This window comes from Luteimonas terrae (genome assembly GCF_031457535.1).
In the GTDB taxonomy this organism is placed as follows: Bacteria; Pseudomonadota; Gammaproteobacteria; order Xanthomonadales; family Xanthomonadaceae; genus Luteimonas; species Luteimonas terrae_A.
This window is the reverse complement of the sequence record NZ_JAVDWO010000002.1, coordinates 229,055-285,779: the sequence shown is the minus strand read 5'-3', so window position 1 is coordinate 285,779 and position 56,725 is coordinate 229,055. Positions and strand designations below refer to the sequence as shown.

Genomic DNA, 56,725 nt, shown 5'->3' with positions numbered 1-56,725 from the left:
GGTACGCCCGCCCTGAACTGGCTGATCCGCCAAGGTGATCGCGATGCGGTGCGCCTGCTGCTCGATCTCGGCGCCGATCCCGCGCGCGGCGACGCCAAGGGCCGCACCGCGCTGCACGAAGCCGCGATGTCGAAGAATGCAGACTGGATCGACCTGCTGCTCGAACACGGCGTGCCGGTCGACGTGCCCAACACCCGCAACGGCCAGACCGCGTTGTTCGAGGCCCTGCGCGCACGCGAGCCCGACAACATCGACCGCCTGCTCGCCGCCGGCGCGCAGGTCGATGTGCGCGATCGCGCCGGCACCACGCCGCTGCACCAGGCCGCGCTCGTCAACGACATTCCGTCGGTGAAACGCTTCATGGAAGCCGGCGCCGATCCCCGCGCCACCGACGACACCGGCGCCACCGTCGCCAGCTATCTCTACGACGGCGATCCGTCCGTGCTGGCCGCGCCTGTGCGGCGCGATTACGAGTGGATCCGCGAGCGCCTGGGCGCAACGCCGAAACACTGAGGCGCCGACGCACACCGGACCTCGGCCTGCCTGATCCCGTCATTCGCAGCACCGCAGCCGCCGTCGATTCGAGGCCCTTCGCAGCGCGTCTGGCACGATGCCGCTCCGTTCGCCGCCCTGCGCCTGCCATGACCCGACTCCTCACGTGCCTGCTGTTGCTGGTGCTCACCGGCTGCGCCTCGCAGGCGCCGCTGCAGATGCAGCGCAGCCCGGATGACGTGCGCGCGGAACTCCTGCGCAAGCTGCCGGCCAGCCTCGACGACCGCGCCGGCTGGGCCAACGACGTGTATGTCGCGCTGACCGCGCAGGACATCGCCCCCAGCAGCGAACATCTGTGCGCGGTGCTGGCTGTGACCGAGCAGGAAAGCACCTACACCGCCGATCCCGCGGTGGCCGGCCTGCCGAAAATCGCCCGCGCCGAGATCGAACGCCGCGCCGCCGCGCTGCACGTGCCGGGCTTTCTGCTCAACGCCGCGCTGCGGCTGGACTCGCCCGCCGGCCGCACCTACGCGCAGCGCCTAGAACGCGTGCGCACCGAGCGCGAACTGAGCGAACTCTACGAAGACTTCATCGGCATCGTCCCGCTCGGCAGGCGTCTGTTCGCCGGCCTCAACCCGGTGCGTACCGGCGGGCCGATGCAGGTGCGCATCGACTTCGCGAAGACGCACGCGCGCGGCTATCCGTATCCGGTCGAGGGCGACATCCGCCGGGAAGTGTTCACCCGGCGCGGCGGCCTGTACTTCGGCACGACACATCTTCTGGGCTATCCCGCGAACTACGACACGCCGCTGTACCGCTTCGCCGATTTCAACGCCGGCTGGTACGCCAGCCGCAATGCGGCCTTCCAGAACGCGGTGACCGAAGCCTCGGGCATCGAACTCGCACTGGATGGCGACCTGCTGCTGCCGGGCGCGAACCTCGACAACCCTGGCGCCACCGAACGGGCCGTACGTGCGCTCGGCGGCCGCATCGGAATGGACAACGCGCAGATCCGCCGCGCGTTGCAGCAGGGCACCGAACTGGACTTCGAAGACACCGAGCTCTACGCCCGCGTGTTCGAACTCGCAGATGCCGCCGCGGGCACGCCGCTACCGCGCGCCGTACTGCCGGGCATCGTGCTGGACAGCCCGAAGATCACCCGTACCCTGACCACGGCGTGGTTCGCCAACCGGGTGCAGGAACGCTGGGAGCGGTGCATGCGGCGCTGAGTTTGGCGGGCGCACCCGCCGGTGACGGACGCGATCTCCGCAGTCGTCTGCGCTGGCTTACGGCAACGCGTCCGCAGGCCGCGCCGCACCACCGGTGAACGTACCGCCGGCCACATCACCCGGCTGCCAGCCGCGATCGGTATCCAGTCCGGTCACCCACCAGGTGTGCGCGTCGATGCGCAGCGGCCCGCGCACGCGCTCGTGGAAACGCGTGGGCAGCATCACGCCGTCGAACGCGCGATAGCCGGTCATCGTGGTGTCCACGTGCGCGCCCTGCGTGGTCGGGAATCCATTCAAGGTCAGATGCACGCGATGCAGCAGATGCGTCTGCGCATCGAACCATGCGATCACCGTGTCGTTCGCGGCCTCGCCGAAGCCCGGCGCGATCTCCACCCGCACGCGCTGATAACGCGTGCCTGCCTCGTCGACATCGGCCATGCGCGTCACCTGTGTCGCGCGCGCGGCCAGGAACGTCGGCCCGAAGTGGAACAGCTCGAACGCATCGGTGGTCATCGCTGCCGCCTGCAGCGTGTCGGTGCCGGTCGCGCGCACGCCGTCGTAATACACCTCGATGCCGCCGCGCGTGCGCAGCACCTGTTTCGTGCCCTTCGGCCCCTGGTAGCGGATCGCGTGCATGCCGCTCGACGGCGCATAGCGCGTCTCCGCAGTCACCCGATACCCCGCGTCGGTGACCACCGGCTGGATGCGCTGGATCAGCGATTCCCAGCGCCCGTCGCTCGCATAATTCAGATCGCCGCTGCGCGTTCGCAGATCACCGCCATGCGCCGCCACGCTGCGCGCCAGCACTGCAGCGCCATCGAGCCCGTCAGCGGCGGCATACGGCGCCGCCGCCCGCGGAAAGCCCGTCGCACAACCGGCCAGCCACAGGCCCGCCACCAGCATCACCACACTCCGGATCACGACGTGCATTGCAGACGTTCCTTGGATTGGTCTGCACGGCTTACGGCGTATGGGGCGCAATGGATCCCGCCGCGGCAAGGCCGGAGATCGAATGAAGTGAACCTGGGGCTGCTATCCGCTCGCAACCACGTTGGGTCTCGGCGCTTCAGCCCTGCCACGATCTCCGATACATCGACGCCCGACGCAGGCTGCAAACCCAGGTGCTCGCGTTCCCTGCGCGACAGGGCCGCCCTCGCTGCGGACGTCGCGCGCCTGCAACGTGCGCGGTAGCGCCGAGCCGATGGCATCGGCGCCGTAACCCCGGGCTCGCGCAGCACGCCGCGGGGCACGGCTGAAGTCTCCCGGCCGCATCGGCTACTCGGCCCGCTGGGCGTCGCGCTCGCGCGCTTCCTCTTCTTCCACCGTGTACAGCGACGCCGGCAGCGCCTCCAGCCGCGCGCGCGGGATCGGATCGCCGCTCTCGTCCGACCGCCCGTACGTACCGTCCTCGATCTTCTCCAGCGCGCGCCGCACCGCGTCGAGCTGCATCAACGCGTGCGCGCTCACGGCGCGGTTGTTGTCCTGCAGCGCGATGTGCTGCGCGTCGCCGCCACTGGCGTGGCTCTGGTTCGCGCGCTCGGACTGCAGTTGCAGTTCGTCGTCGTGGCGGAACTCGCCAGACGCCTGCAGCTCGGCCTGCAGGGTCTCCAGCTGCTGACGCTGCTGCTCGATGAACTCGGGATCGAGCGGTGTGTCTTGCTTATGCATGGCGTGCTCCTGGAAACAGCTGGGATGAGCGGCGAGTGTGACAACCAGGCGGTGACGACAAGGCGCGCATCGCCCAGCGTGACGAAGTGCGCCGCTGCGCCCAGCGGCGGGTCGTTGGCGCTCAGGAATGCGTCGAACGTCAGCGACGTGCCGTCCAGTTCCAGCGTCAGGAACTGCGCGTGTGTCTTGTGCTGGCTTCCGCCGCAGGCGGTGAGCGCGCACATCGCGACAAGGCAGGCAAACGCCCGAACGTGTGCGTTGACCTGTTTCATCGATCGCTCCTTGATCGTCGTGTTGCAGTCAACGTCACCGAACCTGGCGCCGCCGCGCCCAGTTACGCCGTCAGCGCCACCGCGTCCGCGCCTGCGGGAAACTGCAGCTGTCCCGATGCATCGTGCGCCGCCTGCCACACCGCGTCGGCGACGTCTTCCGGCTGCGTGACGGCGGTGAGCCGTGCGAAGCCGTCGAACACGCGCTGTGCGAAGGCCGCATAGGGCTCGGTCACCAGGCCCGCCATGCGCGCGGCGCCGTTGTCGGCGAAACGCGTGCCCGGGCAATAGCCGGGCGCCACCAGCTTTGCCCGCACACCCACCTGCGCCAGTTCCAGCGCCAGCGACGAGGTGAAGCCGGCGATCGCCGCCTTGCTGGCCGTGTAAGCAGCTACCAGCGGGAACGGCGCCAGCGTGGCGCTGGAGGTGATGTTGACGATCGTGCCGGCACCGCGTGCGCGGAACTGCGGAATCGCGGCCTGGCACATCGCCATCGTGCCGAAGGTGTTGGTCTCGAAAATCTCCCGCACCGTCGCCATCGGCGTCGCCTCGAACGCGCCGAACAGGCCCAGGCCCGCGTTGTTGACCAGCAGGTCGATCGGCCCGGTCGCTTCGAACACCGCGGCGATGCTCGCGGCATCGGTCACGTCGAGCGGCAACACGCGGATGCCGCTGGTGCCGTCGAACAGATCGGCGCGCGGCTGGCGCATCGTCGCGATGACCTGCCAGCCCTGCGCCTGGAAATGACGGGCGGTGGCCAGGCCATAGCCCGAGGAACAGCCGGTGATCAGTGCGGTCTTCATGGTGAAACCCTCGTTGCGTGGATGAGGGGCCATCGTGGAACCCGCGGGCCGGATGATCGATACTCGAACGTCCGCTTTTCTGTCGTGGTCGTCCGGATGCGCGATCCGCTGTCGGAGATCATCCACCTGCTGCACCCGCGAGCGGCGTTCGCCAACGTCATCAGCGGTCGCGGCGCCTGGGCGGTGCGCTATCCGCACTACGGCCGGCCGAGCTATTGCATCGTGCTCGACGGTGGCTGCCGGCTGGCCGTCGACGGCCAGGCCCCGTTCGACATCGCCGCTGGCGATTTCGTCCTGCTGCCGGCCACGCCGGCCTTCACCCTGTGCAGCGACGAGACAGTGCCCCCCGTGCTGCGCGATCCCGACGCCCTGCCCAGCGACGGCAGCGAGATCCGCTACGGCGACGCCGACGGCCCAGCCGACATGCGCGCGCTGGGCGGCGCCTTCCTGTTCGACCGCGACGATCCCGCGCTGCTGGTCTCGCTCTTGCCGGCAGTGGTGCATGTGCGCGGCTCGTCACGGCTCTCGCAACTGGTCGCGATGGTGGCGGAAGAAACCCGCGTACTGCGGCCGGGGCGCGAATCCGCGCTGGCACGCCTGGTGGAACTGCTGTTGATCGAAGCCATGCGCAGCGCTCCCCACGACGCACCGCCCGGCCTGCTCAAAGGCCTCGGCGACGAGCGCCTCGCCCGTGCGCTCAGCGTGATGCACGCGCACGTCGAGCGGCCGTGGACCGTCGCCGCACTGGCCGATGCCGCGGCGCTGTCACGCTCGGTGTTCTTCGAGCGCTTCACCCGCACCGTGGGCGTCGCGCCAATGGCCTATCTGTTGGCGTGGCGCATGGAGGTCGCGAAGGACTTGCTGCGGCGTGGCGATGCCTCCATCGCCGAGGTGGCCGAGCGCGTCGGCTACGGGTCCGCCAGTGCGTTCGGTGCGGCGTTCCAACGGCATGTCGGTGCGTCGCCGCGGCGCCATGTGCGGGCAGCCGGTCCGCGCCCTGGGTGAGCGTGGCGAAACCCCTTCCGCGCGTGCGTGCCGGCTGGGCGACGCACCGGCAGCACGGGCGAATGCGTAAGCCGCTGTCGTCTGCAAGCTTCGGAACGAACCCGTTCCGGCGAATGCCACCGCTGCAGTCGCAGCATGTGCCGCGGTTGTCCAACCCTCACCTTTGCGCGATAGTTGACAGCGTTGTCAGCGCAGGGCATCGCCGCTCTGCATACGCCACGCATTCGCCTGGCCACGCCGCGCGGAGGGCGCATGCAGATCCAACATCCCGGAGGTGACGGTGCGCGTACACGCGTGCGCCTGCGCGAGAAGGTGGGCTACGGCATCGGCGATTTCGGCTTCAATCTCTACTGGGCCAACATCTCCGCGTTCCTGCTGATCTTCTACACCGACGTGATGGGCCTGGCCGCCGCGGCGGTGGGCACGATGATCCTGGTCACGCGTGTGTTCGACGCCGTCACCGATCCACTGATGGGCGCCATCGCCGATCGCACCCGCACGCGCTTCGGCCGCTTCCGGCCTTACCTGCTGTGGGGCGCACTGCCGCTGGCCTGCGCCGGCGTGCTGACCTGGACCGTGCCCGATCTCGGCGACACCGGCCGGCTGGTGTGGGCCTATCTGACTTTCAGCGTGATGATGCTGGCCTATACCGTGCTCAGCACGCCCTATTCGGCGCTGTCGGCGGTGATGACCAACGACAGCCAGCAGCGCACCACGCTGATCAGCTTCCGCTTCATCGCCGCATTCGCCGGCACCACGGTCGTCAATGCGTTCACGCTGGATCACGTGCGCTGGTTCGGCGGCGGCAACGAGGCCCTGGGCTGGCAGCTCACGCTGGGGCTCTACGGGGCGATCGCGTCGCTGCTGTTCGCCACGGTGTTCTTCAGCACGCGCGAGCGCATCACGCCGCCACCGCAGCAGCGCAGCGACGTGCGCCAGGACCTGCGCGACCTGCTCGACAACCGGCCGTGGATGGTGCTGTTCGTGCTGGCGCTGGTGATCATGGTCACCATCGTCATGCGCAGCGGCGCCACCGTGTACTACCTCAAGTACTACCTCGAGCGCCCCGAGCTGACCGGCTGGTTCCTCGGCAGCTACTCGGTGGCGCTGGCGGTGGGCGCGGCGCTCACGCCGGTGATGACGCGCTTCGTCGACAAGAAACGGTTGATGGTGTGGTTGATGGCCGCCGTGGGCGTGCTCAGCTGCGCGATGTTCCTGGTGCCGCGCGATGCGATCTGGCTGCTGTTCGTGCTCAACACGCTGGTCGGCCTGGCGCTGGGGCCGAAATCGCCGCTCGCGTTCTCGATGTACGCGGACTGCGCCGATTACACCGAATGGAAGACCGGCCGCCGCGCCACCGCGATGACGTTCTCGGCCGCTACGTTTTCGCAGAAGCTCGGCGGCGCGATCGCGGCGGCGGTGATCGGCTGGGTGCTGGCAGCGATGGGGTATGTGGCCAACGAGGCGCAGTCCGATGCCTCGCAGCTGGGCATCGCACTGCTGCTGACCGTGATCCCGGGGATGATCGCGTTCTGCGCGGCGTTGGTGATGCGCGCCTACCCGCTCGACGCGTCGACGATGACCGAGGTGCAGGACGCGCTGGATGCGCGCAGGGCGGAGCGCGCATGAGCACACTGCAGTACGGCTTCACCGACGACGGCCGCACGTTCACGATCGACAGCCCCACCGCGATGCCCCACGCATCGGGCTTTCTCTGGAACCGGCGGATGATGGTGCAGGCCACCTGCCGCGGCTTCGCCAGCGCGCAGTTCATGCAGCCCGAACCCGCGAAGTACGCGCACGCGCCCACGCTCGAAGCGCGCAGTTTCATGCAGCCCGAGCAGCCGGTGTACGCGCACCATCCGGGGCGCTTCTGTTACGTCAAGGACGAGGACGACGGCACGCTGTTCTCGCTGCCGCACGAGCCGGTCCGCGCATCGGCCGACGCCTTCGCGTTCGTCGCGCAGCCGGATACGCTCACCTGGCGCATCGAGCGCGACGGCCTGACGTTCGAGTGGCGACTGACGCTGCCGGTCGAGGATGTCGCCGAGCTGTGGACGCTGCGCGTGCGCAACGCTTCGGGCCGCACGCGGCGGCTCAGCCTCTACCCCTATTTCCCGGTCGGCTACATGTCGTGGATGAACCAGTCCGCGACCTGGCGCGAGGACCTGGGCGGCATCGTCTGCAGCAGCATCACGCCCTACCAGAAGGTGGAGGACTATTTCGTCCAGCGCGACTTCATGGACCGCACCGTGCTGTTGCATGCCAATGCGCCGGATGCATGGGACGCACGCCAGGCCGCGTTCGAAGGCGAGGGCGGGCTGCATGCGCCGGCGGCGATCACGGATGCGGAATTGCTGGGCCGGCGCGATGCCGACTACGAAATGCCCACTGCGGCGCTGCAGTACCGCGTGGTGCTCGCCGATGGTGATGCGCACGAAGAACGCTTCGTGTTCGGCCCCGCGCGCGACGACGCGCAGATCCACGCCTTGCGCGCGACCTATCTCGTGCCCGGTGGTTTCGAAGCGGCGGCCGCCGCGTATGCCCAGTACCTGTCCGCCGGGCGCGGCTGCGTCGACATCCGCACCCCCGATGCTTGGCTGGACGCCTTCGCCAACCACTGGCTGCCGCGACAGGTGTACTACCACGGCGACGTCAACCGCCTGACCACCGATCCGCAGACGCGCAACCTGCTGCAGGACCACATGGGCATGGCCTACCTGCAGCCGGAGACCGCGCGCGCCGCGTTCCTGCGCGCGCTGTCGCAACAGGCGCCCGGCGGGGCGATGCCCGACGGCATCCTGCTGGTCGACGGCGCGCAGCTGAAATACATCAACCAGATCCCGCACACCGATCATTGCGTCTGGCTGCCGGTGTTCCTGCAGGCCTACCTCGACGAGACCGGCGACGATGCCCTGCTCGACGTACCGGTTGCCGATGCCGAAGGCCATGTCGCCAGCGTGGCCGCGCGCGTGGACCGCGCCATGCACTGGCTACTCTCGGCGCGCGATGCGCGGGGCTTGAGCTACATCGCCCAGGGCGACTGGTGCGACCCGATGAACATGGTCGGCTACAAGGGCCGCGGCGTCTCGGGCTGGCTGACCCTGGCCACCGCGCATGCCCTGGGGCTGTGGGCCGGCATCCGTGCGCGCCATGCCGGCGACGCTGAGGCCGAGGTCTTCGTGCAGGGCGCGCGCGACTGCAACGACGCCGCCAACGCCCACCTGTGGGATGGCGACTGGTACGCGCGCGGCATCACCGATGACGACGTGACGTTCGGCGTGCAGCGAGACACCGAGGGCCGCATCTATCTCAATCCGCAAAGCTGGGCGATGCTCTCGGGCGCGGCCGATGCCGGGCGACGCGAGCAGCTGTTCGCTGCGGTGGACTCGCAGCTGGTCTCGCCGTACGGCGTGGCCATGCTCGACCCGCCCTACACCGGCATGCGCGACGACGTCGGCCGGCTCACGCAGAAATTCCCCGGCTCGGCCGAAAATGGCTCGGTCTACAACCACGCCGCCGCGTTCTACCTGCACGCGCTGTATGAAGTGGGCGATGCCGACCGCGCGTGGCGCGTACTGCGCGCGATGCTGCCCGGCCCCGATGCCGACGACCTGCTGCAACGCGGCCAGCTGCCGGTGTTCGTGCCCAATTACTACCGCGGCGACTGGCGCGGCCATCCGCGCACCGCGGGACGCTCCAGCCAGCTGTTCAACACCGGCACTGCGGCGTGGCTGTACCGCTGCCTGATCGAAGGCCTGTTCGGCCTGCGCGGCGAAGGCGACGCGCTGCGCATCGCGCCGCAGCTGCCGTCGCACTGGTCCGAGGCCTCCGTGGTGCGCCGCTTCCGCGGCGCCGAAATCGAGCTGCACGCCCGGCGTGTCGCGGGCGTGTCGACTGCGCGCGTGTTCGTAGACGGACAAGGGCTCGACGCACCACTGCTGCGCGGCATCGTCGCCGGTGCGCGGTATCGCGTCGACGTGGAACTGCCGCAATGACGCCGGCGCCGCAGGTGGTGATCGCGATGGGCGTCTCGGGCAGCGGCAAGACCACGCTGGCCCGCCTGCTGGCAGAGGCCTGGCAGGCAACATTCCTCGATGCCGATGACATCCACGATGAGGCCGCCCGCGCCCGCATGGCCGCGGGCTTGCCGCTCACCGACGCCATGCGCGACCCGTGGGTCGCACGCATCGCGGACGAACTCACGCGGCGCGTCGCGAACGGCGAACGCGTGGTGCTCGCCTTCTCCGGCCTGCGCCGCCGCCATCGCGACCGCCTGCGAGAGACCGGCCTGTCGCTGCGCTTCCTGTTCCTGCACGGCGACAAGACGTTGATCGCCGCGCGCATGCAGGCCCGCAGCGGGCATTACATGCCGGCGTCGCTGCTCGACAGCCAGTTCGAGACGCTGGAGATGCCGGCCGGCGAAGCGGATGTCGTGACGCTGGCGATCGACCGACCGCCGGCCGAGGTGCTGCGCGATGCGCTCGCGGCTTGCACTTGACCGTCCAGCTGCAGGAAGAAGGCACCGGACCGCCGTGGGCGAACGGTCAAGCTGATGGTCTGGTAAGTGAATCTGGAACCGTTATCGCCGATGTCGCGTTGTGAGTTTTCCGTAAGCCGGAGGCGCGGTGGCCATGCATGCGCTTACGACCAGAGGCCGCTCAGCTGATTGATAGTGCCGAGCGCCAGCCCTTGAGTAGGGCTGATCGGCGCCGCCTCCGCGACGCAGCCGGAAACGCCCAGCGACTCGCGCGACTGATCGACCGCAGTGCGCGCGGCGTCGACCGCCGCATTGGCGGCCTGCGACGCTTGTGCCGCGAAGTCCGCGAAATCCTGCGCGGCCGCGGCATTCGGGTGGGCGGCGGCGATGCCGGCGATTTCAGCCGCGGCCGCCTGTGTCTGTTCCGCAGCGTTCTGGGCCGCCGACAGGTGCGCCTCCGCCGCGCAAGCCTGGCCTGCCTTCGCGGCCTCGGTCGCTTTCTCGCTCAGCCCGATAGCAGACGTGTCCTGCATCGACTCGAGCGCTGACGCTGCCGCCTCGTTTGCTGCCGCGTCGGCGCTGGCGCCGGCACCACCGGCGCTTCCCGATCCACCGACGCCTGAGGCGCCACCCATTCCGTCCGCCATGTCGATGCTCCAAGTCCGTGTACGGATGCGCCCGAGCGCTCAGGCAGCATGATGCAGAGCGCACGGCGCTCCGGCATCTAGGGTATGCCCGAGGTGTCGCAGCGCTGTTCAAGCGACATTTGCCCAGCGATACCGATGGCCGTTCGACTCGAGGTGGCCGCGATAGTTTTCCGCTGGATGCAAGCCGCTGCGGGCTTGTTCAACGCATGGGCTGGACGGGCGGGGCAAGTGAATCATTCTTCCCCGTCAAGTCCCCGATCCTCTATCGAGCGCGCTTGGACAGGCGCCCGGTGAGGCGAAGGCCATCCCTCATGTTCAATCCTAGAAGGGTGAGGTTCGCCGCGCCGGCGATCAGCTCCAGAGCTTGGATGGAGTAAAAAAGTGCGTCCGTGCGCCCCGCCTCCACGAGACGTGCCAAAACGATCGCGCACGGAAGAAGCACAAGCAGCCCATTGGCTGCAGCAATTCGGGTTCTGCGTTTCTTCGAGTCGACCAAGCGCCCGGGACGCCCGCTAGCGAGGGAAAATCCGCTGGCAGCAGTGATGATCATGCAGGGAATCAGAATCCACATGCCGCGGAGGATGGTGACCTTCACGACCGCTATTTCCTGATAACTGGTGAATAGTTCCGCCATCACTGTCGACAACCAGAAAGTCGCGATGCAAAGCAGCGCCACGGCACCGAATGCTGCATGAAAGGCCGATTTCATCGGGTGGCCTCTGTACTCGGCGGTTCGAGGAGTTCCAGCATCCGTGTCAGGGTTTCGATGGCTGCCTTCGCATCCCGGGCGTTGAAGTGGGCGGCCATCTGGTCCGCGCATTGCGTCCACAGGTCATCGGCTTGGCTATAGAGGCGCTGGCCTCGAGCCGTCAGGCGATAGAGCGGTGACCGCTTGTGCGCTGGGTTCGACACGGCTTCCACCAGGCGTAGGTCTGCCAGCACGTTTAACTGCTTCTGCGCACCCTGTCGGGAAACCCCCATCGCGTCGCCCACCTGAGGCGCCGAGAGCGGTTGGCCAGCCAAGGCGATCGCGCCGAGCATCTGCCAACGCGCGCTAGTCAAACCCAGTGGCCCCACGAGCCGATCGCCCCATTGAATAAGAGCGCCATTGGCGCGGAAGACGGCGAGCGCGAGTTGCGTAACGGCAGCGGCATCACAGCGGGCAGTCGACGGTAGACGTTCTGGCTTCTTCATGGAAACCAGTTTCCACTTGTGTAAACTGGTTGTCAACCAGGCGGCTATGCTCGCTTGGCCTACCCCAACCCAGGACTCGCCATGACTATCCTCAAGCCGCTAGACCCGTCGTTTCCAATTGATCGGCAGCTCGGCCTCGACGCTTCACCAGTCGTCCTCGTCAACCTGTTCTTTGTTGATGGCCCGAACGAGCAGGCGCTCATCGACACCTGGGCGGAGGATGCCGCCTTCATGAAGCGGCAGCCGGGGTTCATCTCAACCCAACTTCACCGCGCAATCGGCGACAGCCCCACCTATTTCAACTACGCCGTTTGGGAATCCACAGATGCCTTCCGGGCTGCGTTCTCGCACCCCGAGTTCCGCGCCAAGCTTTCCTCCTATCCGGCATCGACTGTCGCTAGCCCACACCTGTTTCAGAAGGTGGGGGTATCCGGAATCTGCACCGCGTGACAGCGGGCGAGGGCACCCGAGCGAAGAAGCATCTCGCCCGTGATCGCGTCCGCATCGGTTAGGCAACGGCCCTCAGAGAGAAGCCCGACGACGCTGTTGCAGTCATTCAGGCCTCGGTCTGCTCCGCCATATCCAAGGCATCCTCGACCTCAATTCCGAGGTAACGGCCGGTGCTCTTAAGCTTGGTATGACCTGGCGCCCGTGAATGCATGAGCCTTCCGGCCAATCAACGCCGCATCCCTGTCTGCTTCTGGCCGGAAGCGGACAGGCGGCCTACCTTCGGCTCCCCACCTACCACGGCCCCATCTGGGGGCTACTTCTGTGCGCTGCCAGTCGCAATCGCAACACGTTCGGCCAAGAGGCTACCGGTCGTCGCGAGCACTACCGCGACTCCTAAGCTGAAGGCGAACGCCAGAGAGGGAGACTGCTTTATCAACGCTGCAAACGCTGCACCGCTGAGTGCCAAGGCAGTCGTCGTCGTCATCGCCGCGCTCAGGCGTAGCGAGGCGCCCACGCTGCCATGGCTGCCGGGTGCCGCCATGGCCAGGGTAATGACCGACAGGGTTGGCGAAATCAGGCCCATGCCTGCACCTGAGAAAGTCCAGCCCAATGGTGCAAGCCAGAAGGGCAACGCCGGATGGATCGCTAGCATCGATACCAAGATGCCGCCGGCCAGCAATGCATGGCCATTCCTGAGCAAGCTAGTCGTGCTGACACGCTCGTGGACACGCGCTCGGTACATCGCCCCCGCGGTCCAGCTCAAGGCACCTGCAGTCAAAGCTAGACCGGCGACACTAAGCGCAATGCCGCGATGGCGATGCAGCAGCAGAGGAATGAAGGCCTCAGCTGCGAAGAAAGCGCCCTGCGAGAGTCCGCTAAGGGCGACCGCCGCGGGTAGGCCTGGTTGAATCAACAGTGTTCCTCTCGGCAGGAGCACACGCGCAGAGACGTACAGGGCTGCCACGGCGATGACTACGAGTGCAGCCTGTAAGACCGGCACCACTTTGGGCGCGGCCCCATGATCCTCGGCTTGCCCGAGCATGTGTAACGCCAGAGCGCCAAATGCAGCCACGATGGCCCATATCAAATGCCGGTCCTGTGGACGTGCGGCATGCGCGCTTCTCGTCTTTAAGCGTAGTCGCGCTAAGAGGACCAGCGAAGGGACGGCGAGCCCTGCCACAACCACAACAGCCCATCGCCAACCGAATAGCTGAGCAATGGTCCCGCTGATGCCGGAGGCCAGCAAGGAGGGCAACACCCAGGCCGCTGAGAAGGCCGCGAAGATCCGCGAGTGGAGGGCAGGCGGATATACGTGCCCAACGAGGGCATAGAGGGCTACGGCGAGCATTCCTGACCCCAGCCCAGTGACGAGTCGTCCTGCAAGCATCCACGCCATCGAGGGGGCCATGGATGCCAGCAACAGCCCGCCGACAAAACAGATGCCTCCCAAAAAGACAGATTTGGAGGGTGATTCGGTATCGGCCCAACGGCCAGACGCCACCATGCCGATGAGGGATATAGCCAGAGGTCCTCCGAAGGCAAAGCCATACAACGAGACGCCTTTGAGATCCGACACTGCCTGGGGCATCACCGTCGCGTTACCCATGGCCTCGTAGGCGATCAGCGACACCAACCCGACGATACCGATGGTCGCAGTTCTGAACTGGATGCCGAGCAATCGAGGCACGTCAGCCTCCTTCAAGGCTGCTCCCTGATCTTCTCCTCTTCCCATCCGCCGCTTCCGTTCAAATCCAGAAGACCGGAGTATCGAAGCTCAACCATAGTTGAGGTCAACCTCTGTCCAGTCTCTATGCAGGTGGGCCCGGATGCGTTGCGCAGTAATCACACTATTGGTGGTCGGATAAGCCGCCTATGCTTCCCCAGCGCAACGGCGGCCTCCGGCCAACAGTCGCCTAAGCCGACGCTGCTGCAGCGCGGCTTAACTCTGGTGTTATGCGGAAGAGCGCGACATCGCCAATTGTTGTGTTCGATTCCGATCTCGCTCTGACCGGGTGGGATACCCGCGGAGCGGTTCTTTCGCTGGCTCTATAAGGCTTGGACGCGTCTGTTATCTCGAGGAGGTTCCGCCGCTAGGGTTCGCCCCAGCGGGCGCGCACTTGTCGGCGCACTACGATGGGAGTGTCAAAACACTTGGAAGACCCCGCATGGATGTGTGCAGCACTACCGAGCGCAACAGCCTCGCGACAGAGATACGCTCCGCAGAGCCACTTACTGAGTTTGAAGCATGGCAGGTCCGCGCGGAGTTCAGCGGTCGCGTCACCGAGCTCGTGACAGGGCTTAATACGCTACTGGATTCGATCGCCGCCCGAGAGGAGCTGATGGACGTACAGGTCGAACTCGGCGTGCACGACATCGCAGGGCGCAGCGAGACCGATTACCGCGAGTCGCTTCGTCAAGACCCGGTGTACAGCGAGATCCGGGCTGCCAGCGCCGAGCTCGCGCAGTATCTGGATGAGGAACTGCCGCACGCGCTGCCAGCCTTCGAGCCTCCGCCGCTGCTCGCAACCGCTCCGCGCGACGATACGGCGCTGCTGCAGGCGGCATACACGGCACTCAATCGCGCGACAAGTTATGACGCGACCGATCCTTCAACCCTCGAGAATGTGCATTCGGTGCTCGAGACAACCATGAAGGTCTACGACAACGTCGACCGCGCCGTCGGATTGTTCGGCGGGACCATGCCGGTCATGGCTGAGCGAATCTCCCAGGCCGTCACTGCAACGACTGCTGTCAGCGATCTTGTCAGTGGAATCAGTCGCATGCAGCAGGGGAACTACAGTGCAGGCACTATGCTGGAGACGGGACTGGCGGCAGGCGAACTCGTCGGCGGGGCGGCCTGGCTGGCCGGCCGGACCGTTCCGGGACTCGGCCCGGCGCTGGTGGTCGGAGAGCTGTTCGATAAGGTCGTATCCACAATCGAGCAACGCGCGCAGTTCCAGGCGATGACCGCCGAAGGTATGAGCGCAGCCGGTCTGCCGGCATCCGTAGTAGACGGGCTCGCTGGCGCCGATTTCGCCAGCATCCGTGCCCTGCAATCGGCAGGGGTCACGCGGGAACATATCCTCGAGCTGAGCCAGACAGCGCCCAACGCGTTGGGCATGCCAGTCGAACTGACCGCGGCGCTCGTCGAAGTACTTCCATTGCGGGGCGAAGCGCTCGCGGACGCATTGGCTGTTGCGGGCACACATGTGGAGCCGCTGTTCCACACCGCTGCAGCAATCGCGCACAGTGGCGAGCGGGGACCGACCACACCCGAGAATTTCGCCACATGGCTCGAGATGGGTCCCGAGCCGCTCGCGCCGCCGCTCGAAGCGTTCAATGAATTGCTTCGCGACTCCGACTGACGGAAGGGTTGGGCGGCCGGCCAGCCATGCGAAATGGACCGGCGATTGGGCGCGCGCAACTTGTATCGAGGGAGTACGCAAGCCAAGCCGCGTGCGCAGGGGCAGCGCAGCCTGCGCCGCACTGCCCCTGCAGCCTTACTCAGTGCAGGCGCACGCCGTATCCCTCGGCAGAGACATCCGGGTCCGGACGGTGGGCTGCGAGACGTGCAGACATGCCGCCGCCGATGTTGCCGTAGGCCGCAGGCATCTCCCGCACGCGTGAACCTCCGCCAGACTTCGCATCGAGCACCTGATCCTCGATCTGCCGGATCAAATCCTTCATCTCCTCCGCACCATCGAAGATCGCCGCGCCCATCACGGTGATGGTGCCGTCCGCGACGTCATTGCCGCCGCTGGCCATCAGCAGATCGCCTTGCGCACGCAGCAGATCGAGCAACCGGTCGGCCTCGTCCACCTGATCCAGCGTCATGCCGAAGTCGAAGTCCTTGTGGCCCTCCGTATCCGAGCCAGCGGACTCGGCGTCCTCGCATTCCATTTCCTCGTCGCCGTCGTCTGCATCCTCGGCATCGCGTTCCGCAGCGGCCGGTTTGCCTTTGGCTTCCAGCCGCGCCGGCCAGGACACCGTGTCCAGCACCTGCTGCACCTGTTCGGCCAGCAGTTCCAGACACCCGGCCAACGCGGGGTGGTCGATCTCGGGGCCGTCTTCTTCTTCGTCCACGCGTGGCTCCGCCAGGCGTGACAGGAACACAATGTGCTGGTGCAGTTTGCGCAGCCGGAAATGGCTGTCCTCGGGCAGCAGGTAACCCAGCGCGCCACGCGTCTTCGTATCGGACTTCGACATCGTCGTCTCCTCATTCCCTGAAGTGCCCGTCCACGGACGTGGACGGGAAGTCGGGAGGTTAGAAACCGCTAACAGTCGGCGGGCGTATTTCCCCGAAGGGTGTTGTATTAGCCGCCCTCCCGACGCAGGCATCGCGTCGGTCCATGCCCGCAAGCGTACGGGCACAAAAAACCCACCAGATTGACGGAGGTGGGGACCGCTGTTAGGGGAGTTTCTACGCTCCTTGAGAAAGAGTCTGCTACGTGCGGCGCGAAGTGGTCAAGTCCAAAGCGCGTGCTATCAAAGGATTCCGCTGTAGGGATATGCCGCGCCTTGTGACTTCTGATGCATTGACGTTCCAATCGATACAGAAGGCTCAAGAATCGAGCGCGCTAGTTACGAAAATTGCACTCTGACGCCTGCTCCTTACCCCTGTTCCGCGTCGACCGGAACATCGGGTTGGCCCATCAGCGTCTGGCGTCCGCGATCGACATGAAGCGGCACCACGCCAGCCACAACCCGGCGCAGGAAGTGATCAAGTAAGCGCGCGAATCGCTGCGCAAGGCAGAGCAGCAGCGCGAACTCAAGCTCAAGGAACTCGCCTAGGCCGAGGCCGAATTCCAGGCGCGTCGTCCGCGTTGATTCGCGGGCACTCCACTCTGACCCCGTTATTGCGAGCAGCTGACGCAATCGACCTCCTACCCGGGGCGCGCCTTCTAAGTTTTGCCTTGAATGAACCTGGCACTGGTTCATACATGGTGCGAAGGAAGCAGCGCACCCCAATGCGATCGGGCATGATCGAAGCGGAGCGTTTCCGCGGGCGAATGGAGTCAGGGATGACGTATAGAAGCACTGCAGCGCTTCTTCTTTGCTTGACGCTTGGAGCGGCGGCAGGCGCCCAAGAGCCAATCATCACGATGACTCCGCCGGAGGGGGATGCAGACCGCGCACTTGCAACTGCCGATCTTGCCGCGCTTGAGCGTCTGGCGATTGAGGCTCTCGAACCGGCGGATCAAGCACTCCTGGCGGCATACGCCGCGCGAGTGAGGGGCGACCTTGCAGCGTCTGATGCGCAGGCGCTGCTGTGCTCGGATCTGGCCCGGCGCGATATCCCGCGCCTGTACGAGCGCGAGGCGAAGTGCCGATCGCTATTTGCGGGAAATGCTTTGATCCGCGGCGACGCGGTGGAGTGGGTCCGGCGATTCAAGAGCGCGCTCACTGCGATCGAGGATCATGCCCGAGAGCAGGCGCACAGCGCGTTTCCGGGAAAATTCATCGCGAACGCGCGCGTCGGCTTACCAGGGCTGTGGTCGCTGCCGACGCTTGCAAATGTGCCTCCTGTTTACAGGATGGGCGCTGGCCGCAAGACGCTGGAGCGCGTGCCGTATCAGGCTCAGGGGCGTAGCGATGCTAGTGTGCCACGCGGGCCGTTCTCGGTCCGGGCGACGGCGAACGGGGTGGAGGCCGACTTCGTGTTCGACACGGGCGCCCCGATCGGCTTGGTTGGCGGCACGCTCGCCGCCCGCCTCGGGCTTGACCAAGGCGAAGGGGGCTCCGGCGTAGTGCAGATGGATCTGCACCTCCAAGGCAAATCGGTGAAAGCCCGTCTCGCCACGTTGGACCGTCTCCAGATTGGCGCCTTCGAAGCCCGACACTCGACAATTCTGATCTCGACGGATCCTGAGATGCCGAACGTCATTGGGCTCAACCTGATGCGCAACATGGGGCCCCTCCGCCTGTCCGAGACTGAACTCGAACTTGGCGCAAGCGCTTCTTGCGATGAGCGTTTCTTGCTCGCGACGGATACCGTCGGCCTTAAGCAGTTCGTCATCGCACCAGTCGATGTGAGCGGCAGCGCGGTGATGGCGCATATCGACACTGGTCAACCAGCGCTGCTGTTCCAGTTTGATCAACCGAGAATTGCGCCTTGGGAAGCCGAGTTCCAAGGGGTCACCGTCAACGGGCAGCATGGACATGTCAGTAACGGCCCGAGGACGTCACGCTATGGGACGCTCCATAACGTCGGCGCGGGCGTCCTGGCAGGAAGTGACCTGTTCCTGGATATCGGGGCCTCGCACCTGTGCTTTGAGCCGCTGCGCGGATCTTGATCTTGCTTAGCGCTGTGAGCGAGACGACGACGTCCGGCAACCACGACGGCAGCAACACCTCCAACGTAGATCGCAATGCGCAGACGACGGGGAGCTCCATCCGCCTCGCCGTGAGTGAACCTGGTTCCGATATCACCTCTGCACGCGAAAGCTCTTCTCGACCATGCGCATCGGACGCGAAGCGCTGGTCAGACGATGGCCGCTTGAACCCGTATCCAGATGGCTGGACCGCATACGATCCCTTCCGCCGGCTGTCCTCGCTCAGATGGCCCTGACGCGATGAGAACGTGGGGAAACCTTAGAACCTGGCACCGCTAGGCCGCCGAGGGCTGCAACTCTGAAAATCTAGTTCCATTAGACCCAGCGATAAGCTATTTATGCGGTGTCGTCCCTTAAATTCCATTCACCAATTGCGTTTCACGCATGGCAATAAGCAGCCGAGGACTCACTATGAAGAAAAGCTTTGAAAGCCAGTTGGTAGAATATCTGGTGACTAACTATTTTGACGGGGGAAGGGCGGAGTTCGCCGAACACACTGGCTATTATAAAGTTCAGGTGGACAATTGGATCGGTGGAAAAAATAAGCCGCAAAAGGCTACTGTTCGCCACCTGCTTTCTTCTTGTATCGCACCTGAGTTTCGAGTTGCCGCCGAGTTCAAGCACGTGGACATCGATCTCGCATCGCAAATTCGACCTGAGCTCAAAAAAGCATTAGGCGATCACACGGTTAGCTCGGGGGTCTATGCATTCTACGATTCAATGTGCTCAGTCGTTTACATAGGAAAAGCGAGTTCCGGATTTCTTGAAGAAATGTATCAACAGCTAAAGGGCCCGCTTGGCGTCTCACTTCCGAAAAGAGTGAGAAAGACGCCATTTAAACGTTGGGAAGTTGTGAGATATATTTCGGCTTACGAAGTGCCATTTGTAGATCACCTTGACTACCCGAAGCATGTAGAGGCGCTTGTCCTAAGGCTTTCCAAGCCAATCGGCAATAAAATACTTGGCTCATTGAACAAGTCGAACCCGCCGAAAGATCACGGAACGGCGCGTAAGATATGAGAAATTGGTTGGGCGGCGGGCGGCATAACCGAAGTACTAGGCCCTGAATACAGATAACTGCCACCGCAGAAAATGGGCATGCAAATAACAAGCAAGGAACTCAACAGTCACCATAATTCCCGTGCTCGACTGCAGCAGAAGGAGAATTCTCTTTGACGATTGAACAAGAGCTTACCGCGATATTACGGGCGGCTCAGGCCGGTCCATTTCTTTTCGTCGGCTCAGGGTTTTCGCGCCGATATGTAGGGCTTGAGGATTGGAAGGGCTTGCTTTCTCGATTCTGTGTGACGGGGCGCCCTTTTGAATACTATCTATCAGCGGCAGATGGCGATTTTCCAAAAGCTGCTTGGCTTCTGGCAGAAGCATTCAACGAGTATTGGTGGTCGGCGCCTGAGTATACTGAATCCGTGGCTAGGGATAAAAGCAAAGTAACAAATATTACTTCAGCCCTTAGGCTCGAAATATCGAAGTACCTCTCTAGCTTGGACCAAGGAAAAGCAAAATCTTCTGTGCACGCAGAAGAGATCGAATTATTAGCTGGACTGAATGTTGACGGCGTAATAACGACAAATTGGGATCTGCTCTTAGAGCAGATTTTTCCTGACTATCGCGTCTTCATAGGGCAGGAAGAGTTGCTTTTTTCCAACCCTCAGCAGATTGGCGAAATTTACAAAATACATGGCTGCTCAACCATGCCATCTTCGCTAGTTCTTACTACCGATGACTACAATACCTTTCATGAGAGAAACGCATATCTAGCCGCAAAACTTATAACTATTTTTGTTGAACATCCAGTTATTTTTATTGGCTACTCAATATCTGATGAGAACATACTAAGCCTTCTGCGGGCCATATCGGTATGCATTGGGAGGGAAAATATTGAGAAGCTTCGTCGTAATCTGATATTCGTGCAGCGCCTTGGGCTCAGTGATTCTCCAGGAATGTCAGATACGTACCTGACGATAGACGGCGTGCAAATCCCCCTTGTTTTGGTGAAGTCTGACGATTTCAGACCGATTTACACGGCGCTCGGCGCTGTTCGAAGGAAAATTCCGGCTCGAGTGCTTCGCTACTGCAAAGAGCAGCTTTACTCATTAGTCAAATCAGCTGAGCCCGAAAAGAAACTATGCGTAATTGACTATGACGACGTAGAGAAAAATGCAGAAGTTGAGTTTCTGGTAGGTGTCGGCGTATCGGAGCTGGCAGGAAAAGCAATAGGGGAGATCGGCTACGGAAGGATAGAGGCGTCAGATTTGTTCGAAGACCTGCTACACAGCAATCGAAGCTTTGATGCTGGGCAGATACTAGATAATGTCATTGTCCCCGTTGGGAAAAACACCAAAAACATTCCTGTATTTAAGTATTTGTTCGAGCGCGGAATTGATGATTTTAAAAGTTACCAGGATTCCGGTCTTGCTTTAGATAAGTGGGTTGTTAGGAGTCCAGAAGAATTTAGGATTAAGAGCTATGCGAAGCCATTTTTCAAGCGCCGCCATCTTTCCCTGCAGGCCCTTATCGATGGATGCACCGCAGAGAATGCATCTCTTTATATTCCGTGGGTTGCTAGCGAGAAGCTTGACCTAGATGTGCTTCTGAAGTTCCTTATCGAAAATGAACATAAAATGGACTATAAGACGTCACCTTACGCAAGTAACTTTAGGAAAGTTGCCGTTATCTATGATCGGGCTAGGTGGGGCTGGGGCTAGGGTTCTATTCAATTAGTGCACGGTGCGACGTCCCCCCACTCCCCCGATACGCCGCAATTGTCTGCTCGGTACTCGGGTTCGACATCGCCAGCCCGTTGACGTACACCACCGGCGCGCCGCGTTTGAAGACAGAAATCGCGCGGTCGATGTCGCGCATCTGCTCGGGAGTCGGGTTCGCGACATCGAAGGCGATGCCGCTTTCGCGCTTTACCGGAATGCCCGCATTGCCGAGATCGCGGATCAACGCTTCGGCGCGCTTCGCCTGATCGGAGGGGCAGTTGGGCGGGGCCAGCACGAAGACCGTATTGCGCTGCATGCCGCTGGGCATTTCCACCGCAACGAAGACCGTCGCGTCGAACGCGGCCGCGCGCGCTGCCTCGCGTTTCTGCCACAGCTGGTGGGCACCAAACGCAGCGCAGGCCAGCATTAGGATCAACAGTATCCGCATGGCAGTTCCTTCTGGTGGTGAGTCAAGGGTGCGGGCTGCATGGCTTTGTCCAGAGGCTCATCTGCAGTGCTGGGATTCGCACGGCACCCCGTCCTTATCCCCGTCCATCTTTGTATTCGGGCAGTTGCGGATGAAGAACGTCGCTTCCTCGCATGACCGCATATGCGAGCAATGCGTACGCCCATCGCAACTGAAACTTTGGGCCGGCTTCGGCAGCACACGCGTGGGCGCGGCGCGTGATGGCGTGGCGTTCGCCGCGATCGGCATCACCGCCACAGGCCCCGGCTCGTAGAAGTGGCGATAGCCGCCCCACGCGGCGGCGATGAGCAGCAGCACGATCAGAAAGCGCATGGCGGGGCCTGCCTGATGGGTGGCGAAGGAGGACGGCGACTGCCGGCAAGATTCATCGCGTGCCGCGGCACTTGGGGAAGGCGCTGCAGCCCCAGAAGGTGGTGTTGGCGCGGCGGTTGCTGCGTTCGACCATCGCGCTGCCGCAACGTGGGCAGCCGGGTGTCGCGGCGAGGTTCGGGGCGGGGGTGTTGAAGGCGGGTGCGATGCGGGGCGCGGGCGTCGGCATCGGTCTCGACTCCGGAATGCGCGCTTCTTCCTGGATCTCGCGGATCATCGCCAGCAGGGTCGCGCCGTCAATCAGTTCGATCGGCTTGCCGGCCGTAAAACGCGCGGCGTCTCTGGTGAAACTGCCGACGGTGACGATGCGCACGGCGTGTGCGCCGTGGTGGGTGAGCAGGCCGTACATCTCGCGCACCACGTTCACCGGCACCTTCTCGCGGCGCCATTGCTTGCACTGCACCAGCGTGCGCTGGCCGTCCTTGCGCAGGATCAGGTCGATACCGCCGTCGGCGCCGCCCAGGCCGGTTTCCTCGACGCGGTAGCCCCGTCGGCGAAAGGCTTCGCCGACCAGGCATTCGAAGTTGCGCCAGCCAATGGTGGCGAGGCTGTCGAGGCCGGTGCGGGTATCGAGCAGGCGGCGGCGCTTGCGCCCGCGCACGAACGAGACCAGCGAGGCGACGGTGCACAGGGCCAGCACCGCCCATGCCAACGGCGCGAGGGCATCGGCCTGCGCGGCCAGCGCCTGGGCGAACGGCCCGTCCTGGCGCGCGAACAGCGCCGGAATGCCGTGACGGATGCCGGCGTAGCCGGCCAGGCCCACAACAATGCCGACCGGCCACGGTGATGCGGCCAGATCCTCCAGCGTGCTGCGGCGTGCGCGTCCCATGCGACTTCCCCTGTCCCCTGCGCCCGACGATAGCGCGAAGTCGTATGGACAGGGGCGTGCGGTGGCAAGGGGTCAAGGCGGCCGGCGCTGATTCCGCAAGCAGGGCTCAGACGCCAGGCCAGCCCCGGCCCGCCGCAGTTGTGGTTCGCGCCGTTGCTCGCTGCAGGCGCTGCCACGACACGACGCGTGCGGGCACGGAGCCGCCGGGCTATCGTGCCGGCCTGCTGACGAAGACGTGCCCATGAAGAAGAGCTACGACCCGCCGTTGACCACGAACCAGAATGCGCCGCTCTACCGCGTCGACCAGGGCATCCGGAAAGCGCAGGAACGCCTGGCATCCGCGATCGACATGAAGCGGCACCACACCAACCAGAACCTGGCGCAGGAAGTGATCAAGGAAGCGCGCGACGGCCTGCGCAAGGCCGAGCACCAGCGCGAACTCAAGATCAAGGAACTCGCGCAGAAGGATGCGGAACGGCAGGCCTGGCGGAAATAGGCGGAGCGCGGGCGGGCGTGTGGACGTTTACCTGGACCGCACATCCCCTTCCAGTCCCGGGGTCGCCCTCTCCGCCGTGTCGTTCGACTGACGTGAGCCTGCCGCGGTGTCAGGCGAAACCGTCGACGCCTGCGGGCATCGGCACCCGTGCGTCGGTCAACGACGCCAGCGCACGTCGCGCCGGTGCAGCCACAGGTCGATCGTCCACAGGAACAGGGCGCTGGCCACGGCGAACTCGCCGGTCGGGACGGTGGTCATCATGGCCTTGAGGAACAGGAACGCCCCTGCGATCACCCCGCCGTGGAACCGGGTCGTCCCGGGGCGGCGGCGCAGGAAGCGCGCCAGCGCCGTAAATGCGGCGGCGACCGCGAGCAGCGTGCCCGGATCCTTCGCGCCGAAGGCGTGGAGAACGATCAGGGCCGACACTGCGAGGATGGGGACCCACAGCAGCCTGACTCTCGGCGCGAAGGTGGCTGCGCCTTCCGGCGCGCCTTGCCAGCGCAGGTAAATCTGGAACCCGATCCGGGCCCACCACAGCGCCGCCAACCCGAGGCTGGACGCGGCGAAGACGTCCAGCGCCTCCAGCCCCAGGCTGCGTCGACCGTTGCTGAGCCACTCGACCAGCACGGACAGCAGCACGGCCAGCAGCGTCAGCGCAGCGCCGTAGACCGCGCAGCGCATCAGCGCGGCGTATGCCCTCGGCCGCGTCATGCGCTGGGTGTCACTGACCTGGGACCAGAACGCGACCTGATCGCGGTCGATGTCGTCCGGCAATGGATGCAGGCCGTAGCCCAGTGTCTGCAGGAACGCGCGGAAGCGTGACGTCTCCTTCGGCACCACGCTGCGGAACAGCGCGGCCCACACGTTGTAGGGACTGCGCAGCACGTCGAGCATGCGTCTCACGTCACGCTCAGTGACGCGCTCGTTCGTCGTGGCCGTCGTGCGACGGGCCAGGACATCCGCTCGACCGGGTACCAGCTCCCACGCCAGCTGCATGCGTTCGCCGAGCACCTGCAAGGCGTACGCGTCGTGGCCGGCGCCCACTTGGTCCAGCCCGAAGAAGTCCAGCAGCGCGTTGAACGCATCGCGCCCGATCGGCGGCACCTGCGCGTGCAGCGTCGCGATCAGATAGGCGCCGACGCGAGGTTTGACCTGCAGCGACCACAGTTCGTGGCGCTGGTGCAGCCACGCCAGCAGGCTGCGTTCGTGGCTGGCGCAGGCCTGTTCGATGATCGCCGCGCACAGGGCGTCGATATCGATTTCGAGGTCTGCGGCCGGGTCTTCGTGCGGCAGCGGCGGCTCGGCGTGTGCGGGCCGGGTGTCCGCTGCAGGGGGATTCGGCGCGCGCGCGTCGTGGTCATCGGCGTCGCGCAGGTCCGCGCCGTCGATGTCCTGCAACGGCATGGCGGTGGACGGCGCGCCGGTGGCGGCGAGCAACTCGTCCAGCGTCAGCACGGTGCGATAGGCGCCGTCGGGAATGTCGTCCTCCGACGGTGCGGGGGCGTCGTCGTGGCCGCCCGCATCGTCGTCCGTGTCCTCGACGTAGGCGAACGCGTCGCGGTGACGCGACCACGCCAGCGCGGCCTGGTAGGCCTCGTGCAACTGCTGGAACCCGTCCGGATCGGTGTCGGGGCGGGTGGTCTTCAGCCGCCCTGCGTAGGCGCGTTTGATCGTGCGTTCGTCGGCGTCGTGCGGCAGCTGCAGCCAGTCGAGCGCCCAGCTCACCCCTCGGCCTCGATCGACTGCAGGGCCTCCGCCAGACGGCCGCGATGGTCGGCGATCAGCCGCAGATCCTGCGAATCCAGCGCCGTGCGGAACTGCATCAGCCAGTCCTGCACCCGCTCGCGGTGATGCAGGTGTTCCTCGTAGATGCGTTCGGCGCGTGCGACCAGGGCGAGGTTCTGCTGCTGGTCGCGCGGATGGATCTTCAGCGCCGACAGCGCCGCCAGCCGCTCGGCGATCTGGCCGGCGTCCAGCAGGCCGGGATTCTGCTCCAGCACCAGTTCGTGCCGCTGGCCGCTGGCGTGCACGCGGGCCTCGACCTGCAGCAGGCCGTTGATGTCGTAGGTGAAGCGCACGGTCACGCCGTTCTGGGCCTTGGGCAGCTTGGTGTCGATCGCGAGCTGGAGCGCGCCCAGCTTGATGTTGTTGGCCACCAGCGGACTCTCGCCCTGGTAAACCTCGATCATCAGCTGGCGCTGGCCCTCGCTGACCGGATAGAACTCGTCTTCCCGGCTCACCGGCACCGCGCTGTTGCGCTGGATGATCGGATGGAAGAATCCGCCGCGCGACTGGCCGTCGCCGCTCTGCTTCGTGACCTGCGTGCCCAGGGTATAGGGGCAGACGTCGGTGAGGATCACCTCGCTGAGGTGTTCGTCGCGCGCCTTCAGGCCGGCGGCCACGGTCGCGCCCAGCGCGACGGTCTGGTCCGGATTGATGTGCCGCAGCGGCAGGCGACCGAACATGCGCGTCACTAGGCGCGACACCATCGGCATGCGCGTGGCGCCGCCCACCAGCACGATCTCGTCAAGCTTGTCGGGCGTGAGCCGCGCATCGCGCATCGCGCGTTCGATCGGCGTGCGCATGCGCTGCATCAGCGGTTCGGCCAGCTGCGCGAAGCGTGCCTCCTCGATTTGCCACTGCACGCTGCGTCCGTCGATCTGCAGCTGTATCTCGGCCTGCTGGTGGCCGGTAAGTGCGCGCTTGGCGGCTTCCAGGCGCCTCCGCAATTGACCTGCCTCACGCCGGGCCAGCTGCGCCATGTCGACCGCGCTGTCGCGCGCGAAGGTCTCGACCAGCAGTTCGAGGAAATCCTCGCCGCCGAGGAAATTGTCGCCGGCGCTGGCGTGCACTTCGACCACGCCGTCGAACAGTTCGAGGATCGATACGTCAAAGGTGCCGCCGCCCAGATCCAGCACCAGAAAACGGCCTTCACCTTCGCGCTGCTGCAGGCCGTAGGCCAGCGCCGCCGCGGTGGGCTCGTTGATCAGGCGTTCGACACGGATGCCGGCCAGTTCGCCGGCCGCGCGCGTGGCCTTGCGCTGGGCATCGGAGAAATACGCCGGCACGCTGATCACCGCCTCGGTGACGGTCTGCCCGGTCGCGGCCTCGGCGTCGGCGACGAGCGCGCGCAGCACCAGCGCCGACAGTTCCTCGGGCCGGAACGTGCGATCGCCCAGCCGGGTCTCGCGCGAAGTGCCCATCCAGCGCTTGAATCCGGCAATGCTCTGTTCCGGGTGACTGACCAGTCGATCACATGCGGCCTGGCCGACCAGCACGCTGTCGCCATCGACGCTGATCACCGATGGAGTGAGCAGGTCGCCGTGGGGATTGGGGAAGAGCCGTCCGCCGTCGGGGCTGGAGATACCGCTGAGCGAATGGGTAGTGCCGAGGTCGATGCCGACGATCATGGAAGCCGCAAATCCGTTTGCAAAGCGCGGATTCTAAAGGAAGCAACCGGCTGCGAACGGCCCAAGTCACGCATCCGGCCTGTCCTGTTTTCCTGGCCAACGGGTCTAGCGACCGGCTCCAGGTTCACCTCCCCCACGTTGCACAGATCACTTGCTTCGAGGACTGCGCGCGCGCTTCGCGAGCGCCTTCTCGGCTGCTTCCAGTTCGCGCAGATCGTCCGCGTCCGCGGCACTGGCCTCTTCTCGGCGGCGGCGCGCGTCGAATGCCTCATAGCGCTCGCGGGCCGCATGCTTCATCGCGTCGTGCCCAAGGGGGCCCGCGCCCTGCAGTACAGCGCGATCATTGAACTCCAGCAGACGGTCCACATTCTGCCGCCAGTACGCCAGCGTCAGATCCTGGCGTTGCATGACCCGGAGTTCGGCCTGCTCGAGAAAGATCACGACCAGTCGATTGAGCGCGTCGATTTCGTCGTTGGCGAGATAGCTCTTCGCAACGATGACATCCGCCTTGCGGACACGGCTGCCTTCCCAGGTGTTCAGTCCCATGTTGGGAAGGCCGGGGTCGGCGCGGGCGACGATGAGTTCGGCTGCCGTCTTGTGGGTGACGGCATACAGCAGCTCGTTCTGGATCTCGGCGAAGAACAGCGACGCCTGCTGCTCACTGTCGCGGTAGTCGGTGCTCAGGGCGAAGAGGTCGCGGACCTTCTGGTAGAACCGCTTCTCCGAGGCGCGTATCTCGCGATACGCGCGATCAGTTCATCGAAATAATCGTTCGCCGCCGGGTCTTTCAGCCGGGCGTCGTCCATGACGAAACCCTTGACGATCAGGTCGGACAGCTGGGCCGTGGCCCACTGCCGGAACTGGGTGCCGCGGGCGGAGCGGACGCGGTAGCCGACGGCGAGGATGGCGCTCAAGTGGTAGTGATCGACTGACCGGCGCACCGAACGCGAGCCTTCGATTTGAACTACCCGGAGATTCCGGATAGTTCGTTCAGGTTCGAGCTCGCCCTCCGCGTAGATGTTCTGCAGATGCTCGCTGACGGTTTTGATGGTGACCTCGTAGAGCTCCGACATCTGGGCCTGCGTCAACCAGACCGATCCGCTTTCCAGCCGAACCTGGATGCGTGTCCTCGAATCCTCGGTGCGATACAGAATCAATTCGGATGGCGTGACGTTCTGATCTTCCGTGCTCATGCGGATTCCCTGGTCATGTCATGCATCAGAACAGCGCCCCTTGGCTCGGGGGTGATTCGGGCGCGTGCTCTACGGGTGCAGAAGACGGTGTCTCCACCGCACCCAGCCGCCAAGCCAGTCCGGACCAGCGACCTGCATGGCGATCGAGCGCCTCGCGCAGGATCGGCGCGCTGGCGACGACATGCAGCGCGCTACGGGCGCGGGTCATGCCGGTGTAGACGAGTTCGCGCGACAGCACGCGGTTGAAGCGCTCCGGCAGCACCAGCAACACCGCATCGAACTCGCTGCCCTGCGCCTTGTGGACCGTCATCGCGAACGCGCTGTCGTGCGCGGGCAACGCCGCGGGATGGAAGGGCCGCGGGTGCTGCGGATCGTCGCCAGGGAACCAGGCCACGAGCGCGCCGCTGTCGTCGCGTAGGCAGATGCCGATGTCGCCGTTGAACAGACGGTGGCGGTAGCTGTTCTCGGTGATCAGCAGCAGACGCCCGTGGAAATAACCGGGACCGGCGCCGCGGCGCGTGCTGCCGCCGAGAAGTTCTTCGATGCGTGCATTGAGCCCGCGCGCGCCCTGCGGCCCTTCACGCACGGCGGTGAGGAGGCGCAGGCGACCGGCGCTTGCGAGCGCCTCGACGGGATCGGTGGTGTCGGCCAGCGCGGACCAGTGCGCGAGCAACTGTTCGCGATGTGCGGCGAGCGGATCGGGCTGGCCTTCATGGAAATGCACGCCGGCCAGATCGCCGGTGCGCAGCAGCGACAGTGCGGTCTCGGCATCGCCCTTGCGCACGGCGGTGGCGAGCGGCGCGAGGTCGAGGGCGGCGCTCTGGCGGTAGCCGCGTTGCAGGTGGATGCGGCGGCCGGGGAAGCTTCCACCGTCACTCCCGCGCAGGCGGGAGTCCATGGACGTTGCCTGTGCTTGATCCAAAGTCCCTGGATTCCCGCCGGACCAGACATGCGTCTGTTGAAAGCCGCGGGAATGACGAGCCAAAGAAGGTGGCGCCGAAGTCTCTGGATGACCAGCGCTGTGCGCTGTTGAAGAGCGAGTCCCGCCAGCGCGCAGACGATCGTCGTGCGACACGACGGATGCCACCTCGGAAGCGACAAGCGTCGCGCTCATCTGCCACACAGGTTCGCCGAACAGAAGCTTCGACATTGCGGCATCGCCATGAGGGAACTCCATGCCGTCCCCGGCCGCACGCAGGATGCCGCTCAGCACATCGCCGGCTTCGACCGACGGCAGCTGGTCGGGATCGCCCAGCAGCACGAGGCGTGCGCCATCGGCGACGGCGTCGACCAGCTTGGTCATCAGCGGCAGATCGATCATCGAGGCTTCGTCGACAACGACGACATCGAACGGCAACGGATTGTCGGCGTGATGGCGAAAGCGCGGGCTGTCGGGGATCGTGCCGAGCAGGCGGTGCAAGGTGGTGCCGGCGGTGGGCAGCACCGTTAGCAGTGCGGCATCGACATCGGCTGCGGCCAGCGCCTGCACGGCCTTGCGCACGCTCTCGGCCATGCGCTCGGCGGCGCGGCCGGTGGGTGCGGCGAGCGCGATGCGCGATGCCGGGCGCCCGGCGTGCAGCGCCTGCGCGGCGAGCAAGGCCAGCAAGCGCGTGATCGTGGTGGTCTTGCCGGTGCCGGGCCCGCCGGTCACGAGGACGAGGTTGTGGCGGAGCGCGACCGCGGCTGCGAGGGCCTGCAGATCGACGCCGGTGCGGGCGTCGGGAAACAGCTGCACGAACAGCGGCGCCAGCGCATCCAGGTCGCCGCGTTCCGGCGTGTGCGCGCCGATGCGCCGCAGACCGAGTGCGAGGTGGCGTTCGTACTCGCGATAGCGGCGCAGGTAGAGCAGGCCGTGCTCGAACACCAGCGGTGCGTCGGGGATGGACTCGACGTCGCCGTCGGCGGGCTGGGAAATCCACGGCGAGGCCTCGAGATCAGCGCACCAGGTGTCGGGTGCGGGCCAGCGGATGTCGGCGCCGGCGAGACGCTGCGGCGCGGTGGGATCGAAACCGGCGTGGCCGTTGGCGACGGCGAGCGATGCGAGCGCAGCGGCAGCGAGCACGGTGTCGGGCGTGGCGGGATCGAGACGCCGCAGCGACTGCGCGAGCGCGTTGTCGAGCGTGCGCAGCGCGCCGGTGTCGCGCAGGGCCTGCAGCAGGTTCATGCCGCGGCCTCCACATCCCGTCCCGCGAACAACCCATCCAGCGCATCCACCAGCTCCGGCGCAAACCGCCAAGCCTGCACACCCGGCGCGTCGTCTCTTGTTGCATCCAGGCCGCGGCAGAACAGATAGCGCACACCGCCGAAATCGCGCGCGTAGTCGTAGCCATCACCCAGCCGGAAGCGCAGCCAGCGATGCAGGGCGACGGTGTAGATCAGCGCCTGCAGGTCGTATTCGCTGTGCGCCATCGCGGCCTCGAGTTGCGCGGGGCCGTAACCGGGCAGGCGGTTGGTCTTGTAGTCGAGCACGTACCAGCGCCCGTCGTGCACGTAGGTCAGATCGATCAGGCCGGTCATCAGGCCCTCGAGCTGGCGGCGCATGCCGAAGCCGCTGCGCGCGGACAGCACGCCGTGGCGATGCAGCAGGGCGAGCAAGGCATCGATGCGCGTCGGCGCAAGGGCGAACTGGAATTCGATTTCCGGACGGCGCGCATCGGGCGGCACGTCGGCCAGGCGCACGCCTTCAGGCAGGGTGACGGTCAAGGTCTGGCCGACCAGCGGGGTCAGCACGTTGATCCCGTCGTCGAGATCGGCGTCCGCGTAACCGGCGGCGCGCAGGCGCTCGACGATGACGTCCGCATCTGTGTCGGGCGCGGGCGCACCAGGCGTCCACGCGGACCACTGCGCGAAGTCGCTGCGTTCCAGCACGTCGTGCAGCACCACGCCGAAACGCGCGCCGGCGAAGCGCGGGTCGTAGACGTCGGTCTCGGCCGCGTCGGGCGCGGCGTCGGGATCAACAGCGGGTTCGTCCAGACCACCGGGCGCGGCCTGCGTGGATGCGCTCGATGCGTCGTGGCCGGATTCGGCATTCGCCAGCTGGGTGAAGCTGTAGACCCACCAGTCGCTGATCAGCGAACGCGTCGCGATGCGCGCGGCCGGCACGGCGTCTTCGGAGCCGGGCGGCAACCACGGCAGCGACGCGGGCGGCGATTGCGTGTCGATGCGGATCGCACTGCCGAGCGCCTCGGCGAGCGCGTCCGGCGCGGCGATCATGTGCGCGATCGCGGCCTTGTCATGGCCGAAGAACTTGCCACCCGCAATCCACAGCGCATGCCGCGCGCGGGTCAGGCCGACGTAGAGCAGGCGCGCATCCTCGGCGCGTTGCCCGTCCTGCCAGCGTTGCTTCGCCGCGTCCCAGCCGGACCGCGACGGCAGCAGTTTCCAGTGCAGGGCGCGGCCGGCGTCGTCGGCGACGGTGACGTGGCGTCCGGCGTCTCGCGGCTTGCCGCCGATGCCGGCGAAGGGCAGGAACACCAGCGGATATTCCAGGCCCTTGCTCTTGTGCAGCGTGACCACCTGCACCCGGCGCGCGTCGGATTCCAGGCGCAGCAGCTGGCTGTCGTCGTCACTGCTGGCGGACGCGATCGCGCGCGACAGCCAGTCGACCAGCCCGTGCAGGCCCAGCGCGTGCGCCTGCGCTTCCTGCAACAGTTCGGCCAGCTGCAGGTAGTTCGTCAGGCGACGCTCGCCATCGAGCAGGCCGAGCAGGCGGCCGGCGTGTGCGGCGCAGAGATCGGTGACCAGCGCGAGCGGGCCGCCGCGTTGCAGACGGTCGCGCCAGCCGAGCGCGGCGAGTTGCCAGGCGCGCAGCGCGTCGCCGTCCTCGTCGAGCGCGGCGACGTGACCTGCATCCTCGCCAATCAGCACCGTCGACAGCGCCATGCGCAGGCGGCCGTCGTCGGCGCCGTGCAGCAGCGCGAGCAGCAGGGCGTGCACGTCGCGCGCTTCGGCGGTCGCGAACAGGCTCTGCTTGCCGGCGGCGACCGCGGGAATACCGACCATCGCCAGTGCTGACCGGATGCGCGTGGCCTCGCTGTGCGAGCGCACCAGTACCGCGATGTCGCCGGGCTGCACCGGGCGGCCTTCGATCAGCGCGGTGCCGGCGCGCGCATCGCTGAGCACGCGATGGATCTCCGCGACGCAGGCCTGCGTGGCGAGTTCGCGCGAGCGGCCGGCGCTCCAGGGTTTGATCTTGTTCTTGTGATCGGGCGGCGGATCGGGCGCCTGCCACAGCGTGAGCGCCGGTGCAGGCGCGCCGCCGCGCAGATAGTCGTCATCGCGACGCACGCCGCCGGGTTCGACTTCGCGAAAAGCGATGCGGTCGTCGACGAATGGCGGATGGCCTGACGCATTTGCCTGCGCGTACAGCGCCGCGATCGCGCGCAGCACGCCGGGGCGGGAGCGGAAGTTCAGCGCCAGCGGCGGCGCTCGTTCGGCGGAGGCCTGGGCGGCGAGATAGGTTTCGACATCGCCGCCGCGGAAGCCGTAGATCGCCTGCTTGGGATCGCCGATGACGAACAGCGCCGGCGCGCCGCTGGCGGCGCCGAACACGCGTTCGAAGATCCGCCACTGGCGGGGATCGGTGTCCTGGAATTCGTCGACCAGCGCAACCTTGTATTGCGCACGCAGCTGCGCGACCAGCGCGTCGGCCTGCGGACCGTCGACGGCATCGGCGACGCGGTCGATCAGATCGTCATAGGTCTGCACGCGCTGCTGCTGCTTGAAGCGATCGACGCGGGCGCGTGCGTCATCGCGCAGGCGGTGCAGCAGTTCGACCCGGCGCGCGTCCTGCCATTCGGCGATCTCGTCGAGCGCGGCGAGATACGCGGGAATCGCATCGCAGACCGGCGAGTCAGGTGTACGGCCGACTGCTTTCACGCTGGTCCGCTTCTGCAGCATGTCGCGCGTCAGGTTCTCGAGCTTGGGATGCTCGAAGGGCATGTCAAAGTCTTCGCGCGCACACCATTGCCCCAGCGCTCCGAAGAGCGCGTCGATCCAGTCGGCTTTGTAGCTGGCGTTGTTGAGCACCTTGTTTTCGACAGCGTTGACCAGCGCGGCGTGGAAATCCTCGCCATGCGCATGGAACGCCGCCGCAAGCGCGGCCCCGGCTGCGCGTAGTCGCGGCGCAGGATCGTCGGGCAGCTCGGTGAGTGCCGGCCGTAGCACGCGTTCGCGCACCAGCGGCGACAGATCGCCGGCGAGGGCGAGCGGACCGCCGGACCACAGGCTCAGCAGATCGTCGGCGGCATCGGGCTCGACGCCGTGCGAACGCCATAGATCGGCGGCAATGGCTTCGCGCAAGGCCGTGTCGCTGGTCATCAGCTCGGGCGCATCGAAGCCCTGCCCGGCTTCCAGTGCATGTTCGCGCAACACGCGCGCGCAGAAACCGTGGATGGTGAAGATCGCGGCGAGGTCGATCTCGTCGGCCGCCGCGCGCAGGCGGCGTCGCAAGCCCTCGGCGCTCTCTTCGCCGCGCGCGAGATGCTGCGCGAGCACGGCGCTGGTCAATGCGGCTTCGGGCGAGGCGTCGTCGCCGATGTCGGCGTCTACCAGTGCCTCGGCCATCTTCAGGCGCTTGTGGATGCGGCTGCGCAGTTCCTGGGTCGCGGCTTCGGTGAAGGTCACCGCGAGAATCTCGCCGACGCGCAGGCCGCCTTCGACGACGAGCCGCACGACCAGCGTCGCCAGCGTGAACGTCTTGCCGGTACCCGCCGAGGCCTCGATGGCGCGCACGCCGTCGAGCGGCAGCAGCAGGTAGGGATCGGTGCTGCTCATTCCGAGTCCTCCACATCGAGTTCCGCGGCGATCGCGCGCAGCGCATCCAGATCGGTGCCGCCGTAGACCAGACCCTTCACCACCGCGCCGAACACCGTCATCGCCTGGTCGACGAACGCAATCTGGGTGGCCTGATCGGTGAACGGATCGCGCCCGCGCAGCGCGAGGCGCAGCGCTTCGGTATTGCCCTCACCCCAGCTGCGGTCGCTGCCGTGCCACTTCTTCGCGGCGTTCTGGAGACCGCGTTCGAGATTCGGCGCGTTGAACAGCTCCCAGCCGCTGTAGGGCGCGAACGGCAGCGGCGCGCGCAGGCCTTGGGCGCGCAGTGCGATCAGATGCGCGAGCAGCGCGCGGGCTTCGTGTGGCGCGAGCGTGGCGCGTGTGTGCGGACCGGCGCCCGCATCGCCGCCGTCGTGGAACTGCACCAGCGGCGTCTCGAGTCCGGCCGCGCTGGCGAGCAGCCAGTCGAGGCCATCGCGGATCGAGGAGTTGCCGTTCGGCGCGTCGAAGCGGATGCGCGCGATGCCTTCTGGATAGACGTCAGCCAAGCGGCCGTGCAGGCGCACACCATCAATGTGGGCTTCGATCCGTGGTGCATCGGCGACCGTATCGCCACGCCACGCACGGAAGGCTTCGGCGTAACCGTCGACCTCGCGTCGCACTGCATCCAGCGTGCGCCGCCCCAGCGGCCCGGACGGGAGCAGGCCGCGCGCGCGCAACAGGGCCTGCGTGGTCGCATCGTCGTCGCCGCGCAGGCGTGCCTCGAACACCGCGCGCTGCAGCTGCTGTTTCGCCAGACCACGGCCCGGTGCGAGCAGCGGTTCGACATCGCCTTCCAGCGTCTCGACTTCGGCCAGGCGCATGCCCAGCCGCTGGCGAAGGAAGGTCTCGGCTGGTGCCTGCAGGAAGCGCCGCAGCGCATCGAGCGACAGCGCGTCCTCCGCCTCTTCGATCGGCGGCAGCGCCGTGCCATCGAACCAAGCCGGCAGCGCGATGCGGCGTTGCACGGGCTGCGACGCGGCACTCCACCATTGCTGGCGATACGAGAAGCGACGCGGCTCGTCGCCGGCGCCGAACGCGGCCGGCGCGAACGGCTGCAGCGGGTGATGCACGACGAGATCGTCCGCCGCGAGCGCGTCGGGCGCGTGCTGCGCATCGGCGGCGGCCAGCAGTTCGGTCACCAGCACCGAAGGCTCGCGCACGCTGCCATCGCGCGGGTCCGCGCCCTGGTAGCTGACGTAGAACACGTCCTGCGCGGCGGCGAACAGTTGCAGAAACAGGAAGCGGTCGTCGTCGCGCGTGCTGCGGTCGCCGACCTGGCGGCGGTCGGTGCCGAGTTCGGCGGTCAGGCGGTTGAGCCCGGCAGCGGAATCGCGGCGCGGGAAGTCGCCATCGTCCATGCCCAGCAGGCAGATCGCGCGGAACGGCAGCAGGCGCATCGGTACCATGCGGCCGACGCTGACGCCGCCGGTCAACAGCGGCGCGCGGGTGTCGGCCTCGCCGAGCACGGCGGCGAAATGCGCGCGTACGGCTTCCGACGGCACCGGTGCATCGAAGCCGGCGCGCGTGGCATCGGCGGCGAAGGCATCGATCAGGCTGCGCAGCCGATCGAGCGCGCGCTGGGTGGCGGGCGTCGACGGCGGCTTCGGCAGCAGCGCGTCGAGCAGACGCAGCAGGCGGTCGCGCCAGGCCTCGGGCGGCATCGCCTCGCCGAGCAGGTCGGCATGACGCGCAAGTACGCGCAGCAGGCGGACCAGCGTGTCGAGCGCATCGAGCGCGCTGCCTTCGAGTTCGGGCAACGGTGCGATGAGCTGGCCTGATGCGGTTGCGATCGGTGCATCGCTGCCGCTGGCGTGGCCGAGCAGCAGGCGGTCGAGTGCGAACGCCCAGGTGTAGGCATCGTCGGCCGGCGCATCGAGACGTGCGCGATGGGCGGCATCGATGCCCCAGCGCGCGCCGGCCGCGAACAGCCAGGCATGCAACCGCGCGAACGCGCCGGCATCGAGCCCGGCGGAATCGGCCAGCGGCGGACTCGCCAGCAGGTCGAGCGTTTCCTCCAGCCCGAAGCGCGCGACCGGCAGTGCCAGCAGGCGCAGGAACACGTCGGCCAGCGGCTCGCCGGCGAGTGGGCTGGCATCGGCCAGCGCATACGGAATGGCCTGATTGAAGCCGGAGTCCTCGCGCCCGCGCCCGCCGAACACCGCATCCAGATACGGGATGTAGGGATCGATGTCGGGCGCCAGCACCGCGACGTCGCGCGGCTGCAGTGGCGGATCGAAACGCGGATCCTCGAACAACGCGCGCAGCTGGTCGTGCAGCACCTGCAGTTCGCGCAGGCGGGTGTGGCAGGCGTGCACCTGCAGGCTGGGATCGTCGCGCCGCAATGCCGGCAGACGCGTGCGCGGATCACTCGCGGTCGGCGTCAGCGGCGGTGACGGCAGGCGCTGGAACAGGTCCGACTGCAAGCGCCGCAAGAGGCTACCGTGCAACGCGCCGCCGCCCTCGCCGGGATCGGCGTCGCTGCGCAGTTCGACATCGGGATGCACGACTTCATAACTGCCGAGCACGGCCATGAAATCGCGGCCGGCGTGGCCCCAGGCCTGCAGCAAGGGATTTTCGGTGCGCGCGGCCTCGGCACCGCCGGCGCGCACGCGCTGCAGGTCGCCCCAGTAATCGCGGCTCGGCGAGGGCACGTAGAAATGCAGCGTGCCCACGCGCGCCTGCGTGGCGAGCACGCGCAGCACGTCCGGCGAGACATTGAGCGTGGCGAACGCGAACAGCCGCGGCGGCAGGCCGACCGGCAACGGCGCGTCATGGCCTTCGAAACGGTCGAGATACTGCTGGATGCGGCGCGCGCGATGCTGGCGACCGCGCGCGATGCGCCGCCACAGGATCGCCTGCGGATCGTCGGCATCCGCGCCCGCTTCCCAGCGCAGCAACCAGTCGCGGCGCCAGGCCTGGTACTTCTCGAACACAGAGGCGAGTTCGCCGGCCAGGGCCCACGGCCGCAGCGGATCGTTGCTGTCGACATGCGCGCGCAACGCCGCGAGCGCGGGCTGGGCGAGGAAGGCCGGATCGGTCAGCGCGGCATACAGATGCCAGCGCAGCGCGGCGGCATCGGGTTCGTCGGTCGGCGGGCCGAGATTGGCCGACAGCGCCTTGCCGACGAATTCGCCGGGCGTCACGAATTCCAGATTCGCGGCGACGCCGTGTTCGGCAGCCAGCGTGGCCTGCAGCCAGCGCCGCATCGCGACCTGCGGAATCAGCACCACGTCCGGCGCCAGCAACGACTGCCCCGGCGCCGGCGTGCGCAGCGCGTGCGCCATCAGGCCCGCCAGCACCTCCAATGCATTGGAGTGGTAGAGGCGGAAGTCGGGGGCGGCGTCGGGCATCGCCCCATGATGCCGGACACCGGTCGCATCGGCAGCGACGCGCGCGTCCGCAAGCGGCGGCGCGGCGCTGCCACCGGCCTGCGTCAGGCGCCGGACATGGGCAGCCGCAGGTCGGCCGGCGTGCCGGTGCCATCGAGTGCGCGACGTGCATCGGCATCCAGCACCGCATCACGCGACCACCCGGCCACCGCGGCGGCGGCATCGACCGCATGCGCCCAGGTGCAGCGGTTGGCGAACAGCATGCCGGGCACCGCGAAGGTGCCGCCGCGGCTGATGTAGCCCAGCGCGCGGGTCTTCGCCGGACCATCGTCGAGGCGACGCAGCACGCCGAGCATCGGCTCCGGGCGGGTATGGCTGATCAGCACCCGCGGCAGCCCGGGTGGGAACAGCCCGGTCAGCGCGGCGTCGTCGAGCACGAAGGCGGCTTCGATGTCGTCGCGCGGGATGCGCAGCCGGCCCGGCTCGATGATCGCGGTGACGCACGAGGCGTGACCGGCGCGGGCGAGATGCTGATGCGCCTGCATCGCTTCTTCCAGCTGGTAGGCGCCGATGGCGACGAACTGCACGGCGGCCGTGGCCGGATCACCGGCGACATGGCCCGCGCCCTTGGCCATCAGCGCCTGCGCGCCAGCGGCGTCGAAGCGGTTCGGCAGCTCGCGCTTGGAGATCACCAGGCAGGCGATCTCGCCGCGTCCGCCGTAGACCGCGCGTAAGGCGGCGACGGCGGTATTGCCATCGACCGGGAACAGCACGCGCGAGGTGTCGGACATCTCGCCGAGCAGCGCCTCGCCGATCGTCGGGTCCTGGTGCGACTGCTCGTTCTTGGCGTTCTCCCAGGTGTGCGAGGTCACCACCAGCGGCACCGACAGCCAGCCCGGCACCTGCCCCAGCTCCTTCTGGCGGCGGGCGAAGATGATCTCCTGGCGCAGCATGCCGAGCATCTTCACCGCGAAGGCCTCGTAGCTGACGATCAGGTTGAGCCCGCCCTTGTTGCCGGTGGCGGCCGCAGCGACGGCTTCCTCGTTGAGCGCGGTGATGACCGCGCCGTGCAGCGATTCGGCCACGCCGGCCTCGGGCACGTTGACCCGGTGCTTGAGCCGCAACAATGTGCCGCCCATCTGGTTGCTGGCCAGCTCGTCGGGATTGCCGACGCGCACGCGCAGGTCGGGGTTGGCGTCGACCAGGGCGATGAACCACTCGTCGAGTGCATGCATCGCGCAGCCGCGCGCCTGCGCCGCGTCCCATTGCGGTTCGGGCAGCGCCGGCGCATCGGGATGGCGATGGGCGAGCGGATGCTGGCTTTCGCGCACACGCTGTTGGGTTTCGTGGTTGGCCAGCGTGTGCAGCGCGTCGTCCAGTTCCGCGGGCGGCACGAACAGCGCCGCGGCGCCTTCATTGAAGACAGCACGCATCGCGGCATCGCGATGCGGATTGCCGCCCAGCGGCAGGTTGTGCGCGGCATTGGTGCCGGCGCCGGGGAAGCCGAAGCCCTTGTCGGTCTCGGCGATGACGTAGGGCAGGGCGGCGGGGTAACGATGCGCCGGGTCGGCCGCAAAGGCTTCCAGCATCGCATCGGCGGTCAGGATGCCCCAGGCGATCGCGGCAGGATCGCGGCCGTCGACGATCAGCGGCGCGAAGCCGTTGTTGCGCACGTCCTCGGCCAGCCAGCCCGCGCCGCCGGCCTGCCCGATCTGGGTGCGCTGCTCGATGCGGCGGCCGTTGAGGATCATCACCGGCACCGCGAACCCGCAGTCCTCGGCGCGCCACCAGCGTGGCGTCCAGTCCGAGCCGCGCTGTTCTTCGAATGCGCCGTCGCTGAGAAACGCCACCAGGCGCTCGCCCGGCAGCGGCATGTGCACGTACTGCAGGCCGGCAAAGCCGAGATAGCCGCCTTCGGAGATGGCGCCGGCGGTATTCGGGCCGGCGTGGCTGCCGAGCGGCACGGCCGGACGGCCGTCGGCGCCGATGGCGAAGGAATAGAAGTCGGTGATCAGCCGCGCCAGACCATCCGCGCTGCGGTCGTAGCGCCCCGCCTGCGCCGGCGAGACGTCGCCGGTCAGCGCGTTGGTCGCCTCGATCGCGGCGGCGCAGTGGCCCTGGCCCATCAGCCACGAGCGGGTGTGGCCGCTGAGCGCGTTGGCGAGCAGGTAACCGACGAACGCCGGCACCATGTTCAGCGCGCCGCCGGTGTGGCCTTCGGGCACGGGCTTGAAGTCGTCGGCATCCAGCGCACGCCCCTCGAGGTCGATGCGCCGCGCATAGGTCATGTGCGCGACGACATTCATCGCCGTGCAGGCGAGGCGGTCGGCGGCGGCCAGCAATGCGTAGCCGGTGTCGCGGTCGGCGAGCCGGCCGGTGTCGACGAGGGCGCCGAACAGCGCGTCGACGCGCGCCGCGGTCTCGGCGCTGTGGGCGATGGGGCCGTGGCCGGCGCGCCAATGGGCGAGCGGCGCGTGGGTGGACTGGTGCATGGGTGTTCTCCTGCTGCCGCGCCGGCGACGCCGCGGAAGCGCGGCATCGTCGTCATGGCGTCGTGTCAGTGCGCGCCGGCAAGTAACGCCAGGGTCTGGCGCGCGGCGATCCATTCTTCGTTGGTCGGCTCGACGCCGACGAGCACCGGGCTGGCCGGCGCCGAGATCACTGCGGCATCGGCGGTGTTGGCGTCGGCGTCCAGCGCCACGCCCAGAAAGCCCAGGCCGGCGCAGACGCGCGCACGGATCTCCGCGCTGTGTTCGCCGATGCCAGCGGTGAACACCAGCAGGTCGAGCCCGCCGAGCACTGCGACCAGGGCGCCGATCTCGCGGACGATGCGGCGCACGTAGAGCGCGAGCGCGATGCGCGCACGCTCGCCGGTCTCGCCGGCCTCGGCCTCCAGCGGCAGCAGCACGCGTGGTTCCGACGAGCGGCCGGACACGCCGAGCAGGCCGGAGCGGTGGTAGAGCAGATGCCCCACGTCGGCCAGGCTCAGTTTCTCGATCTCCATCAGGTACAGCACCGCGCCGGGGTCGAGGGCGCCGGTGCGCGTGCCCATCATCAGCCCGTCGAGCGCCGAGAAGCCCATCGTGGTGGCGATGCTTTCGAGGTCCTGCATCGCGCACAGGCTGGCGCCGCTGCCGAGGTGGGCGACGATGCAGCGGCCGCGCGCGACAGCGCCGTGGCGCTCGGGCAACACCTCGGCCATGTAGGCGTAGGACAGGCCGTGGAAGCCGTAGCGGCGCAGGCCGCGGGTCCAGGCGTCGTAGGGCAGCGGCAGCATCCGCTCGACCTGCGGCAGCGTGTGATGGAAGGCGGTGTCGAAGCACGCGACCTGCGGCAGCGCCGGTTCGGCCTCGAGCAGCATCTCGATCGCCTCGAGCGCGAACGGCTGGTGCAACGGCGCCAGCGGCACGTAGCCCTTGAGGTCGGCGAGCACCGCGGCGTCCATGCGCACCGGCGCCTCGTACCGCCCGCCGCCATGCACGACGCGATGCGCCACCGCGTGCAGCCGGCGTCCGCCCAGACGCGCCGCGACCCCGTCGCGGATGCGTGTCAGGGCTGCGTGGTAGGGCTGGTCGGCGTCCAGCGCTACTTGTTCGGTTTCGCGCCCGGTCTCACCGTAACTCGGCGCATCGCCGCCGATGCCCTGGACCTTGCCGTTCCACACCGGCGCGCGCGGCAGCGGCGTCTGGCCGGCATCGAACAGCGCGAACTTGATGCTCGACGAACCACAGTTGAGCACCAGCAGCAGATCGCCGCGGCTGGGATACCGGTCGGCAGTGGCGGACGCGGTCACGGCGGCGTGCTGCGGTAGTGGTGGGCGAGCATCAGCGCGATCGCGCACGAGGCCAGCCGTGATTCCCTCGCGTCGGCGCGAGAGGTCAGCACCACCGGCACCCGGGCGCCGAGCACGATGCCGGCGCTGGCGGCGTTGCCCATGAAGATGAGCTGCTTGGCCAGCAGGTTGCCGCTTTCCAGGTCCGGCACCACCAGGATGTCGGCCCGGCCGGCAACGTCGGACACGATGCCCTTGCTGCGCGCGGCATCGATCGACACCGCGTTGTCGAGCGCCAGCGGGCCGTCGAGGATGCCGCCGGTGATCTGGCCGCGATCGGCCATCTTGCACAGCGCGGCGGCGTCGAGCGTGGCCGGCATCGTCGGCGACACCGTCTCCACCGCGGCGAGAATCGCGACCCGCGGCACGGCGATGCCGAGCACGTGCGCGAGGTCGATCGCGTTGCGCACGATGTCGGCCTTCTGCGCCAGGTCCGGCGCGAGGTTGATCGCCGCGTCGGTGACGATGAACGGCCGCGGATAGTGCGGCGTCTGCAGCACGAAGCAGTGGCTGACCCGGCGCTTGGTGCGCAGCCCGGTCGCCGACGCCACCACCGCCCCCATCAGCTCGTCGGTGTGCAGGCTGCCCTTCATCAGCGCCTCGACCTCGCCGGCGCGCGCCAGCGCCACCGCGTGCGCCGCTGCGGCGTGGCTGTGAGCGACGTGCTCGATGCAGATGCCCGTCAGGTCCAGGCCCGCGTCCGCCGCCACGGCCTCGAGCCGCTCGCGTGGCGCCACCAGCACCGGCACGATCAAGCCGGCATCGCGCGCATCGAGCGCGGCCGACAGGCTGGCGGCATCGCAGGGATGCACCACCGCGACCCGCACCGGCGGCAGTGCCGCGACATGCGCGAGCAGGCGGCCGAGCCCGTCGTTGCCCCCGGCATCTGTGTTTGATGCGGTCATCCGCGCACCACCAGGGTATCGGCCGTCGAGGTCGCGGCGATCCGCCTGGCGACGCTGCCGATGACGACCTCGTAGGCGGCGCTGCGGCCGTGGCTGCCGACGACGACGAGGTCCGGCGCGAAGGTGTCGACGTACTGCTGGACCAGGCGCGCGGCATCGCCGTGCTCGACGCGCAGCTCGAAACGCCCGGCGTCGGGCACGGCTTCGCGCAGGAACGCGTCTCCCTGCGCATCGGGATGCGCGCGCGGCGTTGCGACCTGCGCATCCACGGCGACCCCGAGCATCGGCGGGTCGACCGCATGCAGCAGCGTGATCCGCGCTTCCGGGAACAGGGCATGCGCGTGCCGCAACGCGGCGCGAGATGGCGCGGAAAAATCGCTGGCCACCAGCAGATGGCGATAGGGCGCGTGCGCACGCTCGCGCACCACCAGCAGCGACGCGCGGTCACGGCGCAGCAGGCGATCGACGGTCGAACCCAGCATCGCCGGGCCGAACGGGCCGCTGCGGAGTGATCCCGTCACCACCAGCGGGTCGTCGCGCGCATCGAGCAGCCGGGACAGGCACTCGCCGGGGTCACCCTCGTCGACGTGCGTGTCCCAGGCCACCGCGGCGTCCTCGAACTCCCGCTGCAGCCACTGCTGCGCGTGGACCCGTGGCGGCGGTGGCCGATACCAGTGCGCCCCGCCACGGGCGCGCAGGCCGCGGGCTCGCGCGTGCGCCGGATCGAGCACCGTGGCGGCGGTCGCGGTGCCGCCGAATGCACGCGCCAGCAGCCGCGCGCGACCGATGGCGCGATCGCAGCGTGGAGCGAGGTCGGTCGCGACCAGTACACCGGCGCCCTCGTCCATGCGCGCGCGGTCTGTGTTCCGGTCGACACTCATGCCACGCCCCCCGCCGGTGCTGGTGCCGCGGCCGGCGCCAGAGTCGCCAGCACCGTGCCGGCAGGCTTCAGTTCGTCGAACACACCCAGCCGGCGCAGAACCCGCTTCTCGACTTCCAGCACCAGCAGCATCGCCACGCCCACCAGCACGATGACGACGCCCTCCAGTAGTGGCACCGGGCTGCTGCCGAACAGGGTGTTCATCCACGGCAGGTAGGTGAAGGCGAGTTGCGCGACCACCACCGCGGCCACCGCCCACAGCACCGCCGGCGTGCCGCGCAGGCCGCGCAGCGACAGCGAGGCGCCGTGCAGGTAGCGCACGCTGAAGAGATAGAAGATCTCCATCACGCAGAACACGTTGACCACCATCGTCCGCGCGGTCGCGATATCCAGCCCGCGGCGCTGGGCCCAGGCGAAGGTGCCGAACGCGCCGGCGGTGAACAGCAGCGACACCAGCGCGATCCGCCACAGCATGAAGGGCGAGATCAGAGACGCGCTGCGCTGGCGCGGCGGTCGCCGCATCACCCCGGGTTCCGGCGGCTCGAACGCCAGCGCCAGGCCGAGGGTGATCGACAGCACCATGTTGATCCACAGGATCTGCGGCGCGGTCATCGGCAGCACCCAGCCGAACACGATCGCCAGCGCCACGGTCAGCGCTTCGCCGCCATTGGTCGGCAGTGTCCAGGCGACCACCTTGCGGATGTTGTCGTAGACCGCGCGGCCTTCGTGCACGGCGGCGGCGATCGACGCGAAGTTGTCGTCGGCCAGCACCATCTCGCTGGCTTCCTTCGCGGCCTCGGTGCCCTTGTGGCCCATCGCGATGCCGATGTCGGCCTGCTTCAGCGCCGGCGCGTCGTTGACCCCGTCGCCGGTCATCGCCACGGTGTGGCCGCGCGACTGCAGCGCGCGCACGATGCGCAGCTTGTGCGCCGGACTGCTGCGCGCGAATACGTGGGCGCGTTCGACCAGCGCCGGCAGGTCGGCATCGTCGATGTCGTCGAGTGCGCGTCCGGTGACCACTTGCGGATCGTCGGCCAGCTGCAGCTGGCGCGCGATGGCGCTGGCGGTCGCGGCGTGGTCGCCGGTGATCATCTTCACCGCGATGCCGGCGCTGCGGCAGTCGGCGACCGCGCGGATCGCCTCCTCGCGCGGCGGATCGATGAAGCCGGCGATGCCGGCGAACGTCAGATCCCGGACATCGGCGAAGGCGAAGCTGTCGGGCACCTGCGGCAGGCGCGCGAACGCGAAGCCGAGCACCCGCTGTCCCTCGGCGCCGGCGGCGTCGACCGCCTGCTGCCAGTGTCCGGCCTGCAGCGGCGCGCTGTTGCCGGCGGCATCGAGCTGCGCGCCGCTGAGCGCGAGCACCTGTTCCGGTGCGCCCTTGACGCAGACCAGCGCCCCGTCGCCATCGCGGTGCAGCGTGGCCATGAAGCGATAGTCGGCATCGAACGGCACTTCGTCGATCCGCGGATGCCGGTCTTCGATCGCGGCCGGATCCAGCCTGGCCTTGCCCGCCAGCGCCAGCAGCGCACCTTCCATGGGATCGCCATCGATCCACCAGCGTTCGCCCTCGTGATGCAGGCGTGCGTCGTTGCACAGCAGGCCGATGCGCGCGACGCCGATCGCCGCGGTGATCGCCCCGCCACCGCCATCGGGCGTGAGCGCGCCGACGGGGGCATAGCCACCGCCCTCCACCCGCACGTCGCCGGCGGACGTCACCAGAAGGCGCACCGTCATCTCGTTGCGCGTGAGCGTGCCGGTCTTGTCGGTGCAGATGACCGTGGTCGCGCCCAGGGTCTCCACCGCCGGCAGGCGCCGGATGATCGCGTGGCGCGCGGCCATGCGCCGCACGCCGAGCGCCAGGGTGATGGTGATCACCGCCGGCAGGCCCTCGGGCACCAGCCCGACCGCCAACGCGACCACGATCATCAGCGCGTCCAGCCAGGCGTAATCGCGGAACCCGATCGCGAACAGGAACAGCGCCGCCGCCAGCACCAGCGCCAGCAGCGTGAACCGGCGGCCGAACTGCGACATCTGCGCCAGCAGCGGGGTGGTCAGGCTGTCGACGCCGCCCAGCAGCGTGCCGATGCGGCCGACCTCGGTATCGGGGCCGGTGGCCACGACCACCGCGCTGGCCTGGCCGGAGGCGACCAGCGTGCCCGAATACAGCATCGACGCGCGGTCGCCCAGATCGGCCTCCACGGCGACTGGCTCGGCGAGCTTGTCGACCGGCACCGATTCACCGGTCAGCACGGCCTCGTCGATGCGCATGCCGCGGCAGCGCAGGACGCGCGCATCCGCCGGCACGCGGTCGCCGGCCTCGAGCAGCACGACGTCGCCGGGCACCAGCTCGGCGACCGGAATCGTGGCGCGCGCGCCGTCGCGCGAGACGCGCGCGGTGGCGGCCAGCATCGAGCGCAGCGCCGACATCGCCTGTTCCGCGCGCCCTTCCTGCACGAAGCCGACCAGGGCGTTGATCGCCACCACCGCCGCGATCACCACGGCGTCGACGACATGCCCGAGCGCGAGCGCGGTGATCGCCGCCGCCAGCAGGAACAGGATCAACGGATCCTGGAAATGCCGCAGCAGCCGTCGCCACGCGGGCGCCGCGCGCGGCGCCGGCAATTCGTTGCGCCCGTATTCGGTGAGCCGGCGCAAGGCTTCGTCGCTGCGCAGGCCATCCGCCGTCGCCGACAACGCCTGCAGCACGTCTTCGTGGGGTTGCGCGTGCCAGTCGACCTGCACCTCGCGGTGGTCGTTCGGACGCATGGGGGTCTGCTCCTGTGCAGGCAGACGGCGTGGATGCACTCCAACACGCCATCGCTGCGGTATCGCATGTCCGGGCCTGCAGGAGATCGGCGGCATCGCACCAATCCGCCGCGGCAGCAGCAGCGGGCCCGGGAGACCCACCATGACAGGTCGCCCGGACCGGGTCGATAGGCGTATGCCAGCCGATGAACGCCGCACGCTGCGTTCATGCACAGGACCACTGAAACCGGCGGAACGTCTGGCCGCGCATTCGCCTTCTGCCCGTCCGACAGGGCCAGACTACGACCGTCGCCGGCGGTGCCGGCAACCGGGCGCTGCGCACGAGCGGCGCCTGTGGTCCGTCACCCCAGGACAGGAGCGCGCGCATGCAGCCCAAGCCACACCTCGACTATCTCGCCCGGGCCAGAAGCTGGTTCGGCGGCACCAGCGCGGAGCTAGATCCGGCCACGCGCGGCATCGTGCAGTTGGCCATCGATCGCCGGGTGACGTCCACCGATCCGGGCAAGCTGCTGGACCGGGCAACGTTCGGCGAAGCACTCGCGGACCGGGTGGCCGCGTTCGGCGGCTCGTGGACCTTCATCGTGCTGTTTCTTGCCGCGCTCGTCGGCTGGGTGGCGCTCAACACCGGCGCGCTGGGCGCGGATGCGCTCGACCCGTTTCCCTACATCTTCCTCAACCTGATGCTGTCGATGGTCGCCGCGCTGCAGGCGCCGGTGATCATGATGAGCCAGAACCGGCAGGCGTCGAAGGACCGGCAGATGGCGGGCTACGACTACGCGGTCAACCTCAAGGCCGAGCTCGAGATCATGGCGCTGCACGAAAAGATGGACGCGATGCGCAGCGATCAGATCATGCTGTTGCTCGCCCAGCAGCAGACCCAGCTCGATCTGCTGACGCGTCTGGTCGAACGGTCTGGCGACGTGGCGGGTCCGCCCTCGATTCCCTGAGGGCGGACCGCGCAGCGCCGACGTGCGATCAGGCGGGTGCGCCGCCGAACCAGCGGCGTTGCATCCACAGCGCGACGTGCACCAGCAGAATCAGCACCGGCACTTCGACCAGCGGCCCGATGACCGCCGCGAACGCGACCGGTGAAGCCAGACCGAACGCGGCGATGGCGACCGCGATCGCCAGCTCGAAGTTGTTGCCGGCCGCGGTGAACGCGATGGCCGTCGTGCGCGGATAGTCCTTGGCGATCAGCTTGCCCATCCAGAAGCTGACGAGGAACTGGATCAAGAAGTAGATCGTCAGCGGAATCGCGATGCGCACCACGTCCATCGGAATCCGCACCACATCGGCGCCCTTGAGGCTGAACATCGCGACGATGGTGAACAGCAGCGCGGCCAGCGTGATCGGGCTGATCTTCGGGAGGAAGCGCGTCTCGTACCAGGTCTCGCCTTTCGATTTCACCAGCCAGCGCCGGGTGAGGTAGCCCGCCAGGAACGGAATGCCCAGATACACCAGCACCGCCTGCGCGATGGTCCAGATGCTGACGTCGATGACGCTGCCTTCCAGCCCGAACACCGGCGGCAGCCAGCTCAGGAAGAACCAGGCATAGACGCTGAAGAACAGGATCTGGAACACCGAGTTGAACGCGACCAGGCCGGCGACGTACTGGTTGTCGCCGCGGGCGAGCTGGTTCCAGACCAGCACCATCGCTATGCAACGCGCCAGGCCGATCAGGATCAGGCCGGTCATGTATTCCGGATAGTCGCGCAGGAACAGCACCGCCAGCCCGAACATCAGGAACGGGCCTATCAACCAGTTCTGCACCAGCGACAGCGCCAGCACGCGCTTGTCGCGGAACACGTTGGGCAGCTCCGCGTAGCGCACCTTGGCCAGCGGCGGATACATCATCAGGATCAGGCCGATCGCGATCGGGATATTGGTGCTGCCCCAGCTCAGCGCGTTCAACCCGTCCGGCAGGCCGTCGAACAGCGTGCCGAGCGCGATGCCCAGCGCCATCGCCGCGAAGATCCACAGCGTGAGCCAGCGGTCGAGAAACGACAGGCGAGTGGTCGGGGCAGGCGAGGGCGTGCTCATCCGACGTCGGCGATCGGTTCGAGCAGCGCCTTGACCGCGGCCTTGTCGGCCCAGACCGCGTCGCGGATGTCGAGGAACGCACGCATGCGCTTCTGGATGATCGCGTGCGCCTCGGCGAACGCCGCGCGCTTGTCGGCATCGCTGCCGGTCACCGCGGCGGGATCGAACAGGCCCCAGTGCACGCGGACGTAGTCACCATGGACGATCGGGCAGCTCTCGCCGGCGGCGCTGTCGCAGACGGTGACGATCAGGTCCATCGGCACGGCGGTTTCGGCCGAGAACTCGTCCCAGGACTTGCTGCGCAGGTTGTCGGTGGGAAATCCCTCGCGCTCGAGCTGCGCGATGGCGAACGGATTCACCTGGCCGGCCGGCTGGCTGCCGGCGCTATAGGCCTCGTAACGGCCCACGCCCCAGGCGCGAAGGGTGGCTTCGGCCAGCACGCTGCGGGCGGAGTTGCCGGTGCACAGGAACAGGACGCGTCGGGTCATCGGTGTTGGCTCGGTCGGAAAATGACGGGGGGTATCAGGGGGCGCAGGTGCCGACGGGCGCGCAGTCGCTCGCGTCGTCGGCACAGCAGTTCTCGGTGAGATAGCCGACCAGGGCGTTCATCGCGTCGAAATCGGCGCGATAACAGATGGCCCGGCCACGCGGTTCGCCGGTGATCAGCCCGGCGGCCGCGAGTTCCTTGAGGTGGAATGACAGCGTGGCGCCCGGCAACGCGAGCGTCGTGGCGATATCGCCGGCCAGCCGGCCACTGCGTCCGGACTGGACCAGCAGGCGGAACACCGCCAGTCGGGTGCTATGTCCCAGTGCGGAAAGCGCTTGGGTCGCGTTCGTATGTTCCATGTTTCCAAAATACTCGAATAATCTGGGCGTCGCAATTCGCTCAGTGACTTGCCGCGCTATCGGGCGCGCCGGCGCCAACGTGACGAGATGCCGGCTTGCAGGGCAGGCCGCCGCTGCACCTGCGGGATCTCGATCCCGTGCCGCGAAGGTGCGGCATGCCGCGCACCGGAGACGCGTCAGCGTTCCCGGTACGCCCCCGCCCCATGCGTCACGCGCAAGCGCGACGCGTCACCGGCCGACGACCTCGCCGTCTTCCTTGGTGAACGGGCCGTCGATCGCGGGCAGGATCTCTAGCACGACCTCCGAAGGTCGGCACAGACGGACGCCCATTCCCGTCTCCACGAAAGGACGGTTGATCAGAATGGGGTGCGCGCGCATGGCATCCAGCAAGGCCGCGTCGTCCAGAGCGAGGTCATCCAGCCCGAGCTCGAGATAAGGCGTGCCCTTCTGCCTGATCGCGTCGCGAACGGTCAGTCCGGCGGCTGTGATCAGTGCGGCAAGACGGGTCCGGTCCGGCGGATCTGTCCGGTAGTCGATGATCTGCGGTTCGATTCTGGCGTGGCGGATCAGGGCCAGCGTGTTGCGCGAGGTGCCGCATTCCGGGTTGTGGTAGATGACGGCGTTCATGCGCTTTCCTCTTCGCTCAGGTCTGTTTCCACGACGCCGGCGGCCGCGGCGAGTGCCGCCGCCTCGACGGCGCCCTTGCGCTCGCTGTAGCGATTCACGAGGTAGTCGCTGCGTCCACGCACCAGCAGCGTGAACTTGACGAGCTCTTCCATGACGTCGACGACGCGGTCGTAGTAGGGCGAGGGTCGCATCCGTCCGGCGTCATCGAACTCCTGCCAGGCCTTCGCGACCGAAGACTGGTTCGGAATGGTGACCATGCGCATCCAGCGTCCCAGGACGCGCAGGGCGTTGACCACATTGAAGGACTGCGACCCACCACAGACCTGCATGACGGCCAGGGTGCGGCCCTGGGTGGGACGCACGCTGCCGTCCTCGAGCGGCAGCCAGTCGATCTGGTTCTTGAACACCGCCGTCAGCGTGCCGTGGCGTTCCGGGCTCACCCAGACATGACCCTCCGACCAGAGCGAGGCCTGTCGAAGTTCCTGGACCTTGGGATGCGTGGCCGGGACGGAATCGAGCATCGGGAGTGCGTGCGGGTCGAACAGCCGGGTGTCCGCGCCGAGCTGTTCCAGCAGCCTCTGTGCCTCGAGCGCAAGCTTGCGACTGAACGACTGGGGTCTGAGCGAACCGTAGAGAATCAGGATCCGCGGACGATGGGTCAGGGTCGGACATTCCTTCAGCTTCTCGGCCGTCGGCATCTCCAGAGCGCCCGGGATTACGTTGGGTAGGTCCTGCACGTCGCTTGTCCCGCTCATTTGATTCCATTATTCTAGAATTATGGAATATAAGATGCAATGCCCGTTCGAGCGGCGTGTCGGTCCTTGTCTGGAAACGTAATGCGGCGCAGGCCGGCCCGGGATCGACACCCAGGCGCCTCCGAATCTTCTGCGCGCATCCCGCCGGGGCGGGTCGCGTTTCGCCGGTAAATGCGGCTCGCCCTCCCCCGATGCCAGGAATCATGCAGCCATGACCAGCCGACATATCCCGCTCCTGATCCTCGGATCCGGCCCCGCCGGCTGGACCGCCGCCGTCTACGCCGCCCGTGCCAACCTCAAGCCGGTAGTCATCACCGGCATGCAGATGGGCGGCCAGCTGATGACCACCACCGAGGTCGACAATTGGCCGGGCGATGCACACGGGCTGATGGGTCCGGACCTGATGGCGCGCATGCAGGCGCATGCCGAGCGCTTCGACACCGAGACCATCTTCGACCACATCCACACCGCGGATCTGTCGCAGCGCCCGTTCCGGCTCAAGGGCGACAGCGGCGAGTACACCGCCGACGCGATCATCATCGCCACCGGCGCGACCGCGAAGTACCTCGGCCTGCCGTCGGAAGAGGCGTTCAAGGGCCGGGGCGTGTCGGCCTGCGCCACCTGCGACGGGTTCTTCTACAAGGACCAGGACGTGGCCGTGGTCGGCGGCGGTAATACCGCGGTCGAGGAAGCGCTGTACCTGTCGAACATCGCCAGGACTGTGTATCTGGTCCATCGCCGCGACACGCTGCGCGCCGAGAAGATCATGCAGGACAAGCTCAACGCCAAGATCCAGGCCGGCAAGATCGTGCCGGTGTGGCACCACACCGTCGACGAGGTGCTCGGCAACGACGCCGGCGTGACCGGTCTGCGCCTGAAGTCGGTGCAGGACGACAGCACGCGCGAGATCGCGGTGCACGGTTTCTTCGTCGCAATCGGCCACACGCCCAACACCACGCTGTTCGAAGGCCAGCTGGCGATGAACAACGGCTACCTCGAGATCCGCTCGGGTATCGACGGCAATGCGACCTCGACCAATGTGCCGGGCGTGTTCGCCGCCGGCGACGTGACCGACCAGCATTACCGCCAGGCGATCACTTCGGCCGGCTTCGGCTGCATGGCCGCGCTCGACGCAGAACGCTATCTGGATGCCCTGGCAACCCGCGTCGAAGGCTGACCGGAACAACGCACGCGCATCCCGCCCGGGGTGCCTGAAGGAGATCCATGGAAAGTGTCGACGTCGTGGTGGTGGGAGGCGGTCAGGCAGGGCTGGCTGCGGGGTATTTCCTGCGCCGCGCCGGTCTCTCCTACGTGATTCTCGATGCCGAACCATCGCCCGGCGGCGCCTGGCGGCATGCGTGGAAATCTCTGCACCTCTTCTCGCCCGCAGAATGGAGTTCGATTCCAGGTTGGCCGATGCCGGCCGCTCATGGCCCCTACCCCGACCGGGCGGAGGTCATCGACTACCTCACGCGCTACGAGCAGAAATACACGCTGCCCGTCACCAGACCCGTCTTCGTGGACCGCATCGATCGTTCTGACGAGGGCCTGATCGTCTCGTCGACGGACGGTCGGCGCTGGCGGGGCAGGGCAGTGATCAGCGCGACCGGGACGTGGCGGCGCCCCTATGTGCCGCCGTATGACGGACTGCCGGGGTTTGCAGGCCAGCAGATGCACTCGGGCGAGTACACGGACGCCGCGGCATTCGCCGGCAAGCGGGTCGCGATCATCGGAGGCGGCAATTCGGGCGCGCAGATTCTGGCCGAGGTATCCGAAGTCGCAGAGACGATCTGGATCACCGAGCGCGAACCGGAATTCCTGCCCGACGCGGTGGACGGACGCCTGCTGTTCCAGCGCGCGACCGAGAAATGGAAGGCCCAGCAGGAAGGGCGCGCGCCCGACATCCCGGCCGGCGGCTTCGGCGATATCGTCATGGTGGCGCCGGTGAAGGACGCACGTGCGCGCGGTGTGCTGACGGCGCGAAGGCCTCCCGTCTGCTTCACACCCGAGGGCATGCGATGGGAGGACGGCGTCGAACAACACATCGACGCGGTGATCTGGTGCACGGGCTTCCGGCCCGCGCTGTCGCATCTGCGAGCGCTCGGTGTGATCAACGACCGGGGGCTGGTGGCGGTCGATGCGTCGCGCGTGCGTTCTGTCGCGGAACCTTCGGTCTGGCTGCTGGGATACGGCGACTGGAACGGTGCCGCCTCGGCCACCCTGGTGGGCGTGACGCGTTATGCACGCGAGGCGGTGAATCAGGCGACCGCCTTCCTGGCGGCGGCTGACGCCTGAGTCTCGTCTCGGCGGCACCGTTATCGCAGCGATGGGCCGATCGGACGGGTTGAAATGGTTCGCGCCGATCCGCGCATCCGCCGATCGTGTTGCCCGTACGGGGGCGGGCAAGTGCCGGTCCGCGCTCACGACCGGGACACTCCACCCCACCCTCGGGACAATTTCTGTACTCGTCAGTACACCGACTGGGTTAAGATTCAGTGTGTTCCCGCCATTCTCTGTGGCTTCGCGCGTCTGCTGCGCGGACATCCCGACACGACCCCACGAGCCGAATGCCCGACGCCAATCCCCCCGCCGTGCTGCTGCGCGATGTCCGCCTCGACCGGGGCGGGCGCACCGTGCTGTCCGGCATCGACTTGTCGGTGCCGCGCGGCAGCGTGACCGCGGTGCTGGGCCCGTCGGGCAGCGGCAAGTCGACGCTGCTCTCGGCGCTGACCGGTGAGCTGGTACCGGCCGCGGGCACGGTCGAAGTCTTCGGCCAGCCCGTGCCGACCCGCATGCGCGAGCTGCTGGAACTGCGCAAGGGCATCGGCGTGCTGTTGCAGGGCAACGGCCTGCTGACCGATCTGACCGCAGGCGAGAACATCGCCCTGCCGCTGCGCCTGCACACCAAGTTGCCGAAGCCGGTGATCGCGCGCCTGGTGGCGATGAAGCTGCAGGCCGTGGGCCTGCGCACGGCCGGTGATCTGTATCCGCGCGAGCTGTCGGGCGGCATGGCGCGCCGCGTCGCGCTGGCCCGCGCGCTGGCGCTGGACCCGCCACTGATGATCTACGACGAGCCGCTGACCGGGCTGGACCCGATCGCCTCGGGCGTGATCATGAGTCTGATCGCGCGGCTCAATGCCTCGCTCGGGCTGACCAGCATCATCGTCACCCACCACGTCCACGAGACCCTGCCCGTTGCCGACCACGCCATCGTGATCGCCAATGGCCGCATCGTCTTCCAGGGCACGCCTGCCGAACTCGAGGCCAGCACTGATCCGCTGGTGCGCCAGTTCCTGCACGGTGAGCCGGACGGCCCCATCGCATTCGACCGCGGCGATCTCGCCCCCACGGAGGCCGCACGATGACCGCTGCGATCCGCTCGCTCGGCCGCGCCGGGCTGTTCTCGCTGTCGGTGCTGCGTGCATCGAAGCCGACCGCCGATTTCTTCTCCGAACTGGTCCGCGAGATCTACAAGATCGGCGGCCGGTCCTTGCCGATCATTGCGGTCGGTGGCGCCTTCGTCGGCCTGTCGCTCACCCTTCTGGGTTACCGCGCGCTGGAAACCTACGGCGCCAGTAACCAGGTCAGCGTGCTGATCGGCCTGGGCCTGTACCGCGAACTCGCGCCGGTGCTGACCGCGCTGCTGTTCGTCGGCCGCGCCGGCAGCTCGATCGCCGCCGAACTGGGCCTGATGCGCGCCACCGATCAGATCACCGCGCTGGGCCTGATGGCGATCGATCCGGTGGCCAAGGTCGTCGCGCCGCGCTTCTGGGCCGCGGTGATCTGCGTGCCGCTGCTGACCGGTCTCTTCTGCAGCCTCGCGCTGTCGGCCAGCTGGTTCCAGGCGGTGCAGGTGCTCGGCATCGACAACGGCATGTTCTGGCAGTCGATGCAGGACGCGGTCGATTTCCGCAGCGATTTCCTGACCGCGTTCATGAAGTCCGCGGTGTTCGGCGGCACCGCCGCGCTGGTGGCCTCGTATGTTGGTTTCCACGCCGAGCCGACGATCGAAGGCACCTCGGTCGCGACAACGCGCGCCGTGGTCAACGCCTCGCTGCTGGTGCTGATGTTCAATTTCGTGATGTCCGCCTTCCTGTTCCGCTGATGTCGGCGGCCTGAACGCTGATTCCTTCTTTCACCGCCGCGTCCGGCGGTCCGCTGCAAAGGTGACACCCATGACAAGCACCCGTGGTCCCCGTCTCGAACTCGCCGTCGGTGCATTCCTGCTACTCGCGCTCGCGTCGCTGCTGGTGCTGGCGATCGCTTCGACCAACGGCCAGTTCGGCTTCAGTCGCGGCGGCACGTACGAGCTCAACGCGCGCTTCAGCAATCTCGGCCAGCTGCGCCCCAACGCCCCGGTCAAGGTCGGTGGCGTGACGATCGGCCGCGTGACCGGCATCGATCTGGATCCGGTGCGTTTCGACTCGATCGTGACGATGAAGATCGAGGACCGTTTCAACGAGATCCCGGCCGACACTTCGGCGGCGATCCTCACTGGCGGTCTGCTCGGCGAGAGCTACCTCGGTCTGTCGATCGGCGGCGATGTCGATGTGCTGCAGCCGGGTGAGGAAATCGCGTTTACCTCACCGGCGGTGGATCTGATGCAGATGGTCGGCAAATACATGTTCGGTGGTGGCGGCGAAGGTGCCGACGCTGCCTCGCCAGCCGCGCCCGAAGGCGGCACCGCGTCGCCCGACGCACCCCACAGTGACGAAGGAGTTCTTCCATGATCCGCATGCCCCTGATCCGTCGCGCCTTGCCGCTCGCCCTCGCCGCCGCACTGGTGCTGCCCGCCGCCGCGTTCGCGCAGGCCCGACCGGCTGCAACCCCCGCTGCCAGCACCGCGCAGGCCGGCTCGCCCAGCCAACTGGTGCTGGGCAACACCGAGCGCGTGCTCAAGACGCTGGAATCGCGCCGCGCCGAATTCACCCGTGACCGCGGCGCGCTGCAGAGCTTCATCGACAGCGAATTCAACACCATGTTCGACCGCGACTACGCGGCGCGGCAGGTGCTGGGCCGTCACGGCCGCGGCGCATCGGATGCCGACGTCAAGCTGTTCGGTGATGCGCTGGCCGAGAACCTGATGCGCAAGTACGGCTCGTCGCTGCTGGACTTCAACTCCCAGCTGCGTGTGCGCATCAAGTCCGAAGCCCCGCTGCCGCGTGGTCTGGGCGTGCGCGTGTCGAGCGAACTGCTGCGCAGTGGCGGCGAGCCGATTCCGGTCGATTACCTGATGCGCCAGAGCGGTGGTACCTGGAAGGTGTTCGACGTGATGGTGGAAGGCGTGTCGTTCGTGCGCACCTTCCGCGAGCAGTTCGATACGCCGCTGCAGCGCAAGTCGATCCCGGACGTCGCGCGCGAACTGCGCAGCGGCCAGATCGAGGCAGTCGTCGAGTGATGGGCACGGCCGCTGCTTCGGTTCGACGCGATGGCGATGCGCTGGCGTTCGCCGGTGATGTCGTCGCCGCGTCGGTCCCGTCGCTGTGGCCGCAGGCGCAGGCCGGTCGCGCGGGCGCCGCGCGGCTGGACCTGTCCGCCGTCACCACGCTCGACAGCGCGGGTCTCGCCCTGCTGGCCGAACTCGCAGGTGATGGCGCGCTCAGGGTCGACGGCACACCGCCGGGTCTGGCCGAACTGTGCCGCGCCTACCGTCTGACACCGACGCTGACCTACGTGTCCGCGTGAATCTGCCGTCCCACCCGGCCCCCCTCGGGATTCCGACCATGTCGAGCCTTGCTCCCTTCCGTGTCCTGCTGCCGCTGATCGCATCAGTGGTCCTCGTCGCCTGCGCCGGTACCGGCGCCCCCAAGGATCGCGTGCCGTCGCCGGTGGCCGAAACGGTCACTGCGCCAGCGCCTGCGATCGCCGACGTGCCCACTGCTGCGGATGCCGACGCCGCCGATGTGCCGGCCACGCCGGATACTGGCGAAGTCATCGACGCGCTCGACGATGCCGCGCGGGTGGCCGGCGACGCCGCGCCCGCGAACGGCACGCCGACCGATGCCGAGCTCGACTACGCCGCGCTGTACGGCGAACCGGTCTACGACCCGATCTACGACCCGACGCTGCCCGAAGCCGCGCAGATGCCGCGCAGCTACGATCCGTGGGAGCCGCTCAACCGCAAGGTGTTCGCGTTCAACAGCGCGGTCGACCGCGGTTTCGCCAAGCCGCTTGCGAAGGTCTACGCCAAGGTCGTGCCGCGTCCGGTGCGCCTGGGCGTGACCAACTTCTTCAGCAATCTCGGCCAGCCGGTCAGCGCGCTCAATGCACTGCTGCAAGGCCGACCGAAGGCCGCGGGCCAGTCGCTGGGCCGCTTCGTCGTCAACAGCACGCTGGGCATCGGCGGCATCTTCGATCCGGCGACGGATGCGGAGATTCCGAACCAGAGCGCCGACTTCGGCCAGACGATGGGCGTGTGGGGCTGGCGCGATTCGCGGTATCTCGAACTGCCGCTGTTCGGCCCGCGCACGTTGCGCGACGGCTTCGGCCTGGTCGGCGATGCGCCGCTGTCGCCGCTGCGCCAGGTCGGTGACGATCCATGGCGCTATGGCCTGCAGGGCCTGCAACTGGTCGACCTGCGCACGCGCCTGTTCGCCGTTGACAGCATGCGCGAGGGCGCAACCGACGAATACGCACTGATCCGCGACGCGTGGATGCAGCGCCGCGCCTACCAGATCGAATCGGTCCGCCGCACCGACCGCGACGACCATGAAGCCGGCCTGCCGGACTATCTCTACGACGACGACGCGATGCCGACCGTGCCGGTCGACGTGATGCCGATCATTCCGCTGTCTCCGTCGAATTGATGATTTGGGTGCGCTGAAGTCTTGAGAGCAAAAGCCCCGC

General features: G+C 67.3%; 48 protein-coding genes and 2 pseudogenes (1 of these 50 only partly in view). 22 read left to right on the top strand and 28 right to left on the bottom strand.

What is annotated here, in order from left to right:
* Both J2W68_RS03635 and J2W68_RS03630 read left to right on the top strand, forming a co-directional pair.
* A protein-coding gene (locus J2W68_RS03635) for an ankyrin repeat domain-containing protein (RefSeq protein WP_310232877.1) crosses the window boundary here: on the top strand, window positions 1-513 show its 3' portion. Its footprint begins 132 nt before the window's first position; the window shows 513 of its 645 coding nt (coding positions 133-645); its start codon lies beyond the left edge, outside the window; the stop codon is at window positions 511-513.
* Between the two features lie 128 nt (window positions 514-641).
* Window positions 642-1,721 carry a DUF1615 domain-containing protein gene (locus J2W68_RS03630; protein WP_310232876.1) on the top strand — a complete coding sequence of 360 codons (1,080 nt, stop codon included), beginning with the start codon at window positions 642-644 and terminating at the stop codon, window positions 1,719-1,721.
* 57 nt (window positions 1,722-1,778) lie between these two features.
* Here J2W68_RS03630 and J2W68_RS03625 read toward each other — a convergent pair whose 3' ends face one another.
* The 3 genes from J2W68_RS03625 to J2W68_RS03615 all read right to left on the bottom strand — a co-directional run bounded on the left by J2W68_RS03625 (window position 1,779) and on the right by J2W68_RS03615 (window position 4,461).
* Window positions 1,779-2,651, bottom strand: a complete 873-nt coding sequence (locus tag J2W68_RS03625) for a hypothetical protein (protein WP_310232875.1) — start codon at window positions 2,649-2,651, stop codon at window positions 1,779-1,781.
* Window positions 2,652-2,996: 345 nt separating this feature from the next.
* Window positions 2,997-3,389: a TraR/DksA family transcriptional regulator gene (locus tag J2W68_RS03620; RefSeq protein WP_310232874.1), complete on the bottom strand. Its 393-nt coding sequence runs from the start codon at window positions 3,387-3,389 to the stop codon at window positions 2,997-2,999.
* A gap of 334 nt (window positions 3,390-3,723) precedes the next feature.
* Window positions 3,724-4,461: an SDR family oxidoreductase gene (locus J2W68_RS03615; RefSeq protein ID WP_310232871.1), complete on the bottom strand. Its 738-nt coding sequence runs from the start codon at window positions 4,459-4,461 to the stop codon at window positions 3,724-3,726.
* 96 nt (window positions 4,462-4,557) lie between these two features.
* Between J2W68_RS03615 and J2W68_RS03610 the strand changes: the two genes are divergently transcribed.
* The 4 genes from J2W68_RS03610 (at window position 4,558) to J2W68_RS03595 (ending at window position 9,967) form a co-directional block, all read left to right on the top strand.
* Window positions 4,558-5,466 carry an AraC family transcriptional regulator gene (locus J2W68_RS03610; protein WP_310232870.1) on the top strand — a complete coding sequence of 303 codons (909 nt, stop codon included), beginning with the start codon at window positions 4,558-4,560 and terminating at the stop codon, window positions 5,464-5,466.
* Window positions 5,467-5,718: 252 nt separating this feature from the next.
* Window positions 5,719-7,095, top strand: a complete 1,377-nt coding sequence (locus tag J2W68_RS03605; protein ID WP_310232869.1) for an MFS transporter — start codon at window positions 5,719-5,721, stop codon at window positions 7,093-7,095.
* The gene (locus J2W68_RS03600) at window positions 7,092-9,464 is read left to right on the top strand and encodes a GH36-type glycosyl hydrolase domain-containing protein (protein WP_310232866.1); all 2,373 of its coding nucleotides are present in this window, start codon (window positions 7,092-7,094) and stop codon (window positions 9,462-9,464) included. Before J2W68_RS03605 ends, J2W68_RS03600 begins: the two co-directional genes overlap by 4 nt.
* Window positions 9,461-9,967, top strand: a complete 507-nt coding sequence (locus tag J2W68_RS03595; RefSeq protein WP_310232864.1) for a gluconokinase — start codon at window positions 9,461-9,463, stop codon at window positions 9,965-9,967. Before J2W68_RS03600 ends, J2W68_RS03595 begins: the two co-directional genes overlap by 4 nt.
* Before the next feature lie 143 nt (window positions 9,968-10,110).
* On the opposite strand, the gene J2W68_RS03590 is transcribed toward J2W68_RS03595, so the two are convergent.
* The 3 genes from J2W68_RS03590 to J2W68_RS03580 all read right to left on the bottom strand — a co-directional run bounded on the left by J2W68_RS03590 (window position 10,111) and on the right by J2W68_RS03580 (window position 11,787).
* Window positions 10,111-10,593: a hypothetical protein gene (locus J2W68_RS03590; protein ID WP_310232861.1), complete on the bottom strand. Its 483-nt coding sequence runs from the start codon at window positions 10,591-10,593 to the stop codon at window positions 10,111-10,113.
* A 262-nt stretch (window positions 10,594-10,855) separates the two neighbouring features.
* The gene (locus J2W68_RS03585; RefSeq protein WP_310232859.1) at window positions 10,856-11,302 is read right to left on the bottom strand and encodes a hypothetical protein; all 447 of its coding nucleotides are present in this window, start codon (window positions 11,300-11,302) and stop codon (window positions 10,856-10,858) included.
* Window positions 11,299-11,787 (bottom strand): MarR family winged helix-turn-helix transcriptional regulator, encoded by a 489-nt coding sequence (locus J2W68_RS03580; RefSeq protein WP_310232858.1) that lies wholly within the window; start codon window positions 11,785-11,787, stop codon window positions 11,299-11,301. The genes J2W68_RS03585 and J2W68_RS03580 overlap by 4 nt, the downstream gene beginning before the upstream one ends.
* Window positions 11,788-11,868: 81 nt before the next feature.
* Between J2W68_RS03580 and J2W68_RS03575 the strand changes: the two genes are divergently transcribed.
* Window positions 11,869-12,237: an antibiotic biosynthesis monooxygenase family protein gene (locus J2W68_RS03575; protein WP_310232857.1), complete on the top strand. Its 369-nt coding sequence runs from the start codon at window positions 11,869-11,871 to the stop codon at window positions 12,235-12,237.
* Between the two features lie 313 nt (window positions 12,238-12,550).
* Here J2W68_RS03575 and J2W68_RS03570 read toward each other — a convergent pair whose 3' ends face one another.
* Window positions 12,551-13,924 (bottom strand): MFS transporter, encoded by a 1,374-nt coding sequence (locus tag J2W68_RS03570; RefSeq protein ID WP_310232856.1) that lies wholly within the window; start codon window positions 13,922-13,924, stop codon window positions 12,551-12,553.
* A 478-nt stretch (window positions 13,925-14,402) separates the two neighbouring features.
* Between J2W68_RS03570 and J2W68_RS03565 the strand changes: the two genes are divergently transcribed.
* Window positions 14,403-15,602 (top strand): hypothetical protein, encoded by a 1,200-nt coding sequence (locus J2W68_RS03565; protein ID WP_310232855.1) that lies wholly within the window; start codon window positions 14,403-14,405, stop codon window positions 15,600-15,602.
* A 139-nt stretch (window positions 15,603-15,741) separates the two neighbouring features.
* Here the strand turns inward: J2W68_RS03565 and J2W68_RS03560 are convergent, their stop codons facing one another.
* Complete coding sequence (locus J2W68_RS03560; RefSeq protein WP_310232854.1) at window positions 15,742-16,443, bottom strand: XAC0095 family protein; 702 nt, start codon at window positions 16,441-16,443, stop codon at window positions 15,742-15,744.
* Window positions 16,444-16,848: 405 nt separating this feature from the next.
* Window positions 16,849-17,112 (bottom strand): hypothetical protein, encoded by a 264-nt coding sequence (locus J2W68_RS03555; RefSeq protein WP_310232853.1) that lies wholly within the window; start codon window positions 17,110-17,112, stop codon window positions 16,849-16,851.
* Window positions 17,113-17,258: 146 nt separating this feature from the next.
* Here J2W68_RS03555 and J2W68_RS03550 point away from each other — a divergent pair, with 146 nt between their 5' ends.
* The 4 genes and pseudogenes from J2W68_RS03550 to J2W68_RS03535 all read left to right on the top strand — a co-directional run bounded on the left by J2W68_RS03550 (window position 17,259) and on the right by J2W68_RS03535 (window position 21,295).
* A complete protein-coding gene (locus J2W68_RS03550; RefSeq protein ID WP_310232852.1) occupies window positions 17,259-18,530 on the top strand; it encodes a retropepsin-like aspartic protease in 1,272 nt (423 codons plus the stop codon).
* 139 nt (window positions 18,531-18,669) lie between these two features.
* Window positions 18,670-18,813: pseudogene (locus J2W68_RS03545) on the top strand (IS4 family transposase); the annotation flags it as partial.
* A gap of 167 nt (window positions 18,814-18,980) precedes the next feature.
* Complete coding sequence (locus J2W68_RS03540) at window positions 18,981-19,589, top strand: hypothetical protein (RefSeq protein WP_310232850.1); 609 nt, start codon at window positions 18,981-18,983, stop codon at window positions 19,587-19,589.
* 152 nt (window positions 19,590-19,741) lie between these two features.
* The gene (locus J2W68_RS03535) at window positions 19,742-21,295 is read left to right on the top strand and encodes an SIR2 family protein (protein ID WP_310232848.1); all 1,554 of its coding nucleotides are present in this window, start codon (window positions 19,742-19,744) and stop codon (window positions 21,293-21,295) included.
* A 4-nt stretch (window positions 21,296-21,299) separates the two neighbouring features.
* On the opposite strand, the gene J2W68_RS03530 is transcribed toward J2W68_RS03535, so the two are convergent.
* Genes J2W68_RS03530 through J2W68_RS03520 form a run of 3 tightly spaced genes read right to left on the bottom strand, consistent with a single transcriptional unit; the run spans window position 21,300 to window position 22,980 of the window.
* A complete protein-coding gene (locus J2W68_RS03530; protein WP_310232846.1) occupies window positions 21,300-21,743 on the bottom strand; it encodes a hypothetical protein in 444 nt (147 codons plus the stop codon).
* A 57-nt stretch (window positions 21,744-21,800) separates the two neighbouring features.
* Window positions 21,801-22,094, bottom strand: coding sequence for an excalibur calcium-binding domain-containing protein (locus tag J2W68_RS03525; RefSeq protein WP_310232844.1), 294 nt, complete (start codon window positions 22,092-22,094; stop codon window positions 21,801-21,803).
* Between the two features lie 52 nt (window positions 22,095-22,146).
* Window positions 22,147-22,980, bottom strand: a complete 834-nt coding sequence (locus J2W68_RS03520) for a restriction endonuclease (RefSeq protein WP_310232841.1) — start codon at window positions 22,978-22,980, stop codon at window positions 22,147-22,149.
* Window positions 22,981-23,221: 241 nt separating this feature from the next.
* Between J2W68_RS03520 and J2W68_RS03515 the strand changes: the two genes are divergently transcribed.
* A complete protein-coding gene (locus J2W68_RS03515; protein ID WP_310232839.1) occupies window positions 23,222-23,476 on the top strand; it encodes a hypothetical protein in 255 nt (84 codons plus the stop codon).
* 156 nt (window positions 23,477-23,632) lie between these two features.
* Here the strand turns inward: J2W68_RS03515 and J2W68_RS03510 are convergent, their stop codons facing one another.
* The 11 genes and pseudogenes from J2W68_RS03510 to J2W68_RS03460 form a co-directional block, all read right to left on the bottom strand.
* Window positions 23,633-25,201, bottom strand: coding sequence for a J domain-containing protein (locus J2W68_RS03510; RefSeq protein WP_310232837.1), 1,569 nt, complete (start codon window positions 25,199-25,201; stop codon window positions 23,633-23,635).
* A complete protein-coding gene (locus J2W68_RS03505) occupies window positions 25,198-26,886 on the bottom strand; it encodes a molecular chaperone HscC (protein WP_310232836.1) in 1,689 nt (562 codons plus the stop codon). The genes J2W68_RS03510 and J2W68_RS03505 overlap by 4 nt, the downstream gene beginning before the upstream one ends.
* Before the next feature lie 147 nt (window positions 26,887-27,033).
* A pseudogene (locus J2W68_RS03500) lies at window positions 27,034-27,959 on the bottom strand (virulence RhuM family protein).
* Between the two features lie 145 nt (window positions 27,960-28,104).
* Entirely contained in the window at window positions 28,105-30,243 is a 2,139-nt protein-coding gene (gene recD / locus J2W68_RS03495) for an exodeoxyribonuclease V subunit alpha (protein ID WP_310232835.1), read from the bottom strand.
* A complete protein-coding gene (locus tag J2W68_RS03490; RefSeq protein ID WP_310232833.1) occupies window positions 30,240-33,854 on the bottom strand; it encodes an exodeoxyribonuclease V subunit beta in 3,615 nt (1,204 codons plus the stop codon). Before J2W68_RS03490 ends, recD begins: the two co-directional genes overlap by 4 nt.
* A complete protein-coding gene (gene recC, locus J2W68_RS03485) occupies window positions 33,851-37,246 on the bottom strand; it encodes an exodeoxyribonuclease V subunit gamma (RefSeq protein WP_310232831.1) in 3,396 nt (1,131 codons plus the stop codon). Before recC ends, J2W68_RS03490 begins: the two co-directional genes overlap by 4 nt.
* A gap of 83 nt (window positions 37,247-37,329) precedes the next feature.
* Window positions 37,330-39,717 (bottom strand): xylulose 5-phosphate 3-epimerase, encoded by a 2,388-nt coding sequence (locus J2W68_RS03480; protein ID WP_310232829.1) that lies wholly within the window; start codon window positions 39,715-39,717, stop codon window positions 37,330-37,332.
* 65 nt (window positions 39,718-39,782) lie between these two features.
* Window positions 39,783-41,018: an acetate/propionate family kinase gene (locus J2W68_RS03475; protein ID WP_310232828.1), complete on the bottom strand. Its 1,236-nt coding sequence runs from the start codon at window positions 41,016-41,018 to the stop codon at window positions 39,783-39,785.
* Window positions 41,015-41,962 (bottom strand): bifunctional enoyl-CoA hydratase/phosphate acetyltransferase, encoded by a 948-nt coding sequence (locus tag J2W68_RS03470; protein WP_430539658.1) that lies wholly within the window; start codon window positions 41,960-41,962, stop codon window positions 41,015-41,017. The genes J2W68_RS03475 and J2W68_RS03470 overlap by 4 nt, the downstream gene beginning before the upstream one ends.
* Complete coding sequence (locus tag J2W68_RS03465; RefSeq protein WP_310232826.1) at window positions 41,959-42,843, bottom strand: universal stress protein; 885 nt, start codon at window positions 42,841-42,843, stop codon at window positions 41,959-41,961. The genes J2W68_RS03470 and J2W68_RS03465 overlap by 4 nt, the downstream gene beginning before the upstream one ends.
* Entirely contained in the window at window positions 42,840-45,611 is a 2,772-nt protein-coding gene (locus tag J2W68_RS03460) for an HAD-IC family P-type ATPase (RefSeq protein WP_310232825.1), read from the bottom strand. Before J2W68_RS03460 ends, J2W68_RS03465 begins: the two co-directional genes overlap by 4 nt.
* A gap of 365 nt (window positions 45,612-45,976) precedes the next feature.
* Here J2W68_RS03460 and J2W68_RS03455 point away from each other — a divergent pair, with 365 nt between their 5' ends.
* Complete coding sequence (locus J2W68_RS03455; RefSeq protein ID WP_310232823.1) at window positions 45,977-46,558, top strand: DUF1003 domain-containing protein; 582 nt, start codon at window positions 45,977-45,979, stop codon at window positions 46,556-46,558.
* Window positions 46,559-46,586: 28 nt separating this feature from the next.
* Here the strand turns inward: J2W68_RS03455 and arsB are convergent, their stop codons facing one another.
* The 5 genes from arsB to arsH form a co-directional block, all read right to left on the bottom strand.
* The gene (gene arsB / locus J2W68_RS03450) at window positions 46,587-47,651 is read right to left on the bottom strand and encodes an ACR3 family arsenite efflux transporter (protein WP_310232820.1); all 1,065 of its coding nucleotides are present in this window, start codon (window positions 47,649-47,651) and stop codon (window positions 46,587-46,589) included.
* Entirely contained in the window at window positions 47,648-48,139 is a 492-nt protein-coding gene (locus J2W68_RS03445) for an arsenate reductase ArsC (RefSeq protein ID WP_310232818.1), read from the bottom strand. The genes arsB and J2W68_RS03445 overlap by 4 nt, the downstream gene beginning before the upstream one ends.
* 34 nt (window positions 48,140-48,173) lie before the next feature.
* The gene (locus J2W68_RS03440; protein WP_310232816.1) at window positions 48,174-48,497 is read right to left on the bottom strand and encodes an ArsR/SmtB family transcription factor; all 324 of its coding nucleotides are present in this window, start codon (window positions 48,495-48,497) and stop codon (window positions 48,174-48,176) included.
* A gap of 228 nt (window positions 48,498-48,725) precedes the next feature.
* Window positions 48,726-49,124 (bottom strand): arsenate reductase (glutaredoxin), encoded by a 399-nt coding sequence (gene arsC / locus J2W68_RS03435; protein WP_310232815.1) that lies wholly within the window; start codon window positions 49,122-49,124, stop codon window positions 48,726-48,728.
* Window positions 49,121-49,879 (bottom strand): arsenical resistance protein ArsH, encoded by a 759-nt coding sequence (arsH, locus tag J2W68_RS03430; RefSeq protein ID WP_430539657.1) that lies wholly within the window; start codon window positions 49,877-49,879, stop codon window positions 49,121-49,123. The genes arsC and arsH overlap by 4 nt, the downstream gene beginning before the upstream one ends.
* A gap of 211 nt (window positions 49,880-50,090) precedes the next feature.
* On the opposite strand from arsH, the gene trxB reads away from it, so the two are divergent.
* The 8 genes from trxB (at window position 50,091) to J2W68_RS03390 (ending at window position 56,685) form a co-directional block, all read left to right on the top strand.
* Window positions 50,091-51,056: a thioredoxin-disulfide reductase gene (trxB, locus tag J2W68_RS03425; protein WP_310232814.1), complete on the top strand. Its 966-nt coding sequence runs from the start codon at window positions 50,091-50,093 to the stop codon at window positions 51,054-51,056.
* 47 nt (window positions 51,057-51,103) lie between these two features.
* A complete protein-coding gene (locus J2W68_RS03420; RefSeq protein ID WP_310232811.1) occupies window positions 51,104-52,174 on the top strand; it encodes an ArsO family NAD(P)H-dependent flavin-containing monooxygenase in 1,071 nt (356 codons plus the stop codon).
* Window positions 52,175-52,446: 272 nt separating this feature from the next.
* Window positions 52,447-53,244: an ABC transporter ATP-binding protein gene (locus J2W68_RS03415; RefSeq protein WP_310232809.1), complete on the top strand. Its 798-nt coding sequence runs from the start codon at window positions 52,447-52,449 to the stop codon at window positions 53,242-53,244.
* A complete protein-coding gene (locus tag J2W68_RS03410; RefSeq protein ID WP_310232808.1) occupies window positions 53,241-53,984 on the top strand; it encodes an MlaE family lipid ABC transporter permease subunit in 744 nt (247 codons plus the stop codon). Before J2W68_RS03415 ends, J2W68_RS03410 begins: the two co-directional genes overlap by 4 nt.
* Before the next feature lie 70 nt (window positions 53,985-54,054).
* Window positions 54,055-54,609 (top strand): outer membrane lipid asymmetry maintenance protein MlaD, encoded by a 555-nt coding sequence (gene mlaD / locus J2W68_RS03405; protein ID WP_310232807.1) that lies wholly within the window; start codon window positions 54,055-54,057, stop codon window positions 54,607-54,609.
* Between the two features lie 5 nt (window positions 54,610-54,614).
* Window positions 54,615-55,277 carry an MlaC/ttg2D family ABC transporter substrate-binding protein gene (locus tag J2W68_RS03400; RefSeq protein ID WP_310232999.1) on the top strand — a complete coding sequence of 221 codons (663 nt, stop codon included), beginning with the start codon at window positions 54,615-54,617 and terminating at the stop codon, window positions 55,275-55,277.
* Window positions 55,277-55,564, top strand: coding sequence for an STAS domain-containing protein (locus tag J2W68_RS03395; protein ID WP_310147916.1), 288 nt, complete (start codon window positions 55,277-55,279; stop codon window positions 55,562-55,564). Before J2W68_RS03400 ends, J2W68_RS03395 begins: the two co-directional genes overlap by 1 nt.
* Window positions 55,565-55,602: 38 nt before the next feature.
* Window positions 55,603-56,685, top strand: a complete 1,083-nt coding sequence (locus tag J2W68_RS03390) for an MlaA family lipoprotein (protein WP_310232806.1) — start codon at window positions 55,603-55,605, stop codon at window positions 56,683-56,685.
* Window positions 56,686-56,725: the final 40 nt, after the last annotated feature.

What these genes read in the sequence shown, in the direction of transcription:
- J2W68_RS03630 (WP_310232876.1), top strand. Translation starts at nt 642, where the DNA reads ATGACCCGACTCCTCACGTGCCTGCTGTTGCTGGTGCTCACCGGCTGC.
- J2W68_RS03625 (WP_310232875.1), bottom strand. Translation starts at nt 2,651, where the DNA reads ATGCACGTCGTGATCCGGAGTGTGGTGATGCTGGTGGCGGGCCTGTGG.
- J2W68_RS03620 (WP_310232874.1), bottom strand. Translation starts at nt 3,389, where the DNA reads ATGCATAAGCAAGACACACCGCTCGATCCCGAGTTCATCGAGCAGCAG.
- J2W68_RS03615 (WP_310232871.1), bottom strand. Translation starts at nt 4,461, where the DNA reads ATGAAGACCGCACTGATCACCGGCTGTTCCTCGGGCTATGGCCTGGCC.
- J2W68_RS03610 (WP_310232870.1), top strand. Translation starts at nt 4,558, where the DNA reads ATGCGCGATCCGCTGTCGGAGATCATCCACCTGCTGCACCCGCGAGCG.
- J2W68_RS03605 (WP_310232869.1), top strand. Translation starts at nt 5,719, where the DNA reads ATGCAGATCCAACATCCCGGAGGTGACGGTGCGCGTACACGCGTGCGC.
- J2W68_RS03600 (WP_310232866.1), top strand. Translation starts at nt 7,092, where the DNA reads ATGAGCACACTGCAGTACGGCTTCACCGACGACGGCCGCACGTTCACG.
- J2W68_RS03595 (WP_310232864.1), top strand. Translation starts at nt 9,461, where the DNA reads ATGACGCCGGCGCCGCAGGTGGTGATCGCGATGGGCGTCTCGGGCAGC.
- J2W68_RS03590 (WP_310232861.1), bottom strand. Translation starts at nt 10,593, where the DNA reads ATGGCGGACGGAATGGGTGGCGCCTCAGGCGTCGGTGGATCGGGAAGC.
- J2W68_RS03585 (WP_310232859.1), bottom strand. Translation starts at nt 11,302, where the DNA reads ATGAAATCGGCCTTTCATGCAGCATTCGGTGCCGTGGCGCTGCTTTGC.
- J2W68_RS03580 (WP_310232858.1), bottom strand. Translation starts at nt 11,787, where the DNA reads ATGAAGAAGCCAGAACGTCTACCGTCGACTGCCCGCTGTGATGCCGCT.
- J2W68_RS03575 (WP_310232857.1), top strand. Translation starts at nt 11,869, where the DNA reads ATGACTATCCTCAAGCCGCTAGACCCGTCGTTTCCAATTGATCGGCAG.
- J2W68_RS03565 (WP_310232855.1), top strand. Translation starts at nt 14,403, where the DNA reads ATGGATGTGTGCAGCACTACCGAGCGCAACAGCCTCGCGACAGAGATA.
- J2W68_RS03560 (WP_310232854.1), bottom strand. Translation starts at nt 16,443, where the DNA reads ATGTCGAAGTCCGATACGAAGACGCGTGGCGCGCTGGGTTACCTGCTG.
- J2W68_RS03550 (WP_310232852.1), top strand. Translation starts at nt 17,259, where the DNA reads ATGACGTATAGAAGCACTGCAGCGCTTCTTCTTTGCTTGACGCTTGGA.
- J2W68_RS03540 (WP_310232850.1), top strand. Translation starts at nt 18,981, where the DNA reads ATGAAGAAAAGCTTTGAAAGCCAGTTGGTAGAATATCTGGTGACTAAC.
- J2W68_RS03530 (WP_310232846.1), bottom strand. Translation starts at nt 21,743, where the DNA reads ATGCGGATACTGTTGATCCTAATGCTGGCCTGCGCTGCGTTTGGTGCC.
- J2W68_RS03525 (WP_310232844.1), bottom strand. Translation starts at nt 22,094, where the DNA reads ATGCGCTTTCTGATCGTGCTGCTGCTCATCGCCGCCGCGTGGGGCGGC.
- J2W68_RS03520 (WP_310232841.1), bottom strand. Translation starts at nt 22,980, where the DNA reads ATGGGACGCGCACGCCGCAGCACGCTGGAGGATCTGGCCGCATCACCG.
- J2W68_RS03515 (WP_310232839.1), top strand. Translation starts at nt 23,222, where the DNA reads ATGAAGAAGAGCTACGACCCGCCGTTGACCACGAACCAGAATGCGCCG.
- J2W68_RS03505 (WP_310232836.1), bottom strand. Translation starts at nt 26,886, where the DNA reads ATGATCGTCGGCATCGACCTCGGCACTACCCATTCGCTCAGCGGTATC.
- recD (WP_310232835.1), bottom strand. Translation starts at nt 30,243, where the DNA reads ATGAACCTGCTGCAGGCCCTGCGCGACACCGGCGCGCTGCGCACGCTC.
- J2W68_RS03490 (WP_310232833.1), bottom strand. Translation starts at nt 33,854, where the DNA reads ATGAGCAGCACCGATCCCTACCTGCTGCTGCCGCTCGACGGCGTGCGC.
- recC (WP_310232831.1), bottom strand. Translation starts at nt 37,246, where the DNA reads ATGCCCGACGCCGCCCCCGACTTCCGCCTCTACCACTCCAATGCATTG.
- J2W68_RS03480 (WP_310232829.1), bottom strand. Translation starts at nt 39,717, where the DNA reads ATGCACCAGTCCACCCACGCGCCGCTCGCCCATTGGCGCGCCGGCCAC.
- J2W68_RS03470 (WP_430539658.1), bottom strand. Translation starts at nt 41,962, where the DNA reads ATGACCGCATCAAACACAGATGCCGGGGGCAACGACGGGCTCGGCCGC.
- J2W68_RS03465 (WP_310232826.1), bottom strand. Translation starts at nt 42,843, where the DNA reads ATGAGTGTCGACCGGAACACAGACCGCGCGCGCATGGACGAGGGCGCC.
- J2W68_RS03460 (WP_310232825.1), bottom strand. Translation starts at nt 45,611, where the DNA reads ATGCGTCCGAACGACCACCGCGAGGTGCAGGTCGACTGGCACGCGCAA.
- J2W68_RS03455 (WP_310232823.1), top strand. Translation starts at nt 45,977, where the DNA reads ATGCAGCCCAAGCCACACCTCGACTATCTCGCCCGGGCCAGAAGCTGG.
- arsB (WP_310232820.1), bottom strand. Translation starts at nt 47,651, where the DNA reads ATGAGCACGCCCTCGCCTGCCCCGACCACTCGCCTGTCGTTTCTCGAC.
- J2W68_RS03445 (WP_310232818.1), bottom strand. Translation starts at nt 48,139, where the DNA reads ATGACCCGACGCGTCCTGTTCCTGTGCACCGGCAACTCCGCCCGCAGC.
- J2W68_RS03440 (WP_310232816.1), bottom strand. Translation starts at nt 48,497, where the DNA reads ATGGAACATACGAACGCGACCCAAGCGCTTTCCGCACTGGGACATAGC.
- arsC (WP_310232815.1), bottom strand. Translation starts at nt 49,124, where the DNA reads ATGAACGCCGTCATCTACCACAACCCGGAATGCGGCACCTCGCGCAAC.
- arsH (WP_430539657.1), bottom strand. Translation starts at nt 49,879, where the DNA reads ATGAGCGGGACAAGCGACGTGCAGGACCTACCCAACGTAATCCCGGGC.
- trxB (WP_310232814.1), top strand. Translation starts at nt 50,091, where the DNA reads ATGACCAGCCGACATATCCCGCTCCTGATCCTCGGATCCGGCCCCGCC.
- J2W68_RS03420 (WP_310232811.1), top strand. Translation starts at nt 51,104, where the DNA reads ATGGAAAGTGTCGACGTCGTGGTGGTGGGAGGCGGTCAGGCAGGGCTG.
- J2W68_RS03415 (WP_310232809.1), top strand. Translation starts at nt 52,447, where the DNA reads ATGCCCGACGCCAATCCCCCCGCCGTGCTGCTGCGCGATGTCCGCCTC.
- J2W68_RS03410 (WP_310232808.1), top strand. Translation starts at nt 53,241, where the DNA reads ATGACCGCTGCGATCCGCTCGCTCGGCCGCGCCGGGCTGTTCTCGCTG.
- mlaD (WP_310232807.1), top strand. Translation starts at nt 54,055, where the DNA reads ATGACAAGCACCCGTGGTCCCCGTCTCGAACTCGCCGTCGGTGCATTC.
- J2W68_RS03400 (WP_310232999.1), top strand. Translation starts at nt 54,615, where the DNA reads ATGCCCCTGATCCGTCGCGCCTTGCCGCTCGCCCTCGCCGCCGCACTG.
- J2W68_RS03395 (WP_310147916.1), top strand. Translation starts at nt 55,277, where the DNA reads ATGGGCACGGCCGCTGCTTCGGTTCGACGCGATGGCGATGCGCTGGCG.
- J2W68_RS03390 (WP_310232806.1), top strand. Translation starts at nt 55,603, where the DNA reads ATGTCGAGCCTTGCTCCCTTCCGTGTCCTGCTGCCGCTGATCGCATCA.